Raw genomic sequence first — 57,671 nt, forward strand, 5'->3', positions numbered from 1 at the left:
ACATCCACTCATTGATGTTTTCACGAGAGAGAACAACAGTGGTGAACTGATCCTTAGTTACTGGTGTAAGTGCTGCAACTGCTGCTTTGGTGGATGGAACATCCTTAATACCAAAGTCCACAACTGCAATGCGACCAGCATTTGCACGATCCGAAAGAGCATAACGAAGAGCAGCTGCCTTCATCTTCTTTGGAGTACGCTGATCATACTTGCGAGGAACTGGACCATGTACAACGCCACCATGCACCCACTGTGGAGCACGAATGGAGCCTTGACGAGCACGTCCGGTGCCCTTCTGCTTCCATGGCTTCTTACCGCCGCCAGATACATTAGCGCGATTCTTAACCGCGTGAGTACCCTGTCGAGCAGCAGCAAGCTGAGCAATAACGACCTGATGAACCAATGGACCGTGAGCCAAAACGTCTTCGTTGGAGATGCCGAAAATCTCAGCAGGAGCTTCAACAGTTCCGTTTGCATTGCCCTTGGTGTCAGTTACGTTCAGAGTTACGTTTGCCATTTAAATCAGGCTCCCTTCACTGCCGAACGGACGAGAACGATAGCACCTTTAGGTCCTGGAATAGCACCCTTAATAGCTAAAATACCGTTCTCAACATCCGAAGAAACGATTGTGAGGTTGAGCGCAGTAGAAGTCACATGACCCATGCGACCAGCCATACGCTTGCCCTTCAAAATGCGGCTTGGAGTTGCACATGCGCCCACAGAACCTGGACGACGTTCATTCTTGTGCGAGCCGTGAGTACGACGGTAAGACTTGAAGCCCCAACGCTTGATTGTGCCAGCAAAGCCTTTACCCTTTGTAGTACCCGTTACGTCGACTTCGGCACCTTCAGCAAATACTTCAGCGGTCAATTCTTGACCTGGCTTGTAATCTGCTGCATTTTCAGTGCGCACCTCAGCGAGGTGACGACGAGGAGTCACGCCAGCCTTTGCAAAGTGACCAGCCAATGGCTTGGTAACCTTGGTAGGATCAATCTGGCCATAACCGAGCTGTACGGCGCAATAACCGTCAGTTTCTTCGGTCTTAACAGCGGTAACTACGTTAGTAGCAACCTCAACCAGAGTTACGGGGACAAAAAGGCCGTTTTCATCCCAAACCTGGCTCATGCCCAGCTTACGGCCGAGCAAAGCAGTGCGATTCTTATTTTGCGACATTATTTACCCCCCTTCCTACAGCTTAATCTCGATATTTACATCCGCAGGCAGGTCAATGTGCATCAAAGAATCCACAGCCTTTGGCGTTGGATCAACGATGTCAATGAGGCGCTTATGAGTGCGCATCTCGAAATGCTCGCGAGAATCCTTATATTTGTGAGGAGAACGGATAACAACAAACACGTTCTTCTCGGTCGGCAGAGGAACCGGACCCACTACTGTGGCGCCCGCGTTCGTCACCGTCTCGACGATTTTCTTCGCCGATTGGTCGATGACCTCATGGTCATAGGACTTAAGCCTGATGCGGATTTTCTGTCCCGCCATTGCCGTCCGCCCTTTCTAGCGATTCGTTTACTGTTTACCAACCTGTATTAAAGGGCACCGGGAGAATAGACACTAAAGGTCATTCCACATCAGTGCGCAGCCTACAAAAATCAACAAAAATTGCGATTTCTGTTTCTGCGCTCGCTTTTTTGAATTACAATATGCGAGCCTTAAAAACAGGCAACTAAGTAATTAAACCATCAACCTTGGATTAACAAAAATCGGGCGTGTCGGCTATTTTCCAACGAAAAATGGCAGAAACTACAGCTAGTGCAGCCTCTGCCATTTGCAACTAAATATACAATAATTATTCAATAATCATCTAAATAATCATTCGAAAATCACTTAGATTCGTGATCTAAAATATTTCGATTCTACTTAGATTCTACTTAGATTCGCGCTCCAAACGCATACGATGTCCTTCTTCTTGGGAAACACCATAATACGCTGCAATCGCAATATCTTTCATATCTTCGATTTGAGGAATACGAGGATTTGCAGGAGCGCACTGATCTTCGTAAGCACGCATGCCAATCTGATCCAACAAAGACCAATAGTATTCTTCATCCACACCGCATGCCTTAAACGAAGCATCCATACTAAGAAGATTATCTCGATAATTTTCAACAGCGCGCGCCAAATTCTCAACGCCCTCTTGAGGAGTTTTACCAGGATCTATGCCAAGATTCTTTGCAATCTGCTGGTATCGCTCCGGAGCGATGTAGCGATTGTACTTTGGCCAGCTTGTAGGCTCTTGTGGAATTTGACCATTGTAGCGAATCACATAAGGCAGCAAAATTGCATTCGTGTGGCCGTGCGCAACATGGCACAAAGCTCCGATTGTATGCGCCATTGCGTGGCACATACCAAGGAACGCCGAACCAAACGCCATTCCAGCCATAGTAGCCGCATTATGCATTTTTTCTTGAGCTTGAATCTTGCGTTCGGAATTATTGGAATTCACAGAATCGTTAAGATTATCCCAAATCAACTTTGCTGCATGCAATGCCATTGCGTCCGTAAAGTCGTTAGCATAAACAGAAGCAAAAGCTTCCATAGAGTGCGTCAAAGCGTCAAAACCAGAATCGCAAGCCAAGCGACGAGGCTGTGTGCGTGCCAAAACTGGATCCACGATTGCCACTGAAGGCGTAATTGCGTAGTCAGTAATCGGGTACTTGTAGCCAGTCTTATGATCTGTAATAACTGCAAACGGAGTAACTTCCGATCCTGTTCCAGAAGACGTTGGTACACAAATCAAGCAAGCCTTTTTACCAAGAGGCGGAATCTTAAATGCGCGCTTTCTAATATCGAAGAACTTTTCGCGCAAATCTGCGAAGGAAATTTCTGGATGCTCGTAAAGAAGCCACATAATTTTTGCAGCATCCATAGGAGATCCGCCGCCAACAGCAATAATCGTATCTGGTTGGAACTCTTCGCGCATCATTTCGGCGCCGCGTTCAACAGTTTCAACGCTTGGCTCTGGCTCAACGTAGTCAATAATCCTAAACGTTACGCGATTGTCTCTAGCGCGAAGCTGATCAATTACCTTGTCTATAATGCCAAGCTGCTCCATAACTTTATCGCACACAATAACTGCGCGCTCAATGCCATACATGTCTCGCAAATAGCGAACAGCATTCGGCTCAAAATACGTTTTGGCCGGAATCTTGAACCACTGCATATTATTATTCCTTCGCGCTATGCGCTTTATATTAATAAGATTTACTGCTTGAACATTTCCAGAAACAGAGTTTCCACCATAAGAACCACAGCCTAAAGTGAGAGAAGGTGCGATTGCGTTGTAGATGTCACCAACACCACCCAAAGATCCTGGGGAGTTCCAAATGATTCGGCAAGCGTGCATGCGGCTGCCATATTCGCGAGCAAGCTGCTGATTATTAGTGTGAATCACAGCAGTGTGACCAGCTCCGTGAACAAGCATCTTCTCGCACATTTCAAAGCCTTGTTCCTTATTTTCAGCGCGAAGCAAAGCATGAACAGGAGCCAACTTTTCCATTGTTAGAGGCTCCATCTCGCCAACTTCCTTGCACTCGGCAATAAGTATCACAGCATCTTCTGGAATCTCAAATCCAGCTTCATGCGCAATATATTGAGGAGATTTTCCTGGAACAACTGAATTAAGCTTAGGAGTTTGACCTGAATACGAAGTGCAACCAAACATATACTGTTCAAGTTTCGCTTTTTCATCGGCATTAACGAAATATGCTTTTCTGCGCTTCAATTCCTTTAACAATGGCTCATACACGTCTTTATGCGCAATAATCGCCTGCTCTGTTGCGCAAATCATACCGTAATCAAAATGCTTTGAAAGCACCAAATCGTTTGCAGCGCGCACAACATCTACGTCCGCATCAACATATGCTGGAGCGTTTCCTGCACCAACGCCAAGTGCTGGCTTTCCCGAAGAATAAGCAGCTTTAACCATTCCAGGACCGCCTGTTGCAAGAATTGTTGCAACATCTGGGTGCTTCATTAAAGCTCCCGTAGCTTCGATTGATGGATGTTCAATCCACTGAATGCAATTTTCTGGCGCGCCTGCTTCTATCGCTGCATCGCGCACAACTCTTGCCGCTTCTGCGGAGCATTTTTGAGCGAATGGATGGAAGCCAAAAATAATTGGGCAACGAGTTTTAAGAGCAATTAGCGATTTAAAAATGGCTGTAGATGTTGGGTTTGTGACTGGAGTCACGCCTGCTACTATGCCAACTGGCTCAGCGATTTCATCGATTCCAAGAACATCATCTTCGCGAATAATGCCTACTGTGCGCTGGCCTGCAAGATAATGGGTAATATGCTCGCATGCAAAAATGTTTTTTGTGGCTTTATCTTCAACTAATCCTCTGCCTGTTTCTTCAACAGCCATTTTTGCTAAGACTAAATGCTTGTTTAACGCTGCAATAGACGCTTTTGCTACTATTCTGTCTACTTGCTCCTGATTTAATTTTTCAAACTCTTCTAAAGCAACCTTTGCTTTTTTAGCTAATTCATCTACTTCTCGTTTGGCTGCTAATGCGGCTTGCTCTTTTTCATCAAGCACTGTTTCTTGCGCCTTTTCTTGCGCCTGCGCCATTTGGTCCTCCTCGATCATTCATATATTTTTATATTTACATTTCATATGCAGACATTTACATGAAGAATCTTCTTTATAAACACATCTTAAATGTCTAACAATGTGATACAGTTCACAATCTACTTGATTTACTGTACTATTTTGGATTTGCAGCGAGTTGCGCTATTTATGAGCGAGGTTTATCCTCTAATGTTCGTTATTTGTTATTATTTGTGACTATTTATGTGCGATTATCCTCTAAATTTTCTAGAATGTTAGATTTAATGATTACTTATAAACGATTAATAACATTTAGAACATTCAACCGCATTAGATACAAAAAATGGCTTCCAGCAAAAGCCAGAAGCCATTGAAAATATAAATTCTTCGCAGCTTAACGCTTTGAGAACTGAGGTGCACGACGTGCCTTGTGCAAACCAGCCTTCTTGCGCTCCACAACGCGAGCGTCGCGAGTCAAGAAGCCAGCCTTCTTCAAGGAAGCACGGTTTGCATCACGGTCAATAGCATTCAAAGCACGAGCAACACCCAAACGGATTGCACCTGCCTGACCAGTGGTGCCGCCACCGTCTACCAAGACGACAACGTCGAACTTACCTTCAAGCTTCAAAAGCACAAATGGGGAATTAACTTCACGCTGCAATAAGCGAGATGGGAAGTATTCCTCAAGAGCGCGACCATTAATAGTCCACTTGCCAGTGCCTGGAATCAAACGAACGCGAGCAACGGCTTCCTTACGGCGACCAGTGCCATAGCCTGGAGCAACGGCAGAAGTACCAGTACCTGCGCCAGCGTTTGTCTCAGTTGTATAGCTAGTCAGTTCTTCTTCATTCTCAAGAACCGCGGAGTTGTTGTTATCTACCATAATCATATTCTCCTTACGATTCACTTAGCCTGCTGAGAGACCTGAGAGATCTCGAAGACCTGTGGTTTTTGCGAAATATGAGGATGCTCAGCACCAGTGAACACACGAAGGCGATCAAGCTGAACCTTAGCAAGACGATTCTTTGGAAGCATTCCCCTCACAGCGGAAACGATGATGCGCTTTGGATTCTTCTCCAAAAGCTCAGCATAGCTATCGCGACGAAGTCCACCTGGACGACCAGAGTGAGAATACAATTCCTTGCTCAACTTATTGCCAGTTAAAGCAATCTTATCTGCATTAATGATAATGACGTGATTGCCAGAATCAGCATGAGGAGCAAATGTTGGCTTATTCTTACCACGCAGCAAAATGGCTACCTGGGAAGCCAAACGACCAAGCACCACATCAGTGGCGTCGATAATATACCAGTCATGAGTTAAATCTGCTGGTTTCGGTGTGAAAGTCTTCACAATCGTACCTTTTCTCTATTGTGTTTCGAGCTTTATATCTTCTTGGTTTATAGGAGATATGCTGCTCATAATCCGTGGGCTCCCTGAAAGTCCTCGATGGCGAGTGGGAAAAGCGCTTTGAAGGACCCCTTAGGGAAACACAACAATCTGCAAGTATATCGCCATATGACGACTATTTGCAAGTTTCTATTTTACATACAATGCGGACTGCAACGCTCGCGAATATCAACAAACGCTACAGCCCGCAATTAATCACGCATCTAGAACTATTTATTCATGATTTGCGCTAAAGACTTAACTCTAGGCAAGTCAAATAAGTTGTCTAAAAGAACAGGATTACAATTAGCATCAGCCAAAGGAATACGCCAATTTGGATATTCATCATTGGTGCCAGGCTGATTCTGAGCACGATGCTCACCCGTTGCATCAACAATGGATGCAGCAAGCAGCTTGGAAGGAGCAGCTTTAAGTGCTCGATATAATGCTTCTACAATCTCTTGCTCATGCTCAGATTCATTTTCTAGAGCCTTCTTGTCTAAGAAACCTCCAGAAACAAGCATTTTCAGCATCGCATTATGCTCTTTAACAGCACCAGCGCGGAATTCTTCTACGGATCCCGAAAGAAGATTCAAACGCTCGCGAATATTAACGTGCTCGTAGTTTAAGTAGCCTGCAGCAGGTGGCAAATCGTGAGTATTGACAGAAGCAAGCGTCATTTCGCGCCACTTCTTAGGCTCGCGGAATTCGCCGTCCCCTTGTTCAAACCACTCAACTGTGCATCCAAGAACCTTATTCTTAGCCAAAACTTCCAAAGTTTCAGCTGGCACAACACCAAGGTCTTCTCCAACTACAACACCATTTGCGCGCGTGGCTTCAATCGCAAGAATGCCAAGCATAACGTCTGCATCATAGTAAACGTAAGCTCCGTCACCTGGAGTAGATCCTTCTGGAATCCACCATAAGCGGAAAAGCCCAAGAATATGGTCAATTCGCACAGCGCCAGCAGATGCAAACATTCCGTGAACCATATCTTTGTACACTTTAAATCCAGTGCGCTCAAGCTCGAATGGATTAAGCGGAGGCTGAGACCAGTTTTGACCCTGCTGATTGAAGTAATCAGGAGGCGCACCTACGCAAGCACCATTGGCAAATCGCTCTGGATTCCACCAAACCTCGGAGCCTGCAGGATGCACGCCAACAGCCATATCCGACATAATGCCAATGCGCATACCCGCATTTTTAGCTGCAACTTGAGCATCATGCAATTGCGTAAACGCAATCCACTCAAGCCAACGATAAAACTCTAGAGTATCTGGGAATTGTTTACATAAAGCGCTAATCTCATCGGAATCTTTAGTAAGATGCTTCTCCCAGCAGTCTTCTCCCTTAGGAGCACCCCACTTATCGTAGCAAAGGCACCAAGTTGCATAAGATTCAAGACGCTCACCCATGTCCTGCTTAAATGCTTCAAATTCTTCGGAGCGTTCAGCAGAAAGCCCAGACTTAAAAATAATCCACAAAGCATGCATTTTTACTCGCCACATGGAGTCACGATCAACAATTTGAGCATCATTATTAAGAGGCTCTACTTCGTTATGAAGATCGTCAACAGTCTTACGATCCTTATCATTAAGCGAATCATATTCTGGAATTATTTCTGGGCGAATATAGGTTACATTAACCATTCCTCTTGCGACTGGCAAATAAGGAGACGGCGTTAATGGTGCAACTGGTTCACCTGCATGCAATGGGTTTACAAGCACAAAATCTGCACCTGTTTTTTTCTTTGATTGCACAAGAAGATCAGCTAAATCTGCGTAATCGCCAACACCCCAAGACTTAGAAGAACGAATGGAATAAAGCTGAGCCATCCATCCCCAGATCTGCTTTCCATCTTTTTCAAGCTTTTCTAGAGTATCAATGCTTTCTGGAGCACTAATAAGTGAAGCCTCTTCTACTCGATCTGCAACGCTTATTCGTAGAGTGTGATACCCCATAGGCACGTCTGCTGGAATTGTCAACAAAGAGCTTGCCACAAAAGTGCCATTAACAGGGAACGCAACATCATCTTTGCATGGAGAAATCTGCAAGTCACCTTGGTACTGTTCTCCATCTTCCAATATCAAAGTTGCTGTAGGATACTCCAAAATACCTGTGTTGATTATAACAGTGTCTTCTTTACCAACTGTATGCAACACCGTTGGAGCAACTAAACGTGTATGACGTTCCAAAAGAATCTTCTGCATTGATTCTTCAATCGCTTTATCAGTACTTGCATCTACGCACAGAGAGCGCAATACTTTTACAAGCACGTTATCAGCAATCTGATGTTCTATTCCATCCGATCCAACGAATTTGGAGCGTACTCCCATTAACTCAGCCAAACGCCTTAATGGGCTTGTTTGCTGAGTACTTTCTTCATTTTTATTGTTCATAGTTTCCATCGTAGTATATATGTGAGTTTTTTATGCAAACGTATGCAATTATTGTTTAATTTAATTTTACACTCAAGACTTATCTAAATTTTTTTATTTATTTAAAACTTTATTTATTTAAAACTTCTAATGCGGCAGAGGAAACATCTGGGTCTTTGTCTTTTGACAAAGCTATCAATGTTGACTGCGACACACCAGGATTAAGCGCCACTGCTCTTCTTACCATTGCGGAAAGTACTGGCGAATCCTTACTTTCTTCACCTACACCAAGTGAGGCTAAGTAATCTAATGTTTTTGCCCCAACGCCTTCGGTTTGAGCACCCTCGAGACGCATTTTCCATGATGTCTGCGGATTGCACAATGCAGCATCTCTAACTTCTCCGCAAGAATCTTTAGTAAGTCTTCCTACTAGCCAATTTTTAGCATTACGATTTTTAGCAACAGCTAAACGAACGTTATCAGATTTATCCTGTGAAAGTTTAACCAAAATATTAGGGAATGGCATCACTGTTGCTAGATGAATACGATCTTCTTCTGGAGTATTTATGTTGCCTGCTACAGCTTCTAGTAATGCCGTAGCCCTAGAAAATTCTGCTTGATCTGCTCTATCTGGGAGTTCTTTTACAGCAAATTCGTGAAGCTCTTTAGAATTACTGGAGTGGCGTAAACGCTCATAAATAGATGTCAAAGGCTCATAAATTTCATGAGAATCGTCATGAGAATTACTACGCGAATCATCATTGTGTTCAAGATTATTTTGATCTTGTATATCACTCATAATCTACTCACCAACCTTTTAGCTACCAATATCCAATATAATGTATCAGTTTTACGCCACAAATTCTAAAACAGACAAGGTGAGAAAACTTTATCAGGAAATCCTACTGTAAACACCACATGATTTAGGAATTATTATAGCTGAAAATGTATTTTTCACTGATTCTAAAAATCTATCTGATTCTTCAAAAGGAACACAAACCTTTAAATCTACAGAAATTCCGTATTCTTCATACATAATTTCTGCGTTATGTTTTAGCAATAAGCGTTTAAACATTCTTAGCTGAGTATATTCGACTTTGCAAGAAAAACAATTACATTCTATGATATCTGCCATTTTGCTCGACTGTATAGCGCCAGCTGCTGCATGTGAATAAGCGCGCATCAATCCACCAGAGCCAAGCAAAATCCCACCAAAATAACGCGTAACTGTTACAACTGTATCTGTAAGATTAGAAGCCCTTACAACATCTAGAATAGGTTTCCCAGCAGTACCTGAAGGCTCTCCGTCGTCACTCATGCGCTCACACAGTCTGCCATTATTGTCTCCGCACACAGCAGCATAAGCCACGTGCCGCGCCTTAGGATGTTTTAGCCTAATAGACTCTACAAAATCTATTGCTTCTTCAAGAGTTGTTATATGGCAAGCATCTGAAATAAATTCAGACTTCTTTTCCACGAAGGCAAAGTGCGCAGGCTCTTCAGATAAATCAGTTACGGTTCGCATATTATTCATACTTAATATTCAAATCGTTTTCAATTCAAACAGTTTTAAACGCTATCGATAAATTATACGAAACCGTTAGAATCACAAATCACGATTTATCGTATCTCATTAAATGATCTACAACATCAACAAGTTCGGCAACTTTCTTGTCGGTAACTTTTTGATCTGAAGCATTTTGAGCAGCCTCTAAAGCTTTTGAGATTTCCTGATGAGCAACTATAAGGGCAACAGCTCTAAGAGCTGCAGTAGAAGCAGAAAGCTGCATAAGAATATTTGTATAATCTTCTCCCTTTTCGATCATATTCTCAACAGCATGAACCTGTCCACATACCCTATGTAGACGAACCAACATTTTTTCTTTATCTATGTTGTAGTCGCTCATATAAAACCTCGTAATATAAACAGCACTTCTTACATATTGTCTATATCAAAATTGTGCGTTGTATAGTATGCATGCATAAACTACGCCACGTCAATAAACTATATCTATAGAAAACGATATCTATAGAATAAATTATGCATATTATACAACGCAACAATTTTATTTGTATTTAATATTTTGTTAATATACAACGCGATATATATTTTTTCCCAAAACTATAGCACCAGCAATAAGTAATACTGCCATAGAAAGCATCAAAACACTCTCAATTTTTATACCAGCATTAAATAAAGATGTGGCACTTACAACACCTGCACGAGCATGCCTGCGCTTATTCCTTTTTGTATTTGTATACTCTGATTGGCTTTCTGCAAGAAACTCAGATCCTAAACCAGATGCTTCTTTTTTAGATTTATCATCATTCTGTTCATCAGTATTTAGGCTGGAAACCGCTGCAGAAGCTGTTCTCTTTGTTGTGCGACCATCTTTTTTATCACTATTCGTATTGCCTTTATGCACAGTTACACTACTACCAGAATCTTTCTTAGATGACTTATCTGCTTTATCACTGTGAACATTTTTGCTACTCAAATTCTCATTATCAGCATTTTCCGTATTCTCTGCATTCACAGATTTATCTGATTTACCAGCACTACCAGCGTTTCTTGCATTATCTGATTTACCAGCATTATCTGTGTTACCAGCATTCCCAGCATTATCTGATTTACCTGATTTACCTGCGTTTGTTTTATCTACTACGCCAGCATTATTTTCTTTATCACTTTTATCGACTTTGTTACTTTCATTATTCTTTTGCGAAGAACCGTTTACATTTGTATTATCACTATTAACAGCAGAATGAGAATCAGAACCACTCTGAGAACTATCTACATTAATATTGTTATCTTGTTTACTTTCAGTATCACCAGTTTGCTGATGTTGTTTTTGCGAACCAGCATTTTGACCACCTTGATTCTGCGCAGTTTGGGCACTATTGCCTTGACTTTGTGTATTTTGATTAGTATTTGGCTGCGTATTTGACTGAGTATCTTGTTTATTATTTTGTTGCGCACCTTGATCATGAGAGTCTTGCTTGTTGACGATATTGTCTACAACAGCGCCTCCAGCAGACGTTTTTGGATCTATCTCATTCTTAGTGACTTCACCAGATTCTTCTACTTTATTATCATTGTTGTTTACTTTATTATCATTGTTATTCGTAGATACGTTATCACTTTTATTACCACCATTCGGCTTCGCATCACCACTTGGCTTTACATCACCACTTGGCTTTACATCACCACTCGGTTTATCACCACCATTCGGCTTAACGTCACCGCTCGGCTTAACGTCACCGCTCGGCTTAACGTCACCACTTGGTTTATTATTGCTCGGCTTTGCATCACCATCTGGCTTATTACCATTTGGTTTAACGTCACCACTTGGCTTACTTTCACCACTCGGCTTTGCGTCTCCACTTGGCTTTGCGTCTCCACTCGGCTTTGCGTCTCCACTTGGCTTTGCGTCTCCACTTGGCTTTGCGTCTCCACTTGGCTTGGCATCACCAGTATTACCTTCAGAATTATTATTTACTGTTTTATGCTCTTCTTTTTCTTGAGTAAATCTGCTTCTACTGTCTTCATCGTTAAACGCTGTTTTAAACGCTTCTGCTCTAGAAGAACCAGGGAAATCATATACAAACACATACATTCCACTTTCGCCCGAATTGCCAGACTTCAAATTAACAATATCGGCAACTTTCTTTCCAAGCTCTGACTCTTCTTTTTCATTACCCTTTTCACTATTGCCAACAGCACCACTATTACCAGCGCCATCCGCAGAATCTTCCTTTAGCATCACTTTTCCGTTAGCAATCGTATAAACGCCATTTCTAAGCGGAACTGACCATTCGCCAATTTTCTTGTGATTATCGTCTTCCTCAGGCTCTTTATCTGATTTTGGATTTAACTTACTCATAGACTCTTTATCAACAGTGCCATTTTCATACCCAATCCACCACAAGCGAACTTTCATATTTTCATCGCCATCAAATCCATACTCTTTATTGCCTTTAAACATTCCGTAATCTTTTGGCGCGCCACTAACAACAATCGTATCTGATACTTCATTTGAATCTTTATTTTTAGCATTTTTAACATGTTTTATGTTTACTTTTGCCATATGAGTTAAAGTAGATTGTGCTTTACCAAAACCTTCAATAAAATCACTAGAAACAAAATCTTTAACGTCATTATCTTGCTCGTTTTTAGCAATAGTCCAAACCCATGTACCAAATAGTCCAGCATCTTGTTCACCAACTTTATATTCTGTTGCTTTTTCAAGATTTTCTGGTTTCATATCTCCATTTGTTACATGAACAACTGTTTTAGCTTCTTCACCTGATTTAGTAAAGTAAACGTCACTTGCACCTACTTGTCTAATGCTAGAATCAGCGCGCAACTCTTTTATGTAGTCATCTACGCTACTACCCACTGCACGTTCTTTTAGAATATTTTCATACGATCCTACAAAGTAGTATCCGCGCGCACGAATCTTCTTATTTTCAATCCAAGGCTTATTCTCTTCGTTATTAACGCTACTTTTTACATTACCTTCTACAGAATCGCCTAGTTTTAACTTTTTAACTTCAGATTTTGATGTAACAGCTGGGTAAAAATCTCTATGCGCATCAATAGAAATCGAACTATCAATATTATATTTCACAGGAGATTGCGATAATCTAAGCAAGTAGCAACCGCTTTTTGTATCTCTTCTCTCCAAGTTTGGAAGATAATATTCGCCATTAATATCAACTTTGCCTTCTCCAGACGCAACCCAAACAAATTCATCTGAATAATCTTTGTCTGTACGTATAAAACCTTTGCGTTCTGCTTTTAATTCACTATTGTTGTAATAATAGTTATCTTTGAACATAATATTTCCATTCGATGCAGTTATTTTAAAATCAACACCGTCATCACCGTTATATGCTGTTCTTAGAACTCCTTCTGCTTTTACTTTTATTTCACCAGAACTGCCTGAAGTCCCATACAAATTTTCAAATGAAACTTTTGTAGGAATTTTGCTAGCAGCTTCATTCCAAAGTTCATCAGCTTTAGCAGCTATTTCACTAAAATCTTTAGTACTGGTGAACGAATGCTGTTTCGCATTATTCCATTTGTCTTTATCTTCAAAATGTTCATGAATAGCATAAGCAATTGCGACTCTGTCTCTATAGTCACCGCGCCAATACTTTCCATTAACGCTCAGTTTTATCATCATTGCAGCAATCGCAACATCACGATTATTTACTACAGGACCCCAAGAAGTATCTGCAAACGCGTTTCCAGACTCATGAAGATCAACGCAATATGTAATGTCGTCATTAACTGAATACAATCCTTTATAGTCACCTTCAGCTCCGCAACCAGAGTAATTGCTTATATACGTAGGAATATCGTCAAACGCATATGCTCCGCTAATTACACCATTTCCAACAACAATTGCAATAGTCGCCAGCAACGCTGTCAGTAAAGAGAACATTCGCGTGCGCTTATTGCGTAAAAAGATTGGAATCTTTTTACATCCATGTTTTCCCATATCAACTCCTTAAACGTTGTTTTCTCTTACGTGACAAACGTTTTGCTAGCCACGATGAACGAAAAATCGCTCATGCTCTAACTATGATTTAGGGATTTAATTATGTAAATAAAAATCTATCAATGTGGTTAAAGGCTATTTTAGAGGGTAGTTATCCACATTGTTATACACAATTGTGCACAATTACACACAATTACGGCGGCTGGCAATTTGCGACGATTAAGTGGGAATACAGGTAATACAGTGAATCGGATTATGGGTTATAGGGGGTTATAGGCCAAAAAGTGTGTAAGAAATCATGTCTTAGGCCTTGCAATACAAGGGTTTTGCGGTAATCGAATCTGTTTTCTGCACATTCGCCACCCGGACAAAAGTGTGTAAAAAATAAGCTCATAACCCTTATAACAGTAGGGCTCGTGGTATATCGAATGTGGGTTATTCTTCATTTGTATGAATAATCCACTATGTGATAACTGTCATCACAAAATGAGCAAGAATGGTCACACCAGTACTGGCACTACTAGATACCGTTGTTCTAACTGTGGGGCTTCTAAAAGTAGAGCGTATGATAAACAATCAAACGATTTAACAGTTAGTTTAAATTGGCTTTTATCTAATAAGACTCAGGATAAGTATTCCTACGACTTCTCAGCCCGTACCTTAAGACGTAAGAATAAGTTTTTATGGGACTTATGGCCACAGGTACCATTCGTGGATGAAGTTTATGATTACATTCATGTTGATGGTATTCATTTAGGACGTAAATCTGTAGTATTAATCGCTTACTCTGGTAAACATGTTTTAGGCTGGTATGTGGCTCGTAGTGAGAATAGTCGCGCGTGGGGTTACCTAATGCAGCGTATTGCGGAACCGCTAGTAGTAGTTTGTGATGGTTCTGGTGGTATTCGTAAAGCAGTAAAAACATATTGGCCTAACACGAAAATACAACGTTGCTTATTCCATATAGGTCTTAACGTTAAAGCTTTAACTGGAGTTAATCCTCGTCTTACTCCTGGTAAGCAATTACTATCATTAGCTAACATTGTTTCTGACATAAAAACAGAAGATCAAGCTCGTCATTGGCTTATTTCTTACAATAATTGGGTGAATACTTGGAGTGATTTTCTTAAAGAGAAAAGCAAGTATTGTGATGGTAGTATTGCTGATACTCATCAAAGGCTAGTTCGTGCTAAATCAATGATTGATAGGCGTATTCGTGAGGGTTATATGTTTACTTTTCTTAATCCTCCAGAAGATTGCAATCATCCTATTCCACCAACTAATAATGCTATTGAATCAATGAATAGTAGAATTCGCGCTATGCTACGTAATCATCGTGGATTAAGCTTGTTAAAACGTATACATGCTATATGCTGGTGGTGTTATTTAAACACGAGTAAACCAAGAGATAAGTCTTGGATAGTCACTCATTCTTTTACTAGTAAACGTATAGAACAACTCTATCAGCAAGCTTGGGAGCGTTCTGAGAAGGGATTATCTGAAGTATTTGTAATACCAGCAAGATATGGTACTGGTGTTGATTGGAATGATTTCCATAAGAGTCGTGAAGACTACCAGTAGTTGTTAAAAAGCTAAGCTGACTGCTTCTATTTTAAGAATACTCATCAACTTAGCTTTACACACTTTTTGACCTATAACCCCAAATTACGCAATATCACCAGCAAAAACACCAAAATAAAGACACACAAAATGGGCATTAGCCACAGATTCCCCTTCTGCAGACTTCCCGATAACCATAATTGAATCCTTCTTCTCTCTTCCTCAACAGTTCAGGCCGGCGCCCCCTACGCCGGCCTGATTGCATATCCGGACCCCTATCAGCGTATGCGCCGAATCGACAGTGCGGATACCACCGAAACAACAGTCATCAGTATCGCCACCGGGAACACCCAGAAATAACCACCCGTCACCGCGACGACGATTGAAGTCACTGAAGATCCGATGGCCTGCCCGGCGCATGTGGCGATGTTCAGGAAGCCCAAATCCTTGCCCGCTGTTTTCTCATCCGGGAGCACATCAACGTTGATGGCCTGATCGACAGCCATGTACATGCCGTAACCGAAACCTGAGATACCCGCAAAGAGGAACATGCCCATCCGGGATGGCATCAGCCACGGCATCGCGATACCGACCGCATACAGCACCCCTGCGATGAAGATCGAAGGCTTGCGCCGGCCGATTTTATCCGTAACAGGCCCTGACGAGAAGGTCGCCACCAGGGAGACGATCATCGTGATAATCGACATCACCGAAATCGCGGTCGCCGATGTATGACGGGATTCACCGATGTAATCCTGAAGGATGTACAGCTGGAAGGAGGTCACCATCTGATAGGCGATGATCAGACCGGTCCTGCACACGAAGGCCTTCCAGAAATCACCGGCACCCCGTATGGGCGGGGTGAAGGACCAACGAAGGACCTGCCACAGGCTTCCCTGTTCACGAGGATCGTCACGGTTGCTTCCCTCACGCGGGAATACGGTAACCGCCAGTATGCCGGAAAGGATCAGCAGCACGGATGCCACGCCGAAACCGAGAAGCACATGCATGATGAAAGCCGCGGCAACCAGATTGCCGACGGCCTGCCCGACCACGGCTCCGCCACCGAAGGCCGCGGAAATCGTGGCGCGACGGGTTTCCGGGATGCGATCGGAAAGCACCGCAGTGATAGGGGCCACCATCATATTGAGACCTATCAGAGACACACAGTAGGCAATGCCGATGCCCACCCAGGTCGCAGGCAGACTGATGATGAAGAAACCTAGACCCGTCAGCAGAGCACCGACGACTATCCAGGGGGAACGTTTGCCGAATCGGGTTCGCGTCCGGTCGGAAAGGGCACCCAGGAATACGTTGATGAACATGGAGAGCACGGCCCCGACCATACTGATGGTGCCGAGAGCTGAACTGTAATCCGCAATACCGAGATCCTTGAGCTTCTGAGGCATCAATATGCCGGTCACCATCGTGAAACCCGCATAAATCAAGGTATTGAAGACGAAGAAACCAATCATGAAGCGCCAGAAGGCACTTGTGCTGAGGGATGTGGGGCGTTTCGACGCCGCGGTCCGGACCTGTGTACTCATGGTGATGTTCCTCCCCGCCCGTTACCGCAAACGCATCCACACGCTGGTGTCCTGCGGCAGCATGCCGTCCGCAGTCAGCTCTCCCGAGCACAGCAGTACATCGCCCTCAGGCAGGGCGGCTGGCGTGGCACCGAAGTTCGTCAGATTCGCCCAGCCATTGCTGCGACGATAGGCGATCACACCGCCCGCATTGCCGTCCGCTCCGTCTTTGCTTCCGGATTCCGCATCCTGCTCCAACCATTCGAGATCGGTGTCATACAGCTTCAACTCATGACGTAAGGCGAGCGCCCGACGATACAGGTTGAGCATCGAGTTACGGTCCGCCCGCTCTCGGTCAACGGCGAAATCACGGAACCACAAGGGCTGAGGGAGATGCGGCCGGGTCGGGGTCTCCCCGTCCTGCGTACGTTCAGGCGAAAAACCGAAGGACCCTGTCTGCGCGAAAGCACTCCCACCATCACGAACACCGGCATCCGCCGCGACCCAAGGCAGGGGCACACGGCACCCATCACGGCCTTTGCTCATACCGGAACGGGCGGTGCGCAAGGCAGTCGGGTCTTCGAGCCGGTCCCAGGGGATATCTGCCACTTCGAACAGGCCCAGCTCCTCACCCTGATAGATGTATGCGGAACCGGGGAGTGCAAGTTCCAGCAGAATGGCGGCCCTGGCACGTTTGGTGCCGAGCGCGCGATCCTCGACATAGGTCTTGCCATCACGCAGCAGCCAATCCAAAGCGAGCTGATGCTGATGCCCCGGTACGGAAACCTGGGGCAAGGCGTATCTGCTGGCATTGCGCGGCACATCGTGGTTACTCATCACCCAGGTCGAGGTCGAGCCGGACTGCTTCGCCGATGCGATGCCTTCGGCAATGGCCTCGTGCATCTCGTCGCGGATCCAGTTCTTCTTCGCGAATTCGAAGTTGAATACCTGTCCGAGCTCTTTGGGGCTGGCGTACAGATGCTGCCTGTCAGGGTTCACCCAGGCCTCCGCAACCGCGAAACGCGGAGGATTGTACTGGTTGAACAGCTTCCTCCATTCACGGTAGATCTCATGCACCTCATCGCGGTCATAGGTCGGATGCGAGCCATCGGAGGGAATGGGCTTGAATACGTCAACATCCCACTGGTCAAGGTCATCCCGGTCCAGGTCCTTGGCCAAACCGTGTGCGACATCGACGCGGAAACCGTCCACACCACGGTCACACCAGAACCGCAGCGTCTTGAGGAAGTCATCACGCACCTCCCTGTTATCCCAGTTGAGATCGGGCTGATCGGGCGTGAAGAGATGCAGATACCATTGGCCGTCGGCCACACGCTTCCAGGCGGGACCGCCGAAGTTGGCGATCCAGTTCGTCGGCGGCAACTCGCCATGCTCGCCCCGCCCCTCGCGGAAGATATACCGTTCTCTCGCCGCGGAACCCGGTTCCGAATTCAGGGCCTGCTGGAACCACGGATGATGGCTGGAGGTATGGTTCGGCACGATGTCCACCACGACCTTGATATCGCGGGAGTGCGCGGCCTCGACCATTTCGCTGAAATCATCCATCGTGCCCAGACGACTGTCCACATTGCGATAATCGTCCACATCATATCCGCCATCGAGCAAATGGGAGGGGTAGAAAGGGCTGAGCCAGATCGCATCGATGCCCAGATCGCTCAGATAGTCCATTCTTGAGGTGATGCCCTTGATATCACCCAAACCCGATCCAGTGCTGTCGCTGAATGACCTCGGGTAGATCTGATAGACCGAAGCCTGTTTCCACCAGAGCGCGTCCTTCAGCGCGTCGGATTCCTGCGCATCGGTTCCGAATACGACACTCACGGCCGTTGTGTCATCCTGGGATACTTTGAGGTTCAATGAATCTGTACTCATAGTCAACTCTGACTTTCTTCTAATCGTCATTGATAGTGTTTGGAACAACAATCGTTATGCTAACAGTTGCACAACATTTATGCAAGCGCTAGCAATAAATAGTCACTGAACTTCGCTCCCCACGTCCCGCCGATGGGATAGCGGGCGGTCGATGGCACAGTACAATTGCAGCAGTAAGCAGGAGATTCCAGGCGGGACAGAGAAGAATGTTGTTGAAGGATATAGCCGAAATGGCTTCCGTATCACTTTCGACGGTTTCCCGTGCCCTACACAACGATGAACGCATCAGCGAGGCCACCCGGCTACGCATCCAGGCCATAGCCGAACGTGAGCATTTCGTGCGTCAAAAAGCGCTTCCGCGCTGGCTTCCCGCAAATCCTTCCGTATCAGTGCGCTCTTCGTCGACCGCTTCAACACCTGGTTCACCTCCACGTCATTTGAAGGTCTGTATACGACCATCGCAGGAAGCGGATATGATCTCTTTCCCATCGTCTTGCACACCCCGGAACAGATGGACAGCTATTTCCGCAGCATCTCCGAGAACAAGAACACCGACGACATCATCATCGCCTCGATTCTGCTCAGCCCCGAGCAATCCTCCCAGTTGGCGGATGCCAACATCCCCATCGTCGGCCTTGACTCGCAGGACACCGAAGGCTATGACGCCGCGGTGCTCCTCGATAACACCGCATCCATGCGGGACGCCGCCGAGCACATACGCGATCTCGGGCACCCGCAGGTCGGCCTCGTCGAATTCCCCCAACCAGGGTCATTCAGGCGATACAGCTTTACCGAACGCATCCCCACCTTCGAACTGGCGTTGGGCGCCGCAGGCTACGATCCGCGGAACGTTCAGCGTTTCCGTAGCAAGAACAACCGCGCCGATGCCCAGGGCGTCGCCTCTTTGTGCGCACAGATACTGTCCGCCCAGACCCGGCGGGTTATAGGCCAAAAATCAAAACAAAAAAAAGCTCTAAATCACTGAAAAATCAACGATTTAGAGCTAAAACCGCGGAGTCAGAGAGATTCGAACTCTCGAGCCGCTTACACGACTAACACCTTAGCAGGGTGCCCCTATCGGCCACTCAGGCATGACTCCACTTTGTAGCTATTCAAGATAGCAACAGATTCAGACTATATCACCTCTTGAGGACGTGCACAATGCTTCAGCGACACACCAAACACACAAAAGTGGATTGAATAGCCAAACAGCAAAATTTATGCAGGATTATGGTCTCCCGAAAATGTAATCGCAACAGCCAACATAACTAGAGCCATTCCACAAACATCAATCCAAGTTGGCACTTCTCCAAATCCCATTCCAACAACTGCCGCAATAGCAGGATATAAAGCCTGCATAACAGAATATCTTGCCGAAGACACGCGCTTTAAAAGAACTTGATCCAACAGCGTAGGAATAAAAGATGCGCATATCGCAATAACAACCATCAAAGCTAAAAGCTTTATAGAACCGCCAGACTGTGCAGCCCAAGTAGCTCCTGACTTAGGGTATATAACATGAGAAATTGCAGGAACTGCAAGTACGCTAGATTGCAACAACCATCCAATTAAAATAGCTACACTAACTCTGTCTATAGCATTAGAACCTCTAGCCAACATTCGCCCAGAGACAATATACATTCCCCACATGGATCCGCCAATAAGAATTGCAACTAATCCAACAAGAAAATGCGGACTTTCATTAGAACCCATAGAAGCGCTTGCAAGAAGCACGATCCCACACGCGGCAATAACTATACCAATGCGCTCACGCCACGTTTTACCCGTTATAACAGCAACCATAAGCGGTCCTACAAACTCGATAGTAACTGCGACCCCCACAGCCATACAGCTAATAGCTAAATAAAACATGGTGTTCATAAGAACAACGGAAATTCCTACTGCAACAACAATTAACCATTCTTTTAACGTTTTAGGCAAAGAATTGTGCGCGCGTTTTTTGTGCGAAAAAGGTCTTCTCCAAGCAAGCAAAAACAAAGTCATAAATCCAACGCGATACCACACAGAATACAACGGATCGAGCTGACTAAACGCGACTTTCGCTATTGATGTTGCTAAATAAACCATCGCCGCTTCCACAACAACAATAAGCAAAACAGGCATTCGATTTAGCGCGTTCACTATGATTTGTTTCATACAGCATACCCTACACGGCAGTAGTTATATTTGCATATTTTTGATTATATTTTTCGTAAAATTTATTGCGACACACTATAGATAAAATCGAACGTTTGTTCTACCATAAATCCATGAGCACAGCACCTCGAGTTACAGCAGCTAAACGCGACTGGGGGCATGACACGTCTGGCTGCACAATACTTCATATCGATATGGATGCGTTTTACGCATCACTCGAGGCGGCGCGTAATCCTAGGCTACTTGGTAAACCTGTGATTATTGGTACAGGCTCGCGCTCCGTAGTTTCGGCAGCCAGCTACGAGGCACGTAAGTATGGCGTCAATTCAGCTATGCCTACAGCGCGAGCACGAAGCTTGTGCCCTAATGGCATTTTCTTGCCGGTAGATATGCCATACTACGTTTCCATTTCATCTAGGATTTTTAAGGAGGTTTTTTCAAAAATCACAGATAGGGTTGAACGAGTCTCTGTAGACGAATGTTATATGGATGTTAACTCCGCACTTTTACGCTGGCATTCGCCTATTGTTATAGGCGAATGGATACGAAGCGAAGTCGCGCGTAAGTTTCATATCACCTGCTCAGTGGGAATAGCATCCAATAAATTAATAGCCAAAATGGCATCAACAAATGCAAAGCCAAATGGAATGCTGGTTGTCCCCCAGAACCGCAACGCTGACTTTGTGTCAATAATGCCATTACGAGCAATACCAGGAATTGGACCAGCTCTGGCAAAAAAGCTAGCAGCATGGGGAATAAATAGTATAGAAACACTAAGAAATATAGATGAAAAGACTCTGGAACGAATTGCTGGCTCTAAGATTGTTGCACAAATGCTTTATAACACTTCGCGCGGAATCGATAATCGGCAGGTCATGCCCCATGTTCCAGAAAAATCCATTGGTACAGAACAAACTCTCAATTCTGACACCACAGATATTGCAGCAGTGAAAAACCTGATCAGGCACTGCTGCAATGACGTGGCGCAAGAACTACGCAAACGCAATATGGCAACCAAAACTGTCACGTTAAAGCTACGATTCAGCGATTTGCACTATGTTACTAGATCTAAAACGTTAAGAAACGCAACGGATTCTTCCCATGAATTATATAAGCACGTTGACTCATTGTTAATGGATGCAGACCCTATAGTACACAATCATAAATTAGGCGGAAATAATATTTGCTTATTAAGCCCAGTTAGGCTGGCAGGAGTAAGCGCTAGTAATCTTGTGAAATGCAGCAAAACTTTCATTCAGCCAACTATTAATGACATTCTTGAAGAAAGCAAAAGAGAAACCGTAATAAACAACGATACATACAAAAATTCAACATCAATTAGAGAAAACGCAGTAAAAAATACTTATGCACGAATAAGTCACGCAGAACATGTTTTAGATGCTGTAAGAGAAAAATATGGAAACAATGCGGCGCAACTAGGTATTTAAGCATCTCTTTTAGGAAGAGCAGCTACACGATCTTCATCCCAGCCAGATGGACCAGCTTCTTGCGCTCCACCTAAATCACCAAGTTTGTTAAAGTACTCTACTGCAGCGTCTTTATACCATTCCCACTCTTCTGGAACATCGTCCTCGTAGAAAATGGCTTCTACAGGACAAGCTGGTTCACAAGCACCACAATCAACACATTCATTAGGGTTTATATAAAGCGTACGATCGCCTTCATAAATGCAATCAACAGGGCACTCGTCAACACAAGCTTTATCCTTAACGTCAACACAAGGTTCTGCAATAACATAAGGCATAACAAACGCCCCCCTTCTGCATTCTTTTGCTCTAATGAAACAATTTAACTTTTCTATTATAGTGCAAACACGGCGCGCAAAACTAATTGAGTCGACACGCGTAAAACCGCATGCCGACTCAACGTGATTAGAATCAATAAATCTAAAAATAAGATAATATCTTAATTCAAGATTTTATAATCAATTATTACCTGTCTCTTGAGCAGCTTCTGCACGAGCCTGGTCTTCAGATTCTCCCTGAGCCATCTTTTCAGCTGCAACAGCATCTTGAGCAAACAATGACTCTACAGGAACACCAAGCTTCTTAGCCTTGCGTAACTGCCTTCCAAGCAAAGAATTGCGGTAGGAATAGCCGAAGTATACTGCAAAGCCAATCGCAAGCCAAATCGCAAAACGAATCCATGTAAGCACGGAAAGGTTTAGCATAAGCCAGAACGTAGAAAGCGCAGCAAAAATAGGCAAAACTGGATTCCATGGAACCATAAAGGATCGGTGCAAATCTGGTCTACGCATACGCATAATCGGAACACCAGCAGAAACGAGCAAGAATGCAGAAAGCGTACCGATATTCACCATATCAGAAAGAATTCCAATATCTAATGTAGAAGCGATTATAGCAACTACAATGCCAGAAACAATCTGAATACGTGCAGGAATGCCGCGTTTGCTAACCTTAGAGAAGCTACGAGGAAGAAGACCATCGCGGCTCACAGCAAACACGATACGCGTAAGACCAAGAAGAAGAACCATAACAACAGTTGTTAAGCCGATTACAATGCCAAGAGAAATAATCTTTGCTGCCCAAGTTGCGCCTACAAGCTCAAAGCTTGTAGAAAGAGAAGGAGCCTCTTGCTTAGCCAAATCCTTGTACGAAACCATACCAGTTGTAACAACAGCAACAAGAATGTAAAGAACAGTCACAATCAAAAGACCAAGACCAATGCCCTTAGGAATGTTCTTGTGTGGGTCCTTAGTTTCTTCTGCAGTAGTTGCAACAACATCAAAACCAATAAAAGCAAAGAACACAAGAGCTGCGCCAGAAAGAATACCAGTAACACCGTAAACAGCTGGCTGCATACCAGTAATCCACTGCCAAAGCGGCTGGCTCATGGTGCCAGAAACGTGAATACCCTTAACGCTAGCAACGTCTGTTGCAGGTGGAACAAATGGAGTGAAGTTAGAAGCCTTAATGTAGAAGAATCCAACAACAACAACAAACAGAACAATACCAATCTTAAGAATAGTTAAAGCACCATCAAAACGAGCAGAAAGCTTTGTTCCAACAACAAGCATAATCGTAAAGAATGCAACGATAACTACTGGAGCAAGATCGAAAGTAAAATTACCCAGCTTTACAGAAGTAGATACATTAAGACCAAACAAGTGCATTAAATCGTTAAGATAAACGCCCCAATATTTGGCTATAACGGATCCTGCCATAAGCATTTCCAGAATCATATCCCAACCAATAATCCAAGCAACAAGCTCGCCTACTGTGGTATACGTAAATGTGTATGCAGAACCAGCAACAGGAATCATCGAAGCAAACTCCGCGTAGCACATTGCAGCCGTTCCGCAAACAATACCAGCGATGATAAAGCTAATAATAACTGCAGGACCTGCGTGGAACGCTGCAGCCTGAGCACCAACGGAGAAGATGCCAGCACCAACTGCCACAGCTACGCCCATAACGGCAAGATCCCATGCATTTAACGTACGCTTAAGATGGCGATCACCATCCATTGTTTCTGCAATAGTCTGTTCAACAGACTTTTTTCTCCATATTTGCATAATCCAACCTTCTCTAAAACTACGTCTAAAACATTCCATATAAGGGTATATATGTTATTAATCACAAAAAAATACAGTTCAACACACATTAAGTGCCATCAAACAATAATTTTTACGATATTAAAAGAGCATAGTACTGTGTTCAGCGAAAAATCACAACACAAATCGCGATTTATTATGTTAAATTATGCTAAATTTGTGTTAACAACTTACATTAATAATCTAAGTTAATGCCGATCAGTACAGGCTCTGGAACGAGTTTTACGCCAAAAGAATCATAAACACCATCTATGATTTTGCACGCTAAATCAACAATATCTTTGCATTTTGCATTATTACGATTGGTCAATGCCAAAGTGTGCAAAGAAGACAACCCAGCCTCACTTTTTATGCCATCGTTTTGCGTAAGCCTAAATCCTTTATGGAATCCAGAATGATCTATCAGCCATGCTGCAGAAGTCTTGATGCCCTTAGATCCATCTGGCAAAGTGGCATCAAATCGCGGAGCGTCTTCTGGGAGCAACTCTGCCTGAGATTCTGTCAAAATCGGATTCATAAAGAAACTTCCACAACTATGACGATCGGCATACTTAGAATCGCCGTCTAACAAATCTCCACAAACATAGTCTTCATTTTGAAGACTAATCGCAGACTCAACACCGCTTTCGCTTTTTGCGTAGCACATCCACTTATTTGCGTAGCGCATAGCATCTTCAAGCATGCCCTTAGACGCTCTAACGCGCAAAACTTCGCGACGAATCTTAGCTGTTTCCATTCGATCCCCAACTTGCACTCCAAGCGCATGAGCAAGCTGCGAATGAGCAACAACACCAGTTTTTGAATGTTTTAAGCAAAAAGTAACAGATAAAACAACGTATCTAGGCGTTGGAAAGAAACAATCGGCAGCAACACTAGGTGCCTTATACATGCTTTTTTTAAGAACAGACGTGCGGTAGCCAAACTTAAGATCCGCAAGACCCATATAAAAAGTTGTTTTATCTTTACGATCCCAAACCTCTACACATTCAACGCTTTGCGCCACTTCCGCACCATATGCGCCAATGTTTTGCACCACAGATGCCCCAACAGTTCCAGGAATACCAGAAAGTGCTTCTACGCCTTCCAATCCAAGCTGAATCGTTTGCGATACAAAATCATCCCAATTGCATCCCGCTTCTGCACTAACGTGAACTAAACAATCTCCACTATCCTTATCAACGCCATCTTCGCTAGGAGCCGCCTCATCTAAAACACAAATTTCACGCCGAGCATCGCGCACAACAACTCCGTTAAACAACTCGTCACTAACGAGCATGTTAGATCCGCCACCAATAACGCACAATGGCAATCCCGCACAATCGGCATCTTCTACAGCTTCAATAACAGCCACCCTGCTATTAGGCTCTACAAAACGAGCAATACTACCCCCAACCCCAATTGTTGTAAGGTCTGCGAAAGTTGGATTATCAGATTTCGATAAGGATGATTGCATACTCATATGCCTAATCCTAACAGCACTAAATAACAAAAAACCCCGCAAAACGCGGGGTAAATAAAGCTACAAAACTTCGCCGAAGCTCACTCGCTTAGCGAGTCTCGCGATGGAGAGTATGCTTGCCGCAACGTGGGCAGAACTTGCTCAACTCGAGACGATCAGGCGTATTACGACGATTCTTCGTCGTGATGTAATTACGCTCCTTGCACTCCGTGCATGCAAGCGTAATGCCTGGACGGATGTCTGCGCTCTTACTTGCCATTTCGTTCACCTCTAGAATGTTGTGTGTTGACCAACTCCTGCTGGCCATTGTAGCGAGGAAGAGACTCGAACTCTTGACCTTACGATTATGAGTCGTACGCTCTAGCCAGCTGAGCTACCCCGCCAGAGAGCCTCGAGTGAGAATCGGACTCACGACCTCTTCCTTACCAAGGAAGTGCTCTACCACTGAGCTATCGAGGCGTGGCGGGTAGTGGATTTGAACCACTGAAGCACGAAGCAACTGATTTACAGTCAGTCCCATTTGGCCGCTCTGGTAACCCGCCAACGTTTCCGAACGGAGAAGAATATCTCCAAACGGCAACTTTGTTATTTTGCCACGAACGCGAGACTAATGCAAGATTAAGACACGCCGAAAGGCAAAAACCGCATCTAAATGCAGTCAAAAATATGATTATTTAAGCGAAAAACCATCTTTCTTTAAAGACTCGCATATTTTAAGAACACGGTCATTTGCTTCGGTTTCCGCAATTGTTATGCGAATACCTTCTCCAGCAAAAGCTCGCACAGAAAGACCTGCATCAACAAAACGCTGATTAGCTCGCTCTGTGTCTTCACCAAACGGCATCCAGAAGAAGTTTGCGTACGGCTCGACAATATTCCACCCTTGTTCACGCAAACCGCTTACAACGCGATTACGCTCCTTAACAAGTGCATCTACGCGGTTGCGCATCTCTACAAGCGCTTGAGGTTCCAAAGAGGCAATGGCAGCCACTTGTGCAATTTGGCTTACTCCAAATGGAACAGCCACTTTTCTCATGCCGTCTACAACATCTGCAGCGCCAATAGCGTATCCAATGCGCAAGCCAGCTAAACCGTATGCCTTAGAGAATGTTTGAGCAACAACAACGTTTGGATATTCGCGGTAAAGTTGCATGCCATCTGCCGTACCTTTTGCGTTGTTAAATTGCACATACGCTTCGTCAATAAGCACCAAAACGTCGCTTGGTACAGCATCCAAAACCTTTCTAGCATCCTCATCAGAAAGTTGCGCGGATGTAGGATTGTTTGGATTGTTCAAAATAACAAGACGCGTGCGCTCATTAATTGCATCAATCATTGCGTCCACATCGTGCGACCCATCTGCGCGATTAGGAATTTTAACGCTTGTAGCACCAGCACCCGTAACAATAATTGGATATGCCTCAAAGCTTCTCCAAGGGTATATAACTTCGTCTCCAGGACCAGCGACTAAGTCTACGAGCTGCGTAATAACCTCTGTGGAGCCGCAGCCAAGCACAACTTCATCGGGAGTAACGCTAAACTTTTTAGCTAACTCTTCTACAACTTCTGTTCCACGCATATTTGGGTAACGATTAATAACACCAAGCGCGCGGTTAGAAATAGCGTCTTTTACGCTTTCTAACGGCTCAAATGGGTTTTCGTTGCTCGAAATCTTATATGCGCGAATGCCGTCTAATGCGGGCGCTGGTTTGCCTTGCTTGTAATTTGGCAAACTATCTAGAATACTGCGGTGTTTGTAATCCATGATTTTATAATAGTCGCGTCTTAAACAAATTAAGCAAAAACGCTGAAAACAGCGGCGAACCGTTATTTTCAGCGTTAAATAGATTCAAATATTATTTGATTAATTACAAGCGATTAGCAAAGCAATCAACCAAACAATTAATCAAAAATCAGCCAAGGATTGCAAGAACGTCACGAGACGAAACAATTAAATAATCTTCGCCTTCGTAATGAACTTCTGTGCCGCCATACTTGGAGTAAAGAACCTTGTCTCCAACTTTAACGTCCATAGGAATGCGCTCACCCTTGTCGTCGCGACGACCTGGTCCAACAGCCAATACTTCGCCCTGTTGTGGCTTTTCCTTAGCGTTATCTGGAATATACAAGCCAGAAGCAGTTTGAGTTTCTGCCTGAGCTTGCTTAACAATAATCTTATCTTCCAACGGTGTGAGCTTAATCGACACTGTCGCCACCTCTTTCTTAAGAGAAATGTAACTATTCGCACAAATAATATTGACGAGGCTGACGATCACGTCAAAACTATCGCGCACTGTGATTTATAATAGCGCGTTTTTAGCACTCTACCAACTAGAGTGCTAAAATTTTGGAAAATTTTTTAAAAATATGTGTATTTTAATCTACTTTTAAACTTATTTTCATGCAGTGCGACGAGCTAAAACATCTCGCAAATCAGCTTTTCCTAATGAATCTTCAGTAATAACTGGTGGTTCCACATTATTATCGGAAGCTTCTTTAGTAGAAAGCGGTTTTTTAGCTGAAATTGCCTTAGCAACCTGCTTAGTGGACTTTATTTCCAAGCTTAACGGACCATTATTCTTGTCATTTGAAGAAGATTCTGTAGAATCAGACCCAAACGAGAAAGATATTAAATCTTGATGAGATTCAGACGAATCAGACGCGCCAGAAGAATCAGATACATCAGGCAAAGACGATGACTGATTACCAGCAGATACATAACCATTAGCATTCTGCGAATTGACGCGTTCTAAAGCCATACTAATTTCACGCTGCTGCATAACAGAAGTTTCTGTATTGTCTTGAGTATTCGACGAATATTGTGTAACAGAACCTGATGAATAATTTTGATACTCTTCTTCATGAGCTACAACAGAATTGACAATTGCGTCAAAAACTGGTTCCACAATAGATTCACTAGATTCGCCATAACCTTTTTTACCATAGTTTTGCGGCACTCCAGCAGATTTGTTATAAGCAGCAACGCGCGCTTCCCAATCTCGCGCATGCTTTGCCGCAATATAGCCAAAGTAAAGAACTGTTGACACCATAGCGAATGGTATAAGAGCGAACCAAGCAGAATATAATCCAGACAAACCAGCTACAAGAACCACAAGAGTCAAAAAAACAAGCGAAAAAACCAAAATACGGCGACGACGAACCGCAGCGCGACGAAGAGCACGAATACGAGCCACATGTTGCGGAGTAAAATTATCTCTTAACACCTTTGACTTATTGCTCTTATTTTTAGTGTTCTTATTTTTATTCGATCGCTTCTCTGACGGTTGCATTCCAACCCCTTTCGCCATCGCACCACTACACTCATGGAACAGCGAAGCACTACGCTCATCCACAATATGCAGCGAAGGTGAATACCTATCTTCGCTGTGTTCCAACATTGACTTCATGCTGTTAACAGTGCGCTTAGGCAACCAACCAAACATTAAGGCTATGATGATGATTAATACAATTAACGCACTCACCGATTCATAACCCATACGTATAAATATAAAGTGCGTTACGGATGTGAAGAGCCAAAACCAATTCGGCGTGTCGCAATTATAGGAATTATTACATTAAATTTTTACAAATTACTGCATCTTTTTGCATATATTTTAAGTCATCTTTCATGCGGTGCGGGAATGAGCTAGGATATGTGATGGAAATAAAGATCGGAGGAACCGTTGCCTACTTATCATTACCGTTGCAAGCAATGTGGATATGATTTTTCGGAATATCAATCGTTTGAAGATGACCCAATTACAGTGTGTCCAAAATGCGGAAAACCAGAACTTCGTAAGGTGTTTTCTGCGCCACCAATCAATTTTAAAGGTAGCGGATTTTATCGCACTGATAAATAATTTTTCAAGCAGGTACAAACAATTTGTGGAAATGTGCATAAACAATTTCGCTTATTAACCAATTTGTGGAAAAGTGTATAAAAATCATCTGATTTACAATAGAAAATAACCTTTAACCACATTGACAAAAATATCTTGTAGAAGCATCACCTTTTATTAGATGATGCTTCTATGAGCATGATATCAATATTAAAAAACACATCTAGCACGCATGATGCGCACGAAAATCAAGTACCAGCCATGCTTTTAAAACGCAGGCAGAAAGCACTTTTGTTAAATGCGCTTACAGTATTTTTTATTAGCATTGCAACACTTATTGCAATAAATATGATTACGAGCTGTCAAGAAACGCAAATCATACCTGTAGCAATTAGAGATATATCTAAAGGCACTCTTATTAAACAAGATGATTTGTCTTATGTTAACGTGCCCAAAAACAGTGTTTTTAATCATGTTATTAACAAAGATTTGATTAAAAACGCTATTATCGCAACCTGCAATATCAAATATGGTATGCCTATTTTTACTAGTCAGATTACGCAACAAACAAAAATTCCACCAGGATTCACAACGATTTCAATAAAACTGGCAAGCAACAACCAAGATTTAAACATTGGCGAAAATATTTCAATAGCATTTAGCAAAGTTTCAAGAGGAGATAATAACGAGAATGACATTGTTCAAGAAAATAAAAACATTTCTTTTATCCACGACGTAATAGTAGTCAAGACAGGTAATTCATCTCAAAACGCATTACTAGCCATGCCTGCAGAGTCTGCATTACAGATAATAAATACACAATCTATTATTCCAAACCTTGCGGTTATTGCAATACGAGGATAAAACAGCTTTACCTACCACGTTCACTAAAAACTGCCCAATGAGGCGGAAGCTCTCCAAGAATACGATTATCGTCATCTTTAGAGCGCTGGTCTAAAGTCTGAAAATCCGAAGGCTCCAGCTTAACGCCATCAGCATCAAAAAGCTCAGAGCCTTTACGAACTACTCGATTATGCGTTCTAGAACATCTGCGATTGGGATTATAGTCACTCACCTATGGTCACTCACTTATAGTCACTCACTTATCACAGCTCACTGATCTTCACCATAAAGCTCGCCTATTCTAGAAACAACCCGCTCAACCTCTTTTTCAGGATTTACGAATGCTCCAACGCTCCAAACATTCATAACAGACCAGCCAAGATACTCCAAATCTTGCGCAAACATGCGATGACGTTCACGCGTTGATTCTATATTCATGAATCTCATATCATCCGTTAAAACAGCAAGAGCAAAAGGCTTATCTGGCAAACCAACAACAAGAGGAATACTGTGTTCCTTATCAAATCCGTAATTCACCGCCACGCACAATCCGCGAGCGCGAATACGATCCGCCAAATCAGTAAACAAAACATTATTAAAACTGTCTATTGAAGAATCAAAAGCCTCCGCACGAGCACCTGCAGCTTCTGCCTTATTTTCTGCCTTATCTTGATTATATTCAGGTTTTGCTTCATCAAAATCAGTTGGATTTACTGGACTATCATCCAACTGCTCAGCCCAAATAAGCAATTCTTTAAGCAGCTTAGGACCATCCTGATGCAAACGTTCATCTTCCATATCACTAGATTTAAACGCGCAAACAATATCTAAATTCCTACGAGCTAATGCTAACGAATCAAGAAGTATGCCCTTACCGCCTTCTTCTTCCAAAACACCAAATTGTTGCAAAAGCCTACCGTGAGAAGTTTTTGCATAGCATAAGGAAAGAATAACATCTGTAGCGGCAGCACCAACAGACTCACTAGCATCTACAAGACGAACATGGCGAAGGAATCTATTCATATTTTCATCTTTAATAGCAAGAGCCTTAAGCTCCGCTCCTAAACGATTCCTAAACACACTCGTAAGAGTTACAACTGCAAGAACATAGCTGGAAGGAACTACCGTGAAAGTCGTAGCACGTTGTTTTATCAAGGAAACAACTTCGTCAATTTCCCTCTGACTGCTCTCAATCAAACCAGTAGACATAACAGGAACACCAGAAGCCTCAACTTGGTGAAGCTTAACTTTACCTTGCATTCTATCTACAGGAACATCGTGACGAAGCGAACCATACCCATGATTTTCAAGGAAATTGGCAAGACGAAGAGAACGCCTAGTAGCACGAGATTTAACATGTACAGAAGGCAAAACACTAATCAAATCGTTAACACTCTGCGAACTTACCGTATTCTTATGAGCAATGACCACAACTTGGCGAGCACGAGCGAGAATGCTAAGAAGCTCAATATTGCTCAAATGCTCAACAGAATCAAGGATCACAATGTCTACAATCGGCTTAAATTCAGTCATCATAGTCAAAGTAGAAGGCATAGCAACCATAATTGGCTTAGCAGCAAGAAGAAGATCTGCATGAGAATTCATCAATTTTGTAAAAGTCACGCCAGAACTATTACTTGCCAGAGTTGTGTGAAGCTGATTAGCTTCCTGAGACCTAGAGAAAAGAAGTTCACACAAACGTTTTAGAGTCTCTTGTTGAACCATAGGTCCCACAGAGCGCACATGCTCAGTATCTACCTGAACAAAACGGTCAGAAGCATCTTGCATAGCCGAACCATCTTGGTTAGAAATAATCGCGGAAGAATTAACGATATCTTCAAAAACCGTAGTCCACCAAGCCAAGTGAAGCTCACCATCTAACGCAGAACCAGTAACATTACGCCTACGCAAATCGCAAACAAGGTCTTCTAAACCAACACCGCGTAAATCGCGCTCAATCACACACCTACCAGGTAAAGTATCTAAGGAAGCGCGATCGTCATGTAAAGCCTGTAAGCGCTCATCAAGTTTAGTAAACTCAACATTTTCAAGATCAGCACCCAAACGCGTGGTGGAAAGAACAGCATCAAGAGCTACAAGATTACGATCCAAAAGCTCCTGAGTACTAACAATCTCATCTAACTTAGGCGGTAACACAGGCCACCCTCCATGAGGAACAAAAGTACGCCACTGAGCAGCTTGCTGAGCAACAATCTTCAAAGCCTCATGAAGATCATCTACTTTAGCTCCTACACGCAAAAGACTACGCGCTTCTTTAATATGACGTCTACGCTCCCAGAAGCCCATTACTGTACCTTCACGCTTGCGAACAGCTTTAGGCTTACTTGCTTCAATCATCGCGCTAAGATCACGTTCAAAAATATCTGCTTGGAAAACATCTAAAACTCGGCGAAGATTCTTTAACACCGTAACCTGTCTACCCCATTCGCGTGCGGTAGCAGGAACAGGAAAACCGCAGTTTTGAACAGTTGATTTAACATGTTCGCGTGCTGCAGGAAGAAGCTTTAGTAGAACATCTACAACGCGCTGATATACAGCAACAGCCTCATTCTCATTGAACAAAGACGCACCAAACCACGGGGTATCTTCAGGCTTTATCGTAAATTCTCCAAGCTCATCTGCTTGATGTAATTTTTGCGCCCATTCATCTAAATGACCAGAAAGCGATCTTGCAGCAGCAACATCTAGTCTTACATGAGTACAAGGATGAGTAGGCAACATTGCAATAGCGGCAAGATTTTGCATTGTCTGATACGCTGATACACCCCAACGCTCATCTACTCCGTGCAAGTCTCCCAAATAACGATTTAAGCGAGTTTTAACACCAACTAACTCGTCACAAACCTGCTCAAAACGGCTAGAAGCAACGCTTTGACGCGCCCCAACTGCAGCTATGAGCTGAGAATCCACATGTTTCGCAAGGTGAGAATCCGAAACGTCTAGCGCAAGCGAAGAAATCTCATTCGCACTAAGAGCATGACGGAATCGACGCTGTTGTTCCATAACATTTGGAACATATAAAATGGACTTTCCAGCAAGAACACAGCGTGAAGAAATCGCAGCCGCGATAGAAGCAGAATCAGATCCAGCATCCACGTCTAAAGCCAAAGAAACGCCATTAGCAGCTAAACCAGATGCATAACGTACAACATTATCTACATCACCGACTTCATATTCACCATGAGGGTCTACGTCTAGTGGAGAATACTCTTGCCTATCATTTGCTGCCAACTCTTTAAGCGCACGCTCATCGCCAGCAACCGCATCAATCATAGTGTTTCCAACATTCCCAACTTTAAGCGCCTGCAAAATCTGAGCGCTTTCAGCCAAAAATCTGGATCCCGAATCAGTAAAACATCCAAGAACAATATCTCGTTCAATATCAAAATCTGGGAACACGCTGCGAGCAGATGCACAAATTGCATCAAAAACAGCTGACGTTTCTGGTGTTCCGCTTTCATAGTTTGCGCCGTCAAAAAGCGCATCTTCACTAAGATTCACGCCTCTCTCTTGCAATCTAAGAACAAGAGCGTGGTTTAAGCGCACATTGCCAGAAAAGTAGATTGTTGCGTATGTTTCATCCTTACCCGACTCTCGAATAACTCGCACTGGGTATGTTAAAACTGGCACATGATTACCGCTCCACGATGCCACTCCAACAACAAGCGAAAGCTCCGAAACACCATTTTCGTGCGCCTTATTATCTCTATCTTCAAAAACCCTGTCTAGTCTGCGCCCTGCTGCGCGCAACATTCCAGAATCGCGGAATAACGCCTGAAGAGTTACTTTTCCACTCGCAAAAAGTTGCGCTATCCCAGATGGGTGAGCATGCGTTAATTCTAATTGTGCGGAAAGTTTCGTTATGTCTTCAAGCGGCGAAGGCGCAAGCTGTGACTTGTATTGTTCGCGCCAAGAGTTTATTCGCCTTAACTTTTCATCTCGCGAAGCTGTAGCCTGCGCACTTTCATGCTTTATTTGCGCATTCTGCTCGTAAGCTTCTTGATAATTTTGTTCACTCGCATTATGCGCTTGATTTACTTGGCTTATAAAATCATTCTGTTCGCCGCTCATACTACTAAACTCCCCTGTTTATAAACCTACTGCGTTGCGGTAAGCGTTATACCCGCTATTTTGCGCTAAAGCTTCATCTACGTCTGCATTGCCTTGAGCTGAAAGCCAAGCGTATAAATCGTCATAAAGACCTGTATTCATGGCTAAAAATGGAAGTAATTCTTGATATTTTGCTATCTCAAACTGCTTAGAGAAATCAGTGGTTTTCTGAGCTTCTTCCGAAGTGAATCCACCTGCTTGTACAATTTCTTTATGCGCGTTGAATTCTCCATTTGACACTTTTTCGAACACAGACCCTGGTTCAAAAGCTGGAGTGTATTGCGAATCTTCTTGAATATTGACTGAATTGGATTGAATGAATTGTTCATGATTTAGTTGAATTTGAGGCTCATCTTGCAATGAATCGTCGGTTGCTGGCGACTCATCTTCTGCCCCATCTTGTAATTCATCCTCATCTTGATAATTGATTTGAATTTCTGCTATCTCTTTTTGTTCAGTATTCTGATCTTGCGTTGTATGATCCTCGTTTTCAACGTCTACATTTTGCGAGTCCTGAATTTTAGAATCGTCTTGAACATCGTGAGAATCAAAAGAATCATTTGCAAGAACACTGTTGTCAGAAATAGCAGCATTACCTGCAACAGCACTGTTATCCACAATATTATCTGGATTCACAGTTTCATCACTATTAGTTTTGTCACTACTAGCTTGTACTGCATTAGCTTGTGCTGCATCATCAAAAAGATTACGAGGTTCTGCAGCAGACTCAAAATCTTCACGCACAACAGGAAGAACAACCTGACTAGCAATCACGGGATCGCTTTGTTTTACAGGATTTACTGAAATATCAGCCTTGCTTGCACTATAAACATCATCAGCTTTACCGGCAGCATTTAATTTGGACTGATTATCCCACATTAAATTAGGGTGTGAAACAGATTGTGCACGGAAAACACCTGTTGGCTCCCCAGCACGAATATCAAGAATATCATCAACCGACAAATCCGAAGCATCTGGCTCTTTAATTGAGCCGTCAGCAGCATAAGAGAACAAGTCGCGCACAGGCTCCGCACTATTTTCGGCCAAAGGAACTGGCTCTTCTATACGCACAAAGTCAATTGGCACATCTCCAAATTGCATGCGAACAATGCTATCTGGCATATGAAAATCAACATCTGGATCTAGTCGCAGCAAATCGCCGCTTTCGTTTACAAGATAAGTTCCGTTTGTAGAATGCAAATCTCGAATAGTCGCCACGCCACTTGTGTCTACTATAAGAAGCGCATGCCTTTTAGACATTGAGCGCTTATTGTCTACAATGTCTACACGCATAAAACCGTCTTCGCGCAAAGGTCGTATAGGCTTTCTGCCAATCTCCACAGACTGACCCGCTCCAACGCGCGCCTGCTCGACACCACCTACTGTAATCATCCAACGCTGCAAGGTTTGTCGACTTCCCACGGAACCTGCTCCCTTCAAAAAACACACTACATACTATTGTGTCATGCTTTGTGTATATTGCGCGAATCGACAACTCCGAGCTGCATAATGCGCGAGATCACCTAAATTCGCTGAGACTATTAGAGCAGAAGCAATAGCTTGCGTTATATTTGTAGCTCACATGATGCGTTTGTAACGTTTTTACCGCAAAAAACATTACAAACATCTCATCAATGATGCAAATATAACGAAAATCAGTCAAAAAAACGTTACAAATGCCTCACAAGCGATACAAATATAACAAACAAGAAAAGTACGAGCAATGTAAGCTATATCTTTTATCTTTGAAATACAAAAAAGCCCTCGTAAAATACGAGGGTTATTCGCTGGGGTACCTGGACTCGAACCAAGAATGGATGAACCAGAATCACCTGTGTTGCCAATTACACCATACCCCAATTGGCAGGCTTCGCGGCTCTTGGAACCGTTCCGTCTTTGTACCCCCGACCGGATTTGAACCGGTGTTGGCGCCGTGAGAGGGCGTAGTCCTAGGCCGCTAGACGACGGGGGCTTCATTTATCTGCTACGCCTCTAGACGCAACAAACGTCGACTTTACAACATAACAGCTCAATACGCAACTGCGGCGTGTCGTACCAAACGAAAAATAATCCCCAAATCAGCTACAAAAATGCCCCAATGCAAGCAAAAATCAACAAGCATTGGGGCAAATCGCGTTAAAGCTTAATCATTTTTACAAATGCTCACGCAATCCAGCCAAACGCGCCAAAGTCACGTCTTTACCAACAATTTCCATGGACTCAAACAATGGCGGAGAAACGCGACGACCAGAAAGAGCCACTCGCACAGGTCCAAATGCCAATCGCGGCTTGTAACCAGCTTCCTCAACAAGCTTCTTGTTCAAAAGCTCGTGCAAAGAATCCGTATGCCAATCAGAAGCATCAACACTTTGCAAAGCAGCGAGCGCAGCATCAAGCACATCACCAGCAGATTCCTTAAGCTGCTTACGCGCATCGTCATCTGGCTCAATATAGCCATCTTCGCTCAACAAACTGCCAACCATTCCAGCAACTTCACCAAGCAAACGCACTCGAGGCTGAACAAGAGGAGCAGCAGCGGTGAGCACTTCACGCTCACGGTCAGTTAAGGCATCCCAATTGTCCGCGCTAACTACGCCATCCTTATGCAAATAAGGCACAGAGCGATTTAAGAAGTCTTGCGAATCAAGCATGCGAATATGCTCAGCGTTAATGGAAATTGCTTTATCCAAGTCAAAGTGTGCAGGGTTTGCCTTAACGTCTCGCACATCAAACTTTTCAATCATCTCGTCCATAGTGAACACGTCGCGATCAGGCGCAATAGACCATCCAAGCAAAGCCAAGTAGTTCAGCAAGCCTTCTGGAATAAAGCCGTTATCTCTATGCAAGAACAAGTTGGACTCAGGGTCTCTCTTAGAAAGCTTCTTCTTGCCTTCGCCCATAACGTAAGGCATGTGGCCGTAAAGCGGAGTTTCCTTCGCAATACCCATTTCCATAAGATAACGGTAAAGCACAATCTGACGAGGTGTGGAGCTAAGAATATCCTCACCGCGCAAAACAACGTTCACATCCATTAACGCGTCATCAACAGGGTTCGTAAGCGTGTAAAGCGGATCACCATTCGGGCGCACAATCACATAATCTGGAACAGATCCAGCTTTAAAGGTGATTTCGCCACGAATTAAATCGTTAAAAGTAATGTCTTCATTTGGCATCTTCAAACGAAGTGCAGGCTTGCGACCCTCCTCGCGGAAAGCTTGCTTCTGCTCCTCAGTAAGGTTGCGATCATAACCATCGTAACCAAACTCAGCTGGGCGCCCTGCAGCAATATTGCGCTCTTTAATCTCTTCTGGAGTAGAGAAGGACTCGTAAGCGTATCCTGCATCAAAAAGCTTTTTCGCTACATCCTTATAAATTTCCATACGCTGAGACTGGCGGTAAGGGCCATTTTCTCCGCCAACATCAATGCCTTCGTCCCAATCAATATTGAGCCAACGAAGAGCCTCAATAATCTGCTGGTAGCTTTCCTCGCTATCTCGCTCATTATCTGTATCTTCAATGCGGAAAAGCAATTTACCATGCGTGTGGCGAGCTTCCGCCCAGTTAAACAGCGCTGTACGAACCATGCCAACGTGAGGCGTGCCGGTTGGCGAAGGGCAAAAACGCACACGAACATTCTTTGGAAGTTCAGGCTTTGTGGATTTTGTTGCATTATTAGCAACTTCTTGAGTTTCCTCTGTATCAGTCATAGGTTCCATTGTGCCGCGCGTTACGGACGTGCCTATCTAGTCAAGCGCTTGCGTTGATTCCTTATTACCTTCCACATGCGCAAACTTTGCGGCCAATGCTTCTCTGGACTTTCTATCGTCTTCTTCTTTTGCAAGCTTCTTAGCCTCTTCTGGATCCCAAAGTACGTCTTCCTTATGCTTTAACCATTCACGCTCAAGCAATGGGGCTGCAATTTCAAGTAGCGTGCTCATACTATTTTCGCCATTTTCGCTAGCTTCGCTAGCTTTACCACTTTTTACGCAATCAACAAGCTCACGCCATTGATTATCCTTAAACATCATTCGCGGAACTCCCGCGCACTCACACACTTCGTTAATATATAGGAATATAGGCAAAGTTTCGTAAATGTTGCTTGTTTTTTCAATAAGACTTTTAAGAATAGACAGTATTGCTGTAATTTTTTGCGATTCTACAGAATTAAGTCCGCAAAAATCACACTCTTGTTTTGCGCATCTAAACGCATCTTGCAAGCTATCAACACTCCAATTACCTGCAACGCTTAAAGAATCCGCAGCACCGTTGATTGCGTTAACATCATTAGAAAGATTTGATTCAAGCTTGTTAAAAATAGCGCTAACATCATTCGTGTTATTTTCTAGCTCTTCTTGCGCTTCGCTGTAGTCTGGTTCGTAGCATAAATCCATATCATCGTAAGCGTTTGCAGCAGCCAAAAGCGCGTCAACTATCTCTTGAGGGCGTCCTGGAATTTCGTCTGCACCTTCATACACAAACTCTGCATCTGGAACAGTAACGTCTAAATCTGTAATAATTCGAGCAATAGTGCGAATCGCCCTAACCTCAAGATTTTCAGCATATTTTGCGTCATTATCTAAATGGCGAGCTTCGCTTAAAGGCCACAATTTAGTTAAATCCGCGGCCGACTTTGCAGCAGACTCAAGCAGACTCAAAGCCTGTGAATCCAGCTTTTCTACAGAATCACCCATAATAACGCTCCTTCGCATTAGCTGTAAAAAACAGTTTCTACGCATCTTTTATGCATATTTTAAAGTCTATTGCTTATTATTCCACACGTTCTATTGCACACGCGCCGCAGGATCCACATATGTGATGGAAAGCACATTCATATTTGCGCAATCGTACGTAATCGAAGTAATCGATGCTAAGGCCGTTTTACGCAAAAGCATATTGTGCTCAGCGTGACCTGTTTCTAGCAAATGACGGTAAGACCATATTGGCGATTCGTGCGTTACAGCTACGATTTGCTCTCCTGGGTGATTTTTCACTTGTTCGCACGCAAAATCGCCAACGCGCGCAGCAATACTCTTGTAGGATTCTCCCCAACTTGGCTTCCACAAGTTAGATACAAGTTTCCAATTGTTGTTTTTCCACAAAGCGCCTTCGCCGTAGCCGATTCTTTTCCCTCGAAAATTGTTTTCTGCTTCGATTAGACGATTGTCTAAAATAATCGGGCCAATTTGCAAAGCGCTTGCGATTTGTTGCGCTGTTTCTTGCGTGCGCTCCAAAGGAGACGAGTAAATCGCACTAATTCCGCGCATTTGTGGAACAGTCGCAATGTATTTTGCTGTAGCGCAAGCCATTTTTAAGCCGCGATTAGATAAGTGAAATCCTGGGAGCCTCTCGTAAAGCACGTGATTTGGATTTTCCACTTCCCCGTGGCGCACAAAATGAATAGTCGTAGCTGGCATATTTTCTAAACCTACTTCCAAACCTACTTCCACCCTTTTGGAGTGTGACTTAACGACCATTCACCTAACTTGTGAGCAAAAGTATTGTCTTTAGCGGCATCATAATCAGGTTTTTGCGACTTTGCGTCGTCTAAAAGCCATTTTCTAATAACAAAATTCCACACAGCTACAACAACTGTTGCAATAAGCTTGCCAATGTTTGTGCGAAGCATGTAAATCGCAGTACCACGCAAAGTTTGTGCCATTCCAAGCGTGCTAAGCCAAATAATCGCATCGTTAATAAGCAAACCAATAACTGCAGAAATAATAAAAATCAGCAATTCCATCCAACGAGCCATGTCTTCGCGGTGCTTAAACACGTACTTCATGCTGGCAATATAGTTAAAAATAAGTGAGATTATAAAAGATATTGTTCCAGCAACAACGTTATTAAGATGCACAAGAAGAAGCAGGTTTAGCAATACTACGTCAATAATCAGCGCAATGATTCCTACGATTCCAAACTTAACAACCTGTTCAATAAGTTTTTTCATACATTCAATTAAACACGCGGAGGCTAACAATTCACTATAATTATTGCGTAACACAGGTTTATTATTGCGTAACATATGTTGCGCAGCACAAGTTTATAAACTTAGAAAATTCATAAAATTTAGCAAAGGAGCGATTATGCCAGTTATTCACACTCATGTTTCTGTAAGCACTACACCTGCTCAGCGCGATGCCTTAAAAGCAGCATACGGCAAAGCGATTAGCGCAGTTCCAGGCAAAAGCGAGCATTGGCTTATGTGCCCGTTTGAAGACAATATGCCAATTTATTTTGCTGGAGACAATTCTAAGCCTGCAGCATACGTTGAAGTGAACGTTTTTGGCTCTAGCGTGCCTGGTTCGGCTTGGGAAAAGTTGACAGAGCAGATTATGGCAGCTTTGAATCGCGAGCTTGGCGTACCACAAGATCGCACTTACATTCGTTACACTGCAACAACTGACTGGGGCTGGAACGGCGGCAACTTCTAGTCGCAAGTCGCAAGCCTAAAATCTCAACTCGCAAAAATCGCCATATCGCAGCTCATATGAGCATTAATATGGCGATTATTTATTATTACAACTATCTATACAAATAGTTGTGAATTAGTCACTAAGATTGATTGCCAAAATTAGGCTCGTCAACAGTAGACTTAGCAGATACAGCGAACGCATCCGACTCGTCAAAATCAGCATCGCTTGAAGAATAGCCATCGCTATTAGCAACGCTGCCTTCAAGATCTGGGCCAGCAGCTACGCGAGCCACTTCTTCCATACCTTTGTTGTCACATAAAACCATACGAACATAGCCAACAACAAATCCAACAGCAGCAGGGCAAACCCAAGCCATTCCAAATTCCGAGAACGGCAACCAGTTTTGAGCAACCAACAACATATCGTTCATATGCAATGCGTTGCGCAAAGCGGATGGCAAACTATTTAAAAAGTCAAATACAGCTGCAACACCAGTAAAACCAAGTGTCCAAGCGTACACAACTTTGGAATTTCCAAAAAGTCGACCACACAAAGCCAAAAGAATCAGCACGATTGACAGCGGATACAAGAACATTAATACTGGAACCGCATATTCGATGATTGCGCTCAAACCAAAGTTTGCAAGGCCAAACGAAACAAGCGTAATCAATACAGACCAAACACGATAGCTAGGACCTTTAGGGAATAGCTTAGAGAAAGTTTCCGAACAGCTTACGATTAAGCCAACTGCCGTCTTTAAGCATGCAAGAGTTACAGTTGCAGCAAGCACGAATAAGCCAACGTTTCCAAGATGATAGCGTGCAACTTGCGCCAAAGTCACGCCACCATTTTCCGCAGGTGGGAACAGCGCGCGGCTACGCACACCAACAACAACAATCGCAACGTAAATCAACGCCATAAGCAAGCAGCTAAAGAATCCAGAGCGGGCAGTATTCACTGCCACATCTTTAGGATCTTTTACACCAAACTGACGAATGGTGCTAACAACAACAATTCCAAATGCCAAGCTAGCTAAAGCATCCATTGTGTTGTAGCCATCTAAGAATCCTGTAAAGAATGACTTATTAACATAATTTCCTATAGGAGCAGCATCCGAAGAAGCGCCGCTTATAGGAGAAAATAGTGCAGTAAATACCAAAACCGCTAGGAACACAAGGAAGATTGGCGTAAGAACTTTACCAACCCATGTAAGTATGCCGCTTGGTTTCATAGCAAAGAAGAACGCGAGCGCAAAGAACACTACAGAGAACAAGAACAAGTACAGTTGTCCGTTTCCGTCTTGCGGAATAATTCGCTCCAATCCAACAGTGTATGAAGTTGTTGCACAGCGCGGAATTGCAAAGAACGGGCCGATTGTTAAATAAAGAACGCATGTAAAGAACATGCCGTATTTTTTGCTAGCTTTGCTAGAAAGCTCAAAAAGACCGTTTGCGCGACTCATTGCAAGAGCCGTAACGCCCAACAATGGCAAACCAACGCCAGTAACAATAAAACCGATTGCTGCAGGCGCAGAATTGTTTCCTGCGTTAGCACCAAGGAATACTGGGAAAATAAGGTTTCCAGCGCCAAAGAACATGCCGAACAACATGACCGCCACGTATGCGGATTCAATAATTGTCAAGTTCCTTTTTTTCGGGGCACTGTCTGTGCTGACACTTTGTGTTGTGACGCTCATGCTACACCTCCTATATGGTGAAAAATTGTTTAAGCATATTATTTAACGCATTGAATAACAAAACTGAAACCGAAAAATAATATTAGGGGGTATACTAATCAATCGCATGTACTTAATCGACAAAAATTTGCAATTTCGCGCGTGTCTACTAGTCAAAAATAAAAGGACGCTAGCGTAAAAACTAACGTCCTAAATAAAAAAGCAAATGCACTAAATCACATCTTGTCTGGAGCAGAAACTCCAAGCAAATCAAGGCCAGATGCAATAACTGTGCGAACAGCCTCGTTAAGCTTTAAGCGAGCTGCAGCGCGTGCTGGCTCTGGGCACTTTGCAATGCGCTGAGCTTCGCGCTCTGCTTCTGGCAAACGATTTTCTGGGTCGCTCAACTCCATTGGCACTACGCGCTCAAGGTTGTACCACTTGTGGTAGCTTGCTGCCAAATCTTCAAGATAATGCGCAACTCTGTGTGGAGCACGCAAATCGCCAGCTTGTGCAAGAGCTGCAGGCCATTGCGCCAAAGCAGCCAGCACTTCGCCATCTGCCTCGGTATTAAGCAAGCTTAAATCGGCTCCATCTGCACTGATTCCAGCATCCGCAGCGTTACGAGCCACATTGCAGCTGCGTGCGTGAGCGTATTGCACGTAATACACAGGATTATCGTTGCTGTGGGAAGCAAGCAAATCCAAATCAATATCAACGCTTGTGTTGTAGTCGGTGCGCGCAAGCGAGTAGCGAGAAGCATCAACGCCAATTGCATCAACTAAATCGTCAATCGTAATAACGTTTCCAGCACGCTTACTCATGCGCACAGGCTTACCATCTTTCATAACGTTTACCATCTGACCAATAAGAATCTGCATGTTTTCGCCTGGCTCATCCCCAAAAGCCGCGCACATTGCCATCATTCTGCCAATGTAGCCGTGATGATCCGCGCCGAGCATGTAGATTGCTACGTCCGCAGGATTCTGTTCGCGATGACGCTTGTTGCGATAGTACGCAATATCTGCAGCAAAGTAAGCGTAATTGCCGTCAGACTTAATAATTACGCGATCCTTGTCGTCGCCATGCTTAGTAGATTCAAACCAAGTTGCGCCATCTTTTTCAAAAATGTCTCCGCGAGAACGCAAATCTGCAATAGCGCGCTCAACTTCGCCATCCTCGTACAAGCTGTTTTCGTGGAACCACACGTCGAAGCCAACGCGAAAATCGCGCATTGACTTACGAATTTCAGCAAACATCATTGGCACTGCGCGCTTGCGGAACTCTTCACGCTGCTCAGAGTCGCCCTCGCCAAGCGGCAAACCTTCCTCGTCTTTACCAAGATCAATTCGAGGTAAGGAAAGAACATCAACGCCGTCTGCTTGCGCTTCTTTTATAACAGCATCCGCGATTTCGTTAATATACGCGCCTTTGTATCCGTCTGCAGGCGTTTCTTCGCCGTTAGCTGCAGCAACTAAAGACTTAGCAAAACGGTTGATTTGCTCGCCGTGATCGTTGAAATAGTATTCGCGCACAACTTTTGCGCCGTTCGCTTCCAAAACTCGAGCCATAGAATCACCAACTGCCGCCCAGCGAGTTCCACCAATATGGATTGGACCAGTTGGGTTTGCTGAAACAAACTCAAGATTCAAAGTTTTGCCGCTCAAATGCGTATTCTTGCCAAAATTAGCACCCTGCTTTAATACTTCGTCAACAACAGCCGCTGCAGACGCAGAATCAAGCGTTATATTAATAAAGCCAGGGCCTGCCACTTCTACGCGCGCAATACCTTGCGCTTCTTGCAAACGCTCGGCAAAAAGTTCGGCTAAATCATGAGGCTTCATACCAGCTTTTTTAGCGAGTTGCATAGCAACATTCGTGGCCCAATCGCCGTGTGCGCGATCTTTTGGCCTCATAACTGCGAGTTTTTCGGCAGCTGGAATCAAATCTTCTGTTAGATTGCCAGCTTTACCACTTGCTACTAAATCTTTCGCGATTTTTTCAATTAATTCACTTAAGCTTTCTGGATTCATGGTTTACAGTCTAGCGTTACCGCGCGATGCTTAGTATTTACAACACACAAAAAGCGCTGGAGTCAAAGATTAACTTACAGCGCTTTTGTTTTGCAATTAATCGCGAAGCAGCTTACGATTAGTTACTTCGCGATTAATCATTTTCGATTACTTGCGATTACTTGCGATTACTTCTTTTTTGCAGGAGCTTCACCGAGTTCGCTTTGAGCAACAGAAACGTTTACATTAGTTGCATCAGAATCTGCATCTGCAGACGAAGAATCCGCCGCCGAATCTCCAGCATCCGCAGCCTTAACAGCGTTAAGCTTTACTTCTCCAGTAACGCGTCCCGCTTCCGCAACGTCTCCCAAAGTCTCCTCAACAGCCTTATAAGCATTTTCTGCTACGTTCAAAGTCACTTGCAAAATAGGAGTCTTCATAGAAACCTTTGCTTCAGACTTAATCTTTCGCAAAGTAGCCAAAGCCTCGCCCGCGTAAGCCAAAGTGTCTGCAGAAACACCGTTTGCAGCAGCCTCATATGCCTTAGCACATGGCCAGCTAGAGCGATGCACAGAGCCTTCGCCGTCATGCATCCAACTCCACACTTCTTCCGTAGCATAAGGCAAGTAAGGAGCAAGCAAGCGAGCCAAAGCATCGAGAGCAAGACCAAGAGTTGTGCGAGCAGACTTTACAGCAGCTTCACTTGGAGTACGTCCAGTGGACTCTGCAGTACCATAAGCACGATTCTTTGCAAGCTCAATGTAATCGTCACAGAACTCCCAGAAGAAGGTTTCGATTGCTTCCAAAGCCTTGGAATGCTCGTAAGATTCAAGCGCATCAGTTGCGGTACGAATAACGGATGCGAGCTTTGCCATAACAGAGCGATCCAAGACTTCCGTAACGTTTGCAAAATCCCAATCCGCACTAGCAGACTCAAGAACCTGATGTTCCTCGTTCTCGCGGCCAATTGCGAGCGCAAACTTCGTAGCGTTCAAAAGCTTAATCGCAAGGCGTCGGCCAATCTTCATCTGGCCTTCGTCATAAGTTGCATCCAAGCCGAGTTTTGCTGAAGTTGCCCAGTAGCGCACAGCATCCGCACCAAACTCTTCGATCGGCTTATTTGGCACAACCACGTTGCCCTTAGATTTAGACATCTTCTTGTGGTCTGGGTCCAAAATCCAGCCAGAAAGCGCAGCATGCTTCCAAGGCAAGCAGCCGTTTTCGAGATGCGCGCGATCAACCGTACTAAACAGCCAAGTACGAATAATATCCTGGCCTTGTGGACGCAAATCCATTGGGAAAGTAGCCTTAAACAGAGCTTGATTTTCCTCACCTGGCTCTTCCCAACGAGTCACAATTTGTGGAGTTAAGGAAGATGTAGCCCAAGTGTCCATAATGTCTTGCTCAGCTGTAAAGCCGTTTGGCTGGTCTCGCTGAGATTCATCAAAGCCTTCTGGAACGTCAATAGTTGGGTCGATTGGCAAACGATCTTCGCTAGGCGTCAAAGGATGCTCGTAATCCACTTCCCCATTTTCGTTTACTGGATACCAAAGTGGGAATGGCACACCAAAGAAGCGCTGGCGAGAAATAAGCCAGTCGCCATTCAAGCCGTGAACCCAATTCTCGTAGCGCACGCGCATAAAGTCTGGGTGGAAGTTAAGTTCCTTGCCGCGCTCAATAAGCTCAGCGTTCAGCTTTTCGTCCGTGCCGCCGTTCTTTAAATACCATTGGCGAGAAGTGACGATTTCCAAAGGCTTATCGCCCTTTTCGTAGAAGTTCGTCATACGCTTTGTTGGCTTTGGTTCGCCTTCCATATCTCCAGCTGCTTGCAAAGCTTCAACAACTTCCTTGCGAGCGGAGAACGTGGTTTTGCCGGCAATTTTCTCGAACATTTCACGGCCAGACTCGTCCGTAATCCAATCAGGAGTCGTCATTACAATGCGGCCGTTACGCTGAATAATTGGTCGAGTTGGCAAACTCAAGTCGCGCCACCACTCAACGTCAGTTACGTCACCGAAAGTGCAGCACATTGCAATGCCAGCGCCCTTGTCCATTTGAGCTGCAGGATGCGCCAAAATCGGGACCTTCACCTTAAACAGCGGTGAGTAAACTTCCTGACCAAAGTACTTCTTGTAACGCTCGTCGTCTGGATGCGCGATCAAAGAAGTGCATGCAGCAAGCAATTCTGGGCGCGTAGTTTCAATATAAATTGGCGTACCATCTTCAAAGCGGAACGCAATCTTATGGTAGAAGCCAGGATATTCGCGCGCTTCAAGCTCAGCCTGCGCAACTGCAGTCTGGAATGTAACATCCCACAAGCCTGGAGCGTCTTTCTGATAAGCCTCTCCACGAGCAAGATTGCGCAAGAATGCTTTTTGTGCAACTCGGCGAGGCTGCTCGCCAATAGTGTGATAAGTTTGCGACCAATCAACAGAAAGACCAAGCCTACGCCACAAAGCTTCAAAAAGCTTCTCATCTTGAGAAGTCAAGCGCTCACAAAGCTCAATAAAGTTCTGTCTGCTTACAGGAACCTGATCCTTAGCTTCAATCTTCTTGCCTTCAGTGCCTTCAAAAAGCGGCTTAAAATCAGGGTCATACTTCAACGAAGTATCCACTCGCACACCGTAATAATTCTGCACGCGGCGTTCTGTTGGCAAGCCGTTATCATCCCAACCCATTGGGTAGAAAACGTCAAAACCTTGCATACGCTTATATCGCGCAATCACATCAGTATGCGTGTAAGAAAATACGTGACCAACGTGCAAGTGGCCACTAACGGTTGGAGGTGGAGTATCGATAGAATACACGGCCTTACGGTCGCGAGAATTATGGAATGCGTAAGTCTTAGCTTCGTCCCAATTGCTACGCCACTTGTCTTCAAGACCATCAACGCCAACTTTGTTAGGAAGAGGCGTTAAATGTGCGTGTTTTACTGTGTTATTATCCTGTTCACTCATGAACTGAATATTAGAAACTCAGCGCGACAACGTCAATATTTTTACTAATATTTGTAAAAATTATTCAAATCAACGGTTGCTGGCGACTAATCCCAAACCACACGCACTTATATTCCTGAAATAATCTTGGATTTATTTTACGTTTACATCGTGCAATGGTAAAAGTTGATCAGTCATGTTTGTAGGATACCCACTAACATTAGATTTAGCTACCACAATGCTCTTTCGCGCATACATCCAGTTCGAAACAGCGTAATTATTCAACTCTTTAGCATACTGTTTGACATTTGACTCATATCCTTCTGCATTGGTTGATTTCATTGCCTGTGCAAAATATTTCTGCGACTCATGATCTTGGAACAAATAAGTAGACTTTGTATCTGCATACGCTCCAGAATCCAAAGTGTGATTCATCCATGTGAGTGCTAAGTCATATTTACCATCATGAATTCGCTGTTTCATAGTGTTCTCATCTACTTCTTCGACATTCACACGGAAACCGCCGGTAGCGTTTAACTGAGAACCAAGCGCATTACCAATATTGCTCATTCCAAGAGGTACGAGGAATGTAATTTTACCAAGGTAGGCAGCAGAGAAATATGAGAATAGAGATCGAGCTTTTTGAGGATCGTGTGGATAAGTGCCACTTAAATCCTCGTATCCTGGCGACAATGGAGAAATTGGTCCACGCACAATTTGACCACCAAATGGATCAGCCGATAAAACAGTGTTTATATCCATTGCGTAACTGCTTGCTCTACGAACGTGCTGATCGCAGAAAATAGACGATATTCCAGTGTTATAAGCAATCATTCGTATTCTAGTGCTCTGACCTTCAACAAGTTGAGTATTTGGCATTGACGCCATACGTTTGTTTTCATTGCCATCAAGAGGAACTGCCATTTGAATATCGCCATTCTGCATGGCATTTGCTAAAGATGTATCGTCATTAAAGTATTTAAGAGTTATGCTAGCGCAGCCAGATGCTGTACCCCAATATTTGTCGTTTCTCACAAGAACAAGGTCTGAACCTTTACTATAGCCGTTAACTTTAAAAGGTCCTGTTCCCATAGCGTCTGAAGCGTAGTTTAATGAAGCGCGAGTGTCATATACAATTCCAGCTCTACCTGCTAATCTTCGCAGCAGTAATGGATCTGGCATTTTTAATGAAATGTTTAGAATATCAGGTCCTGAGTTAGATACGCTTGTAATATTCGTCAACTTTTCATAGCCTGGATAGCTTTTTGTAATACCTTGTTGAAGTGATTGCAGTACGGAGCCAGAGTCCATTACGTCTCCATTTGCAAACTTCACGCCTGAACGAATCCTAAACTTATAATTCAAACCGTCGGAAGATACGCTCCAAGACTGAGCAAGACCTGGTTTTAAAGCATTATTGCCGTCTCGTTTAATAAGCGTTTCATAAACGTTTTCAATAAGAGCTTGTTGCAGTGAATCACTGTCGTCAGTCCTAATATCTAAGGATGCTGGGGCTGTACGCAAGCCTATTTTTAAAACTGAGCCTGATGCTGGAACAATACTTTCTGGAACTATTGATCTTCCATCTAAAAATCGCCATCCACCCCATGCAACAACAGACATAATGGCAATTAAGACTATAAAAATAACCCACGAGGACACGCCTTTTTTAGCTTTTTTTGCATAACGTGCTTTTCTCATATGTGATCCAGATGAGTATCTTTCAAATTCAGACATAGCCAACAGTGTATATCATCGATTGAATCATACGTAGAATTTATGCAGAAAATAATCTAAAAATACCCTAAGAATATTCTAAAAGTTAATTATATGAGATATTAGAAAAATCCGTTACGACAACCACAACGCAGCTACGACAAAATCCACGACAAAATCCACGACAAAACCTACAACATAACTACAACATAACTACAACATAACTACAACATAACTACAACATAACTACAACATAGCTACAACGAAACAGATGGGCACAGAAATCTTAGAGGGCAGTCAGCACAATGCGGATTCCTAGCTGTACATATTTTTCTACCATGAAGAATAAGGCGGTGAGACAAATTAGTCCATTCTTCTGGCGGAAAATAAGATGTAATTTCACGCTCAACTTTTATAGGATCTGACTTAGCGATTTTCCAATCGCTTCTCCATCTAAGCCTTGACGTCACACGCATAACGTGGGTATCTACTGGAAACCCTGGGATACCAAAAGCATTGCCCAATACAACGTTTGCTGTTTTTCTTCCTACACCTGGAAGTTTTGTAAGATCATCCATATTATTTGGAACTACACCATTGAAATCGTCCATAAGTTTTTGCGAAAGCTCTATAATATGCTGCGATTTTACTCTATAAAATCCAAGTTGATGGATGATCTCTTGTACATTATATATTGGTGCGCGCGCTAAATCTTTTGGCGTAGGATAAGTTCTAAAAAGTTGTTCCGTTACAATATTTACACGTCTATCAGTGGTTTGTGCGCTAAGAACAGTGGCTATTAGTAGTTCAAATGGATTTGTAAAATTTAATGCACACTTTGGATTCGGTATTTCTTCGCATAAAATCCTATACTCTTCGCTCATCCTAGCGATTTTTTTAGATTTTCTAGAATTGGAAGATGATTCTTGACTACTATTCACGCTTTGTAATTTAACCAATATAATAAACCACTAATCCGCTACAGGAATTCTAGTCGGAAGCCGCCGACGAATCACTATTATCAGAATCTGTAGAATCTACAACTTCATCCTGAGACTCTAAAGGATCGAAACGATACCCAACATTCCTAACCGTTCCAATAACGTGCTCATATTCAACGCCTAATTTCGCGCGTAACCTACGAATGTGAACATCCACTGTACGAGTTCCACCGTAATAATCGTAACCCCAAACCTCTTGAAGTAGGTGAGCACGAGTGAATACTCGCCGAGGATGCTGAACAAAGTATTTAAGAAGCTCAAATTCTTTATACGCTAAATCAATAGGCTTTCCGTGCAAGCTAACTGTGTAACTCTGCGTATCTACGACTAAATCCCCAGAGCACATTTGACCGCTACTGTTAATTTCCACGCTACCAGAATCAGCTACATGTTCTTTAGAAGTAGATTCAGCCGACCCACCTCGTTGAGAAGCTAGTCTAAGTCTACCTTCTACTTCGGCTGGTGAAGCGGTTGTCAGCATAACATCGCTAACACCCCAAGATGCATTAACAACTGTGAATCCGCCTTCTGTAAGAATTAAGATAACAGACATTGTTAAATTAGAAGCACGAACAATAGAGCATAAAGATTTAGCCAAAGACAAATCTTCTCTAGCATCTACAAGAAGAATAGTGTTTTCTGGCATCTTAAGCATACTAGACGGTTCCATTGGGAGCACTCGCACTCTATGCGAAAGTAGAGTCAAAGATGGCAAAACTTTTGCAGGCGCGGCACAAGAGGTCATCAATGTAATATCCGTCATATTGATACCTCCAGAACGCATAGAATTGAATAACAAATTCAAAATCAAGCTGTTAAAAGAGAATTGTAATCCATACTTAAGATACTTAATAAGAATCGAAGCATGCAAGTGTACGCTTACATATAAAATAAGTTAATACGGCTAAACAATTTATTAAAATTATCTTATAAAACGCGATAGGAGCGTAATATGAGCAACGATAACATCGCACATAATGCAATGCATAATCACATTACGATTGTTGTAACTCAATTCGTTGCTATAGCTCTTTTAGCAATTGCAGCCATTCTGCCAATAGCCACAGCAAAAGCCGTTATAACCGTTTGCGTGATTATTCTTCTGGCTCTAGTTACTTTCTGGCCACTACAAGGTTCTACAGCAGATAAAGCTATTCCGCTTTTTGCCGGAATCGCATCCATGTGGTGCGCGGCATTAGCTTTAAAAGGTTGGCTTCCTAACAGCGTAATAGATAATACAGAAGTTAGTATGGATAAGTTCATTGCAGCTATTCACCCATATGAACGTTGGGCTGTTAGCTTTGCTCTAATTCTTGTTGCTGCAACTTTTGTTAGCTTTGGTCGTCAAATGCTTAGGGAAGAGAGATCTAATCTGGTAAGAAATATTTCACATTCTCTTACAGCAAGTATCGCTTGTGCAGCTCTTCCAGGATGGCTTTTTTTGCCTTCGATTATTCGTTTCACATTCTCCGTGCGTATTCTAGAACTTGGCGTACTGGTAGCAGTATTGGGTTTGCTTGCCGTGATTGTTCTAGCTGGGCTTTCTCATCTTTGGGTTAAAGATGCAAAATACAATACTGACATGCTTTTGCCACAAGTTGGTACTGCTTTGATTCCCGTAATGATGGGCGGAATGGTTGTTTACGCAACTGGTTTAGGAATGCTACTAATCGCTTAAATTTTTTAGAATAAAAAAGTGTCTAACACATAAAAATGTGTTAGACACTAGCAAACGCGTTTCTAAAACGCTCGGAAGATTCGCGACTAATCTCGAAAACTACTTTTCGCTTTCTTCAAGACGCTTGCGAGCTGCGACAATTTCCTTTTCAGCCTGCTCAACTCCAGCCCAGAAGTCACCAGGAAGAACTTCCTTACCTGGCTCCAAAGCCTTGTACTGCTCGAAGAAGTGCTTGATTTCAGCCTTGTGATACTCATTCACGTCATCAATATCCTTGATGTCGTCGAAACGAACATCTGCTGGAACGCACAAAACCTTATCGTCTCCGCCAGCTTCGTCAACCATGTGATACAAGCCAACAGCGCGGCACTCAACAACGCATCCTGGGAACACAGAGTTTGGAATCATAACAAGAGCATCGAGTGGATCGCCATCTTCGCCCAAAGTTCCATCAATGTAACCGTAATCATCTGGATAACCCATAGCTGTGAAAAGGGTACGATCCAAGAAAACGCGACCAGTTTCGTGATCAACTTCATACTTATTCTTGGATCCGCGTGGGATTTCTACCACAACATTGAATGTTTCTGCCATGTTTACTCCTTAATGCGTAAAATAATGCGTAAAACACACTGTTTATCAATCTAACGTTTATACACCTAAATTAGACTGTTCAGTCTAACTCTAGCGCGCAGCAAAGAGCACGTAAAACGCGTTGTATAACATTGGCATTTTAGCAAACAAAAGTCGAAAGCAACCGCACTAAAAAATAGCAGAGAAAAATCTTAATAAAAACGAATAATTACCTTGAAAAATATTTAAATCCATATTAAAAAATTTCATAAAACTTGCAAAAAACATAAGAAAAATCAAGGAAAAACTAGGGAAAAACTAAGACACGCTATAACTAACTACAGTGTCTTAATACGTAGATAATATGACTACGTTTTGGGCGATGTTAGTCATAAAACAATTCATACCCACATAATGTCCACAACCAAAATTAAACCACGTATTAGCAAGTTGCAGGCAAAATGACAGAGATAAACAACGCAGCTAACACTACAAGCAAACGCAACGCTGCAATAGATGGCATGCGTGCTATTGCTGTTATTGCGATTGTAGCGTTCCACCTACGTCCAATAGTACTTCCAGGAGGATTCTTGGGAGTAACAATGTTTCTTGTTATGGCTGGATACTTCAGCACTGTATCTCTGCTAAAAATGTTTGAAACATCAAATGCGCAAAAGTCGCCAGCAACCAGCGAACAAACCAAAACACCGGTAAAGTCTAAAATATTCGCCTACTTAAAATACTTGTTTAAACGCGTAAAACGAATTTGGCCGTCTACTATAGGGATTATTGCTCTGAGCGCCCCACTAATGTGGCTATTTTCACCAAGTCTTTTAACAAAACTACAATCTGACGCACTAACAGGCGCTAGCTTTACAAGCAATATGGCGTATATTTTACGAAAAGTATCTTACTTTGAACAATCAGGACTACCATCCCCAATAAAACACCTTTGGTATTTGGGACTTATTATGCAAATCTTTGTATTTTGGCCGATTATACTATGGGCGATTCTTAAAATTGTGCACTCTAAATTTGTAAGAATGTGCGTTACGGCGATTCTTATGATTGCATGTTCGTTGGCAAACCTAGCAATTACGATTTTTTATGGAGATGGCCAAACCATTGCGCGCGTGTATTACTCTATTGACACTCGAGCTGGAGAATTCTTAATTGGTGCATTACTAGCAATGTATTGCACATGGTTTAACGAACGTTCCATTATCAAAATTATTGCAGATGCTTGTAAATATATTGTTGGAAACAAAAGCAAAAAAACACAAATCGAAAAAATAGAGGATTCATCAGAGATAGAAGCGCAAAATACACAAAATACGCAAAATAAAAGCCAATCCTCAGAAGCCTCGATACCAGACGATTTACTAGCAGGATTGCAAGTAAACATGATGGAATCTGATAAAGATGGCGAATATGACGAATCCGATGAATCTAATAATGAAATTGCTGGGGAAAAGTGGCAACAAACCAACGAATCAGAAAACACTGATAAAGTAAAAACTGATCTAAAAAATAAATCAGAATCTGGTAAATTCGCAAAAATAGCAAAAACTCTTCAAAAACCTCTAAGCACACTACAAAAATCGATTATAGGATTGGCTGCGTTAATTTTTATTCTATGGTGCTTAGTGAAAGAAGACGGTTCAAAAACCTGGATTGTTTACGGCGGATACACGATATTCGCAATAGTTTGCGCGATTTTAATGTGGTCCTGCCTACAGAAAAATAGTATTTGCACTAAAATACTTGAAATTGCTCCACTGAAATATATAGGTCTAAGATCTTTTGCGATTTACATAGTCCACTTCCCTATTCTAGAAATACTAAACCCTGCTACAAGAACCACACAGATAACTCTTTGGGAACAGGCAGGGCAATGCGTAATAGTTATTATTGCAGCAGAGGTTTTTTACAGAATGTTCGAGATGCCTCTTGCAAATAAGCATATAACCTTTAGTATTATCCAGAAAGACGATATTATCTCGGATGATATAGACGCGAAAAACCCTGATTTATCTTCAGATACTTTAAACGTTAAAAGTAAGAATATAAGATTGCCGTTTGTTTTAAGAAGAACGGTAATAGTGATTTGTGCAATAGTTGGGCTAGCAATAATTGCAGCGCCAGTTAACTGGAATAGTATTGCGCAAGCGCGAGCTATACAATTAAGACCAGAATTAAACGCGCAAGACGCGAATACTCAAAACAAAACTGCACAAAACAAAACTGCACAAGAAAAAAATTCCGCTAATACGAAGAAAAAAACAGGCGGAAAGCGCGAGAATATAGAAAAACAAACGCTTCCAACAAAACCATCTGACCATAGGATTCTCAACCCGATTGCAGAAAAAGTGCCAGAAAACATAAATACAAAACCATGGAAAATAGACTCAAAACGCAATGTTTGCACTGCAGACATAACAATGGTTGGAGATTCCGTAACAGAAGGCGCAAAACCATACCTTATGCAAGCATTACCAAACGCTTGGATTGACGGAAAAGTGAGCAGACAAATATTCCACGGAGCGGAAGATTATCAGCAAGATTTAGTTGGGAAACACCCTGGAAGCGTTGTAATCTATGAGCTTGGAACAAACGGACCTCCTAGAGACGAATCTGTTTTGCAAAATATGGTAAATGTTACAGGCGGCAAACCAGTGTATTTTGTAACAACCCGTGTTCCACAGCCTTGGCAAGACGAAACAAACGCAAGACTGCGCGCTTTTGCAGCGAAACGCAAAAACGTTGGAATAATAGACTGGTATGGTTTAAGCGCAGGACACTCCGAATTCTTAACAGACGATGGAATACATTTGACTCCTATTGGAGGTCCACAATACGCGCAAATGATAAGACTAGCCGTGTGCGGAGGATGATTTACTGGTAAATCCTAGTGAGAATCATGGTAAGTCCTGCGCAGCAAATCAAGTCGAAACATTACGATGGTATACATGACTGAATTAAGAACCACAATATGCTCGACTGCGCATAGCGAAGAAACAACAGCTTGGAAAAATCCGCTACGCGATCCACGAGACTTGCGTTTGGCTCGTATTGCAGGACCATGTAGTTTAGTAATATTCGGAATTACTGGCGATTTAGCGCGCAAAAAACTTATGCCAGCCGTATACGATTTGGCAAATCGAGGGCTTTTGCCACCTGGATTTGGTTTAACGGGCTTCGCAAGACGCGACTGGACAGATGAACATTTTGTAAACTTTGTGCGTGAAAATATTCAACAACATTGCCGCACACCATTTCGTGAATCAACATGGATTAACCTTGCTAAAGGCATACGTTTTGTTCGCGGAACATTCGACGACGCAAGCGCATTTGAGCGCTTAAGCAAAACCGTAAGCGAATTAGACAGAGATCGCGGAACTCGCGGAAATCACGCGTTTTACATGTCGGTTCCGCCTTCTAGCTTCCCTGTTGTGGCACAGCAGTTAGCAGCATCGGGGCTTTCACATTCCTCCGAAAACGCGTGGAGACGAGTGATAATAGAAAAACCTTTTGGTCACGATTTAACAAGCGCACAAGAGTTGGATCGCGTAGTTTCCGAGGTTTTTGACCCTAATTCCGTGTTCCGCATAGACCACTATTTAGGCAAAGAAACTGTGCAAAATTTGCTGGCTTTTCGTTTTGCAAATGCAATGTATGAGCCAATTTGGAACGCTAATTATGTTGACCACGTGCAGATTACTATGGCAGAAGATATTGGCATAGGCGGCAGAGCTGGATATTATGATGGGATTGGAGCAGCCAGAGATGTTATTCAAAATCATCTGCTGCAACTAATGGCTCTTACTGCTATGGAAGAGCCAGTAAGTTTTAGTGCTAGTGACTTGACGGCTGAAAAAACTAAGGTCTTGTCTGCTATACGCTTGCCTAAAGATTTAGCAACAAATACTGCGAGAGGTCAATACGCAGAAGGTTGGCAAGGATCGTATAAAGCCGTTGGATATTTGCAAGAGCAAGGAATTAGCCCGGATAGCACTACGGAAACATACGCTGCCGTGCGTTTAGACGTAGACACTCGTCGCTGGGCTGGAGTTCCGTTCTATTTGCGAACCGGAAAGCGCTTAGGAAAGCGCGTTACAGAGATTGCCGTGATTTTTAAGCGCGCTCCACACTTGCCTTTTGAGTCCACTGCTGTGCGCGAACTTGGTAGTAATGCGATTGTGATTCGCGTTCAGCCAGATGAAGGCGTAACAATGCGATTTGGCGCAAAAGTGCCAGGCGGAACATCTATGGAAGTTCGCGATGTTTCTATGGACTTTAGTTATGGAAGATCTTTTACAGAAAACTCTCCAGAAGCCTACGAGCGCCTTATTCTAGACGTTTTACTTGGCGAGCCACCGCTTTTCCCAACTACACAAGAAGTTGATTTAAGTTGGAAAATCTTAGATCCTATTGAAGATTTTTGGAGTTCGCTTGGTACACAGCCTCAGCCATACCGTGCTGGAACGTGGGGTCCAGCGGAAGCTGACGCTATGCTTGCTCGCGATAATCGCCATTGGAGGCTGCCATGATTATTAATCTTCCTAACACAAACACGTCTAAAATCTCTGCAAAAATCGACGAGCTTCACGAAGAGCGTGGAGAATCTGCAACTGGACGCGTGCTAACTCTTCTTATTGACACCACTCTTAAAGATCTTGAAAACGCACTGGGAGCAGCAAATGCAGCTAGTCGCGAACACCCTTGTAGAGTTATTGCCATTGTTCGCGAATCACAAGTCAATATAGCAGATTCACGAAGCGAAGAAACGCCAAACTTAGACGCGCAAGTACGCTTTGGCGCAG

The 57,671-nt window shown here is 43.4% G+C and carries 46 protein-coding genes and 6 tRNA genes (2 of these 52 only partly in view); 11 read left to right on the forward strand and 41 right to left on the reverse strand.

All coding sequences use genetic code 11. The features are described from left to right. The 11 genes from rplD to HXT19_RS05640 all read right to left on the reverse strand — a co-directional run. Nucleotides 1–517 carry the 5' portion of a 50S ribosomal protein L4 gene (rplD, locus tag HXT19_RS05590; RefSeq protein ID WP_004114353.1) on the reverse strand. Its footprint begins 149 nt before the window's first position, so only the first 517 of its 666 coding nucleotides appear in the window; the start codon lies at nucleotides 515–517; its stop codon lies off the left edge, out of view. 5 nt (nucleotides 518–522) lie between these two features. Continuing rightward, nucleotides 523–1,173 (reverse strand): 50S ribosomal protein L3, encoded by a 651-nt coding sequence (gene rplC, locus HXT19_RS05595; RefSeq protein ID WP_004116043.1) that lies wholly within the window; start codon nucleotides 1,171–1,173, stop codon nucleotides 523–525. A 15-nt stretch (nucleotides 1,174–1,188) separates the two neighbouring features. Beyond that, nucleotides 1,189–1,497: a 30S ribosomal protein S10 gene (gene rpsJ, locus HXT19_RS05600; protein WP_003808013.1), complete on the reverse strand. Its 309-nt coding sequence runs from the start codon at nucleotides 1,495–1,497 to the stop codon at nucleotides 1,189–1,191. Nucleotides 1,498–1,882: 385 nt separating this feature from the next. Beyond that, nucleotides 1,883–4,588, reverse strand: coding sequence for a bifunctional acetaldehyde-CoA/alcohol dehydrogenase (gene adhE / locus HXT19_RS05605; RefSeq protein WP_004573722.1), 2,706 nt, complete (start codon nucleotides 4,586–4,588; stop codon nucleotides 1,883–1,885). 373 nt (nucleotides 4,589–4,961) lie between these two features. Continuing rightward, on the reverse strand, nucleotides 4,962–5,450 hold the full coding sequence (gene rpsI, locus HXT19_RS05610) for a 30S ribosomal protein S9 (RefSeq protein WP_004114350.1): 489 nt from the start codon (nucleotides 5,448–5,450) through the stop codon (nucleotides 4,962–4,964). A 20-nt stretch (nucleotides 5,451–5,470) separates the two neighbouring features. After that, nucleotides 5,471–5,920, reverse strand: a complete 450-nt coding sequence (gene rplM, locus HXT19_RS05615; protein WP_004114349.1) for a 50S ribosomal protein L13 — start codon at nucleotides 5,918–5,920, stop codon at nucleotides 5,471–5,473. Nucleotides 5,921–6,186: 266 nt separating this feature from the next. Next, the gene (gene malQ, locus HXT19_RS05620; RefSeq protein ID WP_422119663.1) at nucleotides 6,187–8,355 is read right to left on the reverse strand and encodes a 4-alpha-glucanotransferase; all 2,169 of its coding nucleotides are present in this window, start codon (nucleotides 8,353–8,355) and stop codon (nucleotides 6,187–6,189) included. 109 nt (nucleotides 8,356–8,464) lie between these two features. Beyond that, nucleotides 8,465–9,133 (reverse strand): AbrB family transcriptional regulator, encoded by a 669-nt coding sequence (locus HXT19_RS05625; protein ID WP_415681669.1) that lies wholly within the window; start codon nucleotides 9,131–9,133, stop codon nucleotides 8,465–8,467. A 93-nt stretch (nucleotides 9,134–9,226) separates the two neighbouring features. Further along, the gene (locus HXT19_RS05630) at nucleotides 9,227–9,868 is read right to left on the reverse strand and encodes an IMPACT family protein (protein ID WP_422119664.1); all 642 of its coding nucleotides are present in this window, start codon (nucleotides 9,866–9,868) and stop codon (nucleotides 9,227–9,229) included. Between the two features lie 79 nt (nucleotides 9,869–9,947). After that, the gene (locus HXT19_RS05635; protein ID WP_004114342.1) at nucleotides 9,948–10,241 is read right to left on the reverse strand and encodes a metal-sensitive transcriptional regulator; all 294 of its coding nucleotides are present in this window, start codon (nucleotides 10,239–10,241) and stop codon (nucleotides 9,948–9,950) included. A gap of 180 nt (nucleotides 10,242–10,421) precedes the next feature. Then, nucleotides 10,422–13,841, reverse strand: coding sequence for a hypothetical protein (locus HXT19_RS05640; protein WP_422119665.1), 3,420 nt, complete (start codon nucleotides 13,839–13,841; stop codon nucleotides 10,422–10,424). A 450-nt stretch (nucleotides 13,842–14,291) separates the two neighbouring features. On the opposite strand from HXT19_RS05640, the gene HXT19_RS05645 reads away from it, so the two are divergent. After that, nucleotides 14,292–15,422 (forward strand): IS1249 family transposase, encoded by a 1,131-nt coding sequence (locus HXT19_RS05645; protein WP_119675912.1) that lies wholly within the window; start codon nucleotides 14,292–14,294, stop codon nucleotides 15,420–15,422. A 257-nt stretch (nucleotides 15,423–15,679) separates the two neighbouring features. Here the strand turns inward: HXT19_RS05645 and HXT19_RS05650 are convergent, their stop codons facing one another. Together HXT19_RS05650 and HXT19_RS05655 are read right to left on the reverse strand one after the other, a co-directional pair. Further along, entirely contained in the window at nucleotides 15,680–16,948 is a 1,269-nt protein-coding gene (locus HXT19_RS05650) for an MFS transporter (RefSeq protein ID WP_004114336.1), read from the reverse strand. 21 nt (nucleotides 16,949–16,969) lie between these two features. After that, on the reverse strand, nucleotides 16,970–18,820 hold the full coding sequence (locus HXT19_RS05655; RefSeq protein WP_415699122.1) for a glycoside hydrolase family 13 protein: 1,851 nt from the start codon (nucleotides 18,818–18,820) through the stop codon (nucleotides 16,970–16,972). Nucleotides 18,821–18,971: 151 nt separating this feature from the next. Here HXT19_RS05655 and HXT19_RS05660 point away from each other — a divergent pair, with 151 nt between their 5' ends. Both HXT19_RS05660 and HXT19_RS05665 read left to right on the forward strand, forming a co-directional pair. Continuing rightward, nucleotides 18,972–19,100: a hypothetical protein gene (locus HXT19_RS05660; protein ID WP_415681666.1), complete on the forward strand. Its 129-nt coding sequence runs from the start codon at nucleotides 18,972–18,974 to the stop codon at nucleotides 19,098–19,100. Beyond that, nucleotides 19,051–19,767 (forward strand): helix-turn-helix domain-containing protein, encoded by a 717-nt coding sequence (locus HXT19_RS05665; RefSeq protein WP_415681665.1) that lies wholly within the window; start codon nucleotides 19,051–19,053, stop codon nucleotides 19,765–19,767. Before HXT19_RS05660 ends, HXT19_RS05665 begins: the two co-directional genes overlap by 50 nt. Before the next feature lie 65 nt (nucleotides 19,768–19,832). On the opposite strand, the gene HXT19_RS05670 is transcribed toward HXT19_RS05665, so the two are convergent. Continuing rightward, nucleotides 19,833–19,919: transfer RNA gene (locus HXT19_RS05670), tRNA-Ser, on the reverse strand. 119 nt (nucleotides 19,920–20,038) lie between these two features. After that, nucleotides 20,039–20,977, reverse strand: coding sequence for an EamA family transporter (locus tag HXT19_RS05675; protein WP_415681664.1), 939 nt, complete (start codon nucleotides 20,975–20,977; stop codon nucleotides 20,039–20,041). A 113-nt stretch (nucleotides 20,978–21,090) separates the two neighbouring features. Here HXT19_RS05675 and dinB point away from each other — a divergent pair, with 113 nt between their 5' ends. Then, complete coding sequence (gene dinB, locus HXT19_RS05680; RefSeq protein WP_004573715.1) at nucleotides 21,091–22,425, forward strand: DNA polymerase IV; 1,335 nt, start codon at nucleotides 21,091–21,093, stop codon at nucleotides 22,423–22,425. Here the strand turns inward: dinB and fdxA are convergent. From fdxA to HXT19_RS05730, 10 genes are all read right to left on the reverse strand, one after another. Then, nucleotides 22,422–22,742, reverse strand: coding sequence for a ferredoxin (gene fdxA / locus HXT19_RS05685; protein WP_004114327.1), 321 nt, complete (start codon nucleotides 22,740–22,742; stop codon nucleotides 22,422–22,424). The two genes, dinB and fdxA, sit on opposite strands and share 4 nt — an antisense overlap. A gap of 180 nt (nucleotides 22,743–22,922) precedes the next feature. Beyond that, the gene (locus HXT19_RS05690; RefSeq protein WP_422119666.1) at nucleotides 22,923–24,533 is read right to left on the reverse strand and encodes an APC family permease; all 1,611 of its coding nucleotides are present in this window, start codon (nucleotides 24,531–24,533) and stop codon (nucleotides 22,923–22,925) included. A gap of 214 nt (nucleotides 24,534–24,747) precedes the next feature. Further along, nucleotides 24,748–26,031, reverse strand: a complete 1,284-nt coding sequence (locus HXT19_RS05695) for an FAD-binding protein (protein WP_422119667.1) — start codon at nucleotides 26,029–26,031, stop codon at nucleotides 24,748–24,750. 88 nt (nucleotides 26,032–26,119) lie between these two features. Continuing rightward, complete coding sequence (gene rpmG, locus HXT19_RS05700; RefSeq protein WP_004114322.1) at nucleotides 26,120–26,290, reverse strand: 50S ribosomal protein L33; 171 nt, start codon at nucleotides 26,288–26,290, stop codon at nucleotides 26,120–26,122. A 50-nt stretch (nucleotides 26,291–26,340) separates the two neighbouring features. Next, a tRNA-Met gene (locus HXT19_RS05705) sits at nucleotides 26,341–26,414 on the reverse strand. Nucleotides 26,415–26,418: 4 nt separating this feature from the next. Further along, a tRNA-Thr gene (locus tag HXT19_RS05710) sits at nucleotides 26,419–26,490 on the reverse strand. Between the two features lies 1 nt (nucleotide 26,491). After that, nucleotides 26,492–26,573, reverse strand: a tRNA-Tyr gene (locus HXT19_RS05715). Between the two features lie 128 nt (nucleotides 26,574–26,701). After that, nucleotides 26,702–27,796, reverse strand: a complete 1,095-nt coding sequence (hisC, locus tag HXT19_RS05720) for a histidinol-phosphate transaminase (RefSeq protein ID WP_004114321.1) — start codon at nucleotides 27,794–27,796, stop codon at nucleotides 26,702–26,704. Between the two features lie 148 nt (nucleotides 27,797–27,944). After that, nucleotides 27,945–28,238, reverse strand: coding sequence for a co-chaperone GroES (gene groES, locus HXT19_RS05725; RefSeq protein ID WP_004114319.1), 294 nt, complete (start codon nucleotides 28,236–28,238; stop codon nucleotides 27,945–27,947). 192 nt (nucleotides 28,239–28,430) lie between these two features. Continuing rightward, the gene (locus tag HXT19_RS05730) at nucleotides 28,431–29,474 is read right to left on the reverse strand and encodes a hypothetical protein (RefSeq protein ID WP_029600596.1); all 1,044 of its coding nucleotides are present in this window, start codon (nucleotides 29,472–29,474) and stop codon (nucleotides 28,431–28,433) included. A 240-nt stretch (nucleotides 29,475–29,714) separates the two neighbouring features. On the opposite strand from HXT19_RS05730, the gene HXT19_RS05735 reads away from it, so the two are divergent. After that, nucleotides 29,715–29,891 carry an FmdB family zinc ribbon protein gene (locus tag HXT19_RS05735; RefSeq protein ID WP_004114314.1) on the forward strand — a complete coding sequence of 59 codons (177 nt, stop codon included), beginning with the start codon at nucleotides 29,715–29,717 and terminating at the stop codon, nucleotides 29,889–29,891. A 171-nt stretch (nucleotides 29,892–30,062) separates the two neighbouring features. Next, entirely contained in the window at nucleotides 30,063–30,734 is a 672-nt protein-coding gene (locus HXT19_RS05740) for a hypothetical protein (RefSeq protein ID WP_101891729.1), read from the forward strand. A 7-nt stretch (nucleotides 30,735–30,741) separates the two neighbouring features. Here the strand turns inward: HXT19_RS05740 and HXT19_RS05745 are convergent, their stop codons facing one another. The 9 genes from HXT19_RS05745 to HXT19_RS05785 all read right to left on the reverse strand — a co-directional run bounded on the left by HXT19_RS05745 (nucleotide 30,742) and on the right by HXT19_RS05785 (nucleotide 40,791). Beyond that, nucleotides 30,742–30,945, reverse strand: a complete 204-nt coding sequence (locus HXT19_RS05745; protein ID WP_004114310.1) for a hypothetical protein — start codon at nucleotides 30,943–30,945, stop codon at nucleotides 30,742–30,744. Nucleotides 30,946–30,983: 38 nt separating this feature from the next. Then, the gene (locus tag HXT19_RS05750; protein WP_101891728.1) at nucleotides 30,984–34,805 is read right to left on the reverse strand and encodes a helicase; all 3,822 of its coding nucleotides are present in this window, start codon (nucleotides 34,803–34,805) and stop codon (nucleotides 30,984–30,986) included. Nucleotides 34,806–34,823: 18 nt separating this feature from the next. Then, on the reverse strand, nucleotides 34,824–36,266 hold the full coding sequence (locus HXT19_RS05755; RefSeq protein ID WP_101891727.1) for an FHA domain-containing protein: 1,443 nt from the start codon (nucleotides 36,264–36,266) through the stop codon (nucleotides 34,824–34,826). Between the two features lie 365 nt (nucleotides 36,267–36,631). Next, nucleotides 36,632–36,703 (reverse strand) — tRNA-Gln (locus HXT19_RS05760). Nucleotides 36,704–36,743: 40 nt separating this feature from the next. Further along, nucleotides 36,744–36,816, reverse strand: a tRNA-Glu gene (locus HXT19_RS05765). 181 nt (nucleotides 36,817–36,997) lie between these two features. After that, complete coding sequence (gene gltX, locus HXT19_RS05770; RefSeq protein WP_004116095.1) at nucleotides 36,998–38,560, reverse strand: glutamate--tRNA ligase; 1,563 nt, start codon at nucleotides 38,558–38,560, stop codon at nucleotides 36,998–37,000. A gap of 27 nt (nucleotides 38,561–38,587) precedes the next feature. After that, complete coding sequence (locus HXT19_RS05775) at nucleotides 38,588–39,535, reverse strand: hypothetical protein (RefSeq protein WP_116437017.1); 948 nt, start codon at nucleotides 39,533–39,535, stop codon at nucleotides 38,588–38,590. Between the two features lie 90 nt (nucleotides 39,536–39,625). Next, nucleotides 39,626–40,258, reverse strand: a complete 633-nt coding sequence (locus tag HXT19_RS05780) for a histidine phosphatase family protein (RefSeq protein WP_009994640.1) — start codon at nucleotides 40,256–40,258, stop codon at nucleotides 39,626–39,628. Nucleotides 40,259–40,281: 23 nt separating this feature from the next. Beyond that, on the reverse strand, nucleotides 40,282–40,791 hold the full coding sequence (locus HXT19_RS05785) for a GtrA family protein (RefSeq protein WP_162860821.1): 510 nt from the start codon (nucleotides 40,789–40,791) through the stop codon (nucleotides 40,282–40,284). Between the two features lie 136 nt (nucleotides 40,792–40,927). Here HXT19_RS05785 and HXT19_RS05790 point away from each other — a divergent pair, with 136 nt between their 5' ends. After that, nucleotides 40,928–41,275 carry a phenylpyruvate tautomerase MIF-related protein gene (locus tag HXT19_RS05790; protein WP_004114298.1) on the forward strand — a complete coding sequence of 116 codons (348 nt, stop codon included), beginning with the start codon at nucleotides 40,928–40,930 and terminating at the stop codon, nucleotides 41,273–41,275. A 121-nt stretch (nucleotides 41,276–41,396) separates the two neighbouring features. Here the strand turns inward: HXT19_RS05790 and brnQ are convergent, their stop codons facing one another. The 6 genes from brnQ to HXT19_RS05820 all read right to left on the reverse strand — a co-directional run bounded on the left by brnQ (nucleotide 41,397) and on the right by HXT19_RS05820 (nucleotide 51,360). Further along, on the reverse strand, nucleotides 41,397–42,953 hold the full coding sequence (gene brnQ / locus HXT19_RS05795; RefSeq protein WP_020760228.1) for a branched-chain amino acid transport system II carrier protein: 1,557 nt from the start codon (nucleotides 42,951–42,953) through the stop codon (nucleotides 41,397–41,399). Nucleotides 42,954–43,168: 215 nt separating this feature from the next. After that, nucleotides 43,169–44,965, reverse strand: coding sequence for an arginine--tRNA ligase (gene argS, locus HXT19_RS05800; protein ID WP_422119668.1), 1,797 nt, complete (start codon nucleotides 44,963–44,965; stop codon nucleotides 43,169–43,171). Nucleotides 44,966–45,132: 167 nt separating this feature from the next. Then, nucleotides 45,133–47,901 carry a valine--tRNA ligase gene (gene valS, locus HXT19_RS05805; RefSeq protein WP_422119669.1) on the reverse strand — a complete coding sequence of 923 codons (2,769 nt, stop codon included), beginning with the start codon at nucleotides 47,899–47,901 and terminating at the stop codon, nucleotides 45,133–45,135. 132 nt (nucleotides 47,902–48,033) lie between these two features. After that, nucleotides 48,034–49,581 (reverse strand): ABC transporter substrate-binding protein, encoded by a 1,548-nt coding sequence (locus HXT19_RS05810; protein WP_004138612.1) that lies wholly within the window; start codon nucleotides 49,579–49,581, stop codon nucleotides 48,034–48,036. A 272-nt stretch (nucleotides 49,582–49,853) separates the two neighbouring features. Beyond that, complete coding sequence (nth, locus tag HXT19_RS05815; protein WP_180947123.1) at nucleotides 49,854–50,555, reverse strand: endonuclease III; 702 nt, start codon at nucleotides 50,553–50,555, stop codon at nucleotides 49,854–49,856. A gap of 31 nt (nucleotides 50,556–50,586) precedes the next feature. Beyond that, nucleotides 50,587–51,360 carry a response regulator transcription factor gene (locus tag HXT19_RS05820; RefSeq protein ID WP_180947124.1) on the reverse strand — a complete coding sequence of 258 codons (774 nt, stop codon included), beginning with the start codon at nucleotides 51,358–51,360 and terminating at the stop codon, nucleotides 50,587–50,589. 189 nt (nucleotides 51,361–51,549) lie between these two features. Here HXT19_RS05820 and HXT19_RS05825 point away from each other — a divergent pair, with 189 nt between their 5' ends. After that, the gene (locus tag HXT19_RS05825) at nucleotides 51,550–52,275 is read left to right on the forward strand and encodes a beta-carotene 15,15'-monooxygenase (protein WP_004116120.1); all 726 of its coding nucleotides are present in this window, start codon (nucleotides 51,550–51,552) and stop codon (nucleotides 52,273–52,275) included. Nucleotides 52,276–52,374: 99 nt separating this feature from the next. Here HXT19_RS05825 and HXT19_RS05830 read toward each other — a convergent pair whose 3' ends face one another. Continuing rightward, nucleotides 52,375–52,869 carry an inorganic diphosphatase gene (locus HXT19_RS05830; protein ID WP_004105658.1) on the reverse strand — a complete coding sequence of 165 codons (495 nt, stop codon included), beginning with the start codon at nucleotides 52,867–52,869 and terminating at the stop codon, nucleotides 52,375–52,377. Nucleotides 52,870–53,309: 440 nt separating this feature from the next. Here HXT19_RS05830 and HXT19_RS05835 point away from each other — a divergent pair, with 440 nt between their 5' ends. From HXT19_RS05835 to HXT19_RS05845, 3 genes are all read left to right on the forward strand, one after another. Further along, nucleotides 53,310–55,742 (forward strand): acyltransferase family protein, encoded by a 2,433-nt coding sequence (locus HXT19_RS05835; RefSeq protein WP_101887726.1) that lies wholly within the window; start codon nucleotides 53,310–53,312, stop codon nucleotides 55,740–55,742. A 75-nt stretch (nucleotides 55,743–55,817) separates the two neighbouring features. Continuing rightward, nucleotides 55,818–57,398, forward strand: coding sequence for a glucose-6-phosphate dehydrogenase (gene zwf, locus HXT19_RS05840; protein ID WP_373271619.1), 1,581 nt, complete (start codon nucleotides 55,818–55,820; stop codon nucleotides 57,396–57,398). After that, nucleotides 57,395–57,671: the beginning of a glucose-6-phosphate dehydrogenase assembly protein OpcA gene (locus HXT19_RS05845; protein ID WP_004116131.1), read on the forward strand. The gene runs 677 nt beyond the window's last position; the window shows 277 of its 954 coding nt (coding positions 1–277); its start codon is at nucleotides 57,395–57,397; the stop codon falls past the right edge of the window. Before zwf ends, HXT19_RS05845 begins: the two co-directional genes overlap by 4 nt.

Source organism: Gardnerella sp. DNF00038 (genome assembly GCF_049262855.1).
In the GTDB taxonomy this organism is placed as follows: Bacteria; Actinomycetota; Actinomycetes; order Actinomycetales; family Bifidobacteriaceae; genus Bifidobacterium; species Bifidobacterium vaginale.

Coding starts and splice junctions, on each gene's coding strand:
- rplC (WP_004116043.1), bottom strand. CDS start 1,173: ATGTCGCAAAATAAGAATCGCACTGCTTTGCTCGGCCGTAAGCTGGGC.
- rpsJ (WP_003808013.1), bottom strand. CDS start 1,497: ATGGCGGGACAGAAAATCCGCATCAGGCTTAAGTCCTATGACCATGAG.
- adhE (WP_004573722.1), bottom strand. CDS start 4,588: ATGGCGCAGGCGCAAGAAAAGGCGCAAGAAACAGTGCTTGATGAAAAA.
- rpsI (WP_004114350.1), bottom strand. CDS start 5,450: ATGGTAGATAACAACAACTCCGCGGTTCTTGAGAATGAAGAAGAACTG.
- malQ (WP_422119663.1), bottom strand. CDS start 8,355: ATGAACAATAAAAATGAAGAAAGTACTCAGCAAACAAGCCCATTAAGG.
- HXT19_RS05625 (WP_415681669.1), bottom strand. CDS start 9,133: ATGAGTGATATACAAGATCAAAATAATCTTGAACACAATGATGATTCG.
- HXT19_RS05630 (WP_422119664.1), bottom strand. CDS start 9,868: ATGAATAATATGCGAACCGTAACTGATTTATCTGAAGAGCCTGCGCAC.
- HXT19_RS05635 (WP_004114342.1), bottom strand. CDS start 10,241: ATGAGCGACTACAACATAGATAAAGAAAAAATGTTGGTTCGTCTACAT.
- HXT19_RS05640 (WP_422119665.1), bottom strand. CDS start 13,841: ATGGGAAAACATGGATGTAAAAAGATTCCAATCTTTTTACGCAATAAG.
- HXT19_RS05645 (WP_119675912.1), top strand. CDS start 14,292: ATGAATAATCCACTATGTGATAACTGTCATCACAAAATGAGCAAGAAT.
- HXT19_RS05650 (WP_004114336.1), bottom strand. CDS start 16,948: ATGAGTACACAGGTCCGGACCGCGGCGTCGAAACGCCCCACATCCCTC.
- HXT19_RS05655 (WP_415699122.1), bottom strand. CDS start 18,820: ATGAGTACAGATTCATTGAACCTCAAAGTATCCCAGGATGACACAACG.
- HXT19_RS05660 (WP_415681666.1), top strand. CDS start 18,972: ATGGCACAGTACAATTGCAGCAGTAAGCAGGAGATTCCAGGCGGGACA.
- HXT19_RS05665 (WP_415681665.1), top strand. CDS start 19,051: ATGGCTTCCGTATCACTTTCGACGGTTTCCCGTGCCCTACACAACGAT.
- HXT19_RS05675 (WP_415681664.1), bottom strand. CDS start 20,977: ATGAAACAAATCATAGTGAACGCGCTAAATCGAATGCCTGTTTTGCTT.
- dinB (WP_004573715.1), top strand. CDS start 21,091: ATGAGCACAGCACCTCGAGTTACAGCAGCTAAACGCGACTGGGGGCAT.
- fdxA (WP_004114327.1), bottom strand. CDS start 22,742: ATGCCTTATGTTATTGCAGAACCTTGTGTTGACGTTAAGGATAAAGCT.
- HXT19_RS05690 (WP_422119666.1), bottom strand. CDS start 24,533: ATGCAAATATGGAGAAAAAAGTCTGTTGAACAGACTATTGCAGAAACA.
- HXT19_RS05695 (WP_422119667.1), bottom strand. CDS start 26,031: ATGAGTATGCAATCATCCTTATCGAAATCTGATAATCCAACTTTCGCA.
- rpmG (WP_004114322.1), bottom strand. CDS start 26,290: ATGGCAAGTAAGAGCGCAGACATCCGTCCAGGCATTACGCTTGCATGC.
- hisC (WP_004114321.1), bottom strand. CDS start 27,796: ATGGATTACAAACACCGCAGTATTCTAGATAGTTTGCCAAATTACAAG.
- HXT19_RS05730 (WP_029600596.1), bottom strand. CDS start 29,474: ATGTTTGGTTGGTTGCCTAAGCGCACTGTTAACAGCATGAAGTCAATG.
- HXT19_RS05740 (WP_101891729.1), top strand. CDS start 30,063: ATGAGCATGATATCAATATTAAAAAACACATCTAGCACGCATGATGCG.
- HXT19_RS05750 (WP_101891728.1), bottom strand. CDS start 34,805: ATGAGCGGCGAACAGAATGATTTTATAAGCCAAGTAAATCAAGCGCAT.
- gltX (WP_004116095.1), bottom strand. CDS start 38,560: ATGGAACCTATGACTGATACAGAGGAAACTCAAGAAGTTGCTAATAAT.
- HXT19_RS05775 (WP_116437017.1), bottom strand. CDS start 39,535: ATGGGTGATTCTGTAGAAAAGCTGGATTCACAGGCTTTGAGTCTGCTT.
- HXT19_RS05780 (WP_009994640.1), bottom strand. CDS start 40,258: ATGCCAGCTACGACTATTCATTTTGTGCGCCACGGGGAAGTGGAAAAT.
- HXT19_RS05785 (WP_162860821.1), bottom strand. CDS start 40,791: ATGAAAAAACTTATTGAACAGGTTGTTAAGTTTGGAATCGTAGGAATC.
- HXT19_RS05790 (WP_004114298.1), top strand. CDS start 40,928: ATGCCAGTTATTCACACTCATGTTTCTGTAAGCACTACACCTGCTCAG.
- brnQ (WP_020760228.1), bottom strand. CDS start 42,953: ATGAGCGTCACAACACAAAGTGTCAGCACAGACAGTGCCCCGAAAAAA.
- argS (WP_422119668.1), bottom strand. CDS start 44,965: ATGAATCCAGAAAGCTTAAGTGAATTAATTGAAAAAATCGCGAAAGAT.
- valS (WP_422119669.1), bottom strand. CDS start 47,901: ATGAGTGAACAGGATAATAACACAGTAAAACACGCACATTTAACGCCT.
- HXT19_RS05810 (WP_004138612.1), bottom strand. CDS start 49,581: ATGAGAAAAGCACGTTATGCAAAAAAAGCTAAAAAAGGCGTGTCCTCG.
- HXT19_RS05820 (WP_180947124.1), bottom strand. CDS start 51,360: ATGACGGATATTACATTGATGACCTCTTGTGCCGCGCCTGCAAAAGTT.
- HXT19_RS05825 (WP_004116120.1), top strand. CDS start 51,550: ATGAGCAACGATAACATCGCACATAATGCAATGCATAATCACATTACG.
- HXT19_RS05830 (WP_004105658.1), bottom strand. CDS start 52,869: ATGGCAGAAACATTCAATGTTGTGGTAGAAATCCCACGCGGATCCAAG.
- HXT19_RS05835 (WP_101887726.1), top strand. CDS start 53,310: ATGACAGAGATAAACAACGCAGCTAACACTACAAGCAAACGCAACGCT.
- zwf (WP_373271619.1), top strand. CDS start 55,818: ATGACTGAATTAAGAACCACAATATGCTCGACTGCGCATAGCGAAGAA.